The organism is Microbacterium sp. (genome assembly GCF_046295495.1).
GTDB lineage: Bacteria > Actinomycetota > Actinomycetes > Actinomycetales > Microbacteriaceae > Microbacterium.
Map to the genome: position 1 here is coordinate 1 of NZ_JBKBNC010000023.1, position 44,233 is coordinate 44,233.

Genomic DNA, 44,233 nt, shown 5'->3' on the forward strand with positions numbered 1-44,233 from the left:
AAGCGGCGCCGCCCCGAAGGGCGACGCCGCTCGACATCGCTCGCGTCAGGCCTGGCCGAGGGCCGCCGACACCACCGCGCGGGCCTCCTCCTGCACCTCGCGCAGGTGGTCCTCGCCGCGGAGCGACTCGGCGTACAGCTTGTAGACGTCTTCCGTGCCCGAGGGGCGGGCGGCGAACCAGGCCGACTCGGTCTGCACCTTCAGGCCGCCGATCGCGGCGCCGTTGCCGGGCGCGTGCGACAGCTTCGCCGTGATCGTCTCGCCGGCGAGCTCGGTGGCGGTCACGGCATCCGGAGACAGCTTCGACAGAGCCGACTTCTGCGCGGGCGTCGCGGGCGCGTCGACGCGCTGGTACGCCGAGGCACCGAATTCGGTCTCGAGCTCCGCGTAGCGCTGCGACGGCGTCTTGCCGGTGACGGCGAGGATCTCGGCCGCGAGCAGGCAGAGCAGGATGCCGTCCTTGTCGGTGGTCCACACGGTGCCGTCCTTGCGAAGGAACGACGCTCCGGCCGACTCCTCGCCGCCGAAGGCGACGGAGCCGTCGAGAAGACCCGGCACGAACCACTTGAAGCCCACCGGCACCTCGAGCAGCGTCTTGCCGAGCGAGGCCGCGACGCGGTCGATGATCATCGACGACACCAGCGTCTTGCCCACGGCGGCGTCGGAGGGCCAGCCCGGGCGGTGCGAGAACAGGTAGTCGATCGCGACGGCGAGGTAGTGGTTGGGGTTCATCAGCCCCGCGTCGGGGGTGACGATGCCGTGGCGGTCGGCGTCGGCGTCGTTGCCCGTCAGGATGTCGTACTCGTCGCGCGCGGCGACCAGGGAGGCCATCGCGGACGGCGAGGAGGGATCCATGCGGATCTTCTCGTCCCAGTCGAGGGTCATGAACTTCCACGTCGGGTCGACCTCGGGGTTCACCACGGTGAGGTCGAGACCGTACACCTCCGCGATGAGCGCCCAGTACTCCACCGACGCCCCGCCCAGCGGGTCGGCGCCGATGCGGACGCCGGCGTTCTTGATGGCCTCGACGTCGATGATGGATGCCAGATCCCGCACGTATGCATCGCGGAAGTCGTACTGGCCCAGGGCGTCGAGGTCGATGTCGGCGTGGCGCGTGCGGTGCACGCCCTCGAGACCCGACGCGATGAGCTCGTTCGCGCGGTCGGCGATCCACCCCGTGGCGTCGGTGTCGGCGGGGCCGCCGTGCGGGGGGTTGTACTTGAAGCCGCCGTCGCGCGGAGGGTTGTGCGAGGGGGTGACGACGATGCCGTCGGCGCGGCCGGGGTCGTCGGTCGCGCGGTCGCGGTTGTAGGCGAGGATGGCGTGGCTGAGCGCCGGCGTGGGGACCCACGCGTCGCGCGAATCGACGCGCACGTCGACGCCGTTGGCGACCAGCACCTCGATCGCACTGCGCTCGGCCGGCAGCGACAGGCCGTGCGTGTCGCGCCCGAGGAACAGCGGGCCGGTGATGCCCTGCGCCGCGCGGTAGTCGACGATCGCCTGAGTGGTAGCGAGGATGTGGTCTTCGTTGAAGCTCGTGCTCAGCGAGGATCCGCGGTGGCCGCTCGTGCCGAAGGCGACGCGCTGCTCGGGCACGGCGGCATCCGGCTTGCGGTCGTAATACGCGGCGATCAGTTCGTCGATGTCGATGAGATCGGATGCCTCGGCGGGCTGTCCTGCGCGACTGCTCATGAGCCCAGTCTGCCCGCTCCCTCCGACATGCGCACACGCCGTGGCGGATTCCCGGCGAATCCGTCACACCGGCGCGCACAGCCGCGCGGCTAGGCTGAGCCGGTGCTGCCCGACACAGACGACACCCCCGCCCGCCGGACCTACAGCTATCTCGGCCCCGCGGGCACCTTCACCGAGGCCGCGCTGGCGCAGGTCCCCGAGGCGAGGGACCAGATCTGGCGGCCCGTGCGCAACGTGGGCGAGGCTCTCGCCGACGTCGTCGAGGGTCGCTCGGATGCCGCGATGATCGCGATCGAGAACTCCGTCGACGGCGGCGTCTCGACCGCGCAGGACGCGCTGGCCACCGTGCCGGGGCTCCGCATCGTCGGCGAGTACCTCGTACCCGTGAACTTCGTGCTGGTGGGGCGCCCCGGGGCGACGCTGGCCGACGTGTCGCTCATCGCCGCGCACCCCGTCGCGTACGGGCAGTGCCTCGGGTGGCTGAGCGCGAACGTGCCGGCGCACGCGCACCTGCCGGCGGAGAGCAACGTCGCCAGCGCCCTCGGCGTCCTCGACGGCACGAGCGCCGCGGATGCCGCGATCGCCGCTCCCGGGATCGTCGCCCACCACGACCTGTCGGTGCTCGCCGAGAGCATCGGCGACAACCCGAACGCGGTGACCCGCTTCGTGCTGGTCAGTCGCACCGTGGCCCCGGCGCCCCCGACCGGCGCCGACAAGACCTCGCTCATCGTCGAGCTCCCCGAGGACCACCCGGGTGCACTGCTGGAGCTGCTCGAGCAGTTCGCCACACGCGGCATCAACCTGAGCCTGCTGGCATCCCGCCCCATCGGCGACGCCCTCGGCCGGTACCGCTTCGTCATCGACGCCGACGGTCACGTGCACGACGAGCGCATGGCCGACGCGCTGCTCGGCCTGCGTCGCTTCAGCCCGAAGGTGATCTTTCTCGGCTCCTACGCCCGCGCCGACCGAGCGATCGTGCGCTACCCGCAGCGCTACAGCGACGACGTGTTCGTCGAGGCGCGCGACTGGCTGCGGGGCCTGCTGAGCGGCGAGCCGGAGGCCTGACGCCCCCCGCCGCCCCGCAGTTCGTCAGGCCGCCACGGCCGCCTTCTCGGCGATGAGCTCGAGCGTCTGCACCCGCCCCTCCGCCCCTTCGCCGTCGTACGCACCCGCCACGGGCGACACCATGATCTCGTCGACACCGTGCTGCGCGGCGAACGCGGCCAGCTGCCCCTGCACCTCGGTGCCCGTCCCGACGAACCACTTCTGTCGCGTCGAGGCCATGATCGACCCCGCCATCGCGTCGAACGGGTCGGCCTTCGCCTGCTCGACGGTCTCGAGCGGCACGAGCGGCCGGTTGGTGCGCAGTCGCGCCATCATCCGCAGCTGCGGCAGCGCGCGCTCCTCGGCCTCCTCGGCGGTGGGAGCGGCGACGACGTTCGCCGTCACGAAGGTGCGGGGTCCCTCACCGGACTCGTTCGGCACGAACTGGTCGCGGTAGAGCCGCAGGGCGTGCTCGAGGCCCTCACCCGCGAAGTGGTTCGCGAAGACGTAGGGCAGCCCGAAGCTCGCGGCGAGCTGCGCGGAGTAGTCGCTGGAGCCGAGCAGCCAGACCTGCGGAGTGCCGGATGCCGAGGGCGTCGCCTTGACCTGATACTCCGTGCCGGAGGTGAAACGCACCGTGGCCCCCTCAGGGGAGGTGAGCGCCATGATGTCGGTGACGTGATCGGGGAATCGCGAGACGTCGCTCGTCGTGCCGGAGCGGTTGAGCAGCTGCGTGATGACGGGATCACTGCCGGGCGCGCGCCCGATGCCGAGATCGATGCGACCCGGGGCGAGCGCCTCGAGGGCGGCGAACTGCTCGGCGACGATCAGGGGCGAGTGGTTCGGCAGCATCACGCCGCCGGAGCCCACGCGGATGCGCGAGGTGCGCGCGGCGGCCGCGGCGATGAGCACCGGGGGAGTGGTCGAGGCCACGGCGGGCATGTTGTGGTGCTCGGCGAACCAATACCGGCGGTACCCGAGGCGATCGGCGACCTCGACCAGGTCGAGGGCCGCGCTCACCGCCTGCGCACTGTTCTGCCCGCTGCGGACGGGGACGAGGTCGAGCACGGAGAGGGCGGGGGATACGTCAGGCACACGGGATGCAACGGCGAGGCCATGATGCCTATTCCTCTCGCGCACCTCGCGGCCCGGCGCGCGCGTCACCGCCCGGCATTCGCCCTCAGGATTCTCTCAGGAAGAAATCCGTGACGAAGTGCGTCCGCCGCGCGTCTCACCTATGACATCGCGGAACACACGGTTCCGAAACGACGGAAGGAAGCGAACATGGCTGACACCACCACCACCGCCACCCCCACCACCTCGAAGAAGGACGGCGGCTCGACCGTCATCGTCGACGCCGTCGTCGCCAAGGTCGCCGGCATCGCCGCGGCCGAGGTCCCCGGCGTCCACGCCCTCGGTGGCGGCGCCGCCCGCGTGATCGGCAACATCCGCCAGGCCGTCGGTGCGAAGGACCACGCCCAGGGCGTGAGCGTCGAGGTGGGCGAGACCGAGGTCGCTGCCGACATCTCGATCCAGGTCGACTACCCCGAGCAGCTCCAGCGCGTGGCCTCCGACGTGCGCGCCGCCGTGCACCAGGCCATCACCGAGCTCGTGGGCATGAAGGTCGCCGAGATCAACGTGACCGTGGTCGACGTCTTCATCCCCGGTGACGACGACGAGGACGACGCCACCGAGCAGCGCGTCAACTGACATCCGCTTCGAAAGGGGCGCCACCGACGGGTGGCGCCCCTTTCGCGTGGGCGGGTGGGTCGCTGCTCGTGCACGGTCGCGCCGAGGTGGGAAGGCGACGTTTCTTCGAGGGGGATGGATGCGCTGGATCAGTCCGGTCGTGGCGGGTGCGACCATCGTCGTGACGGGGATGTGACGGCCGCAGCCCAGAACCTCGACCTCGTTCTGCAGGACATGCAGCGCAACGAGCAGCGCGTGGTCGACGAGATGACGCGCTTCCTCGCGCGTTTCGATGCGGGCAACCCGGTCGACCCCCGGGACTGAATCGCGTCAGCCCCCGTGGCGTACCTCCGCATAGGCGTCGAGCGCCCGCTTCCGGGTCTCGCCCAGGTCGACCATCGGCTCCGGCGGGTTCTCGCCGAGGTGCTCCGGAGCCCACTCCCGCACGTAGGCGTCGTGCGGATCGAACTTCTTGCGTTGCGTCTCGGGATTGAACACGCGGAAGTAGGGGGCGGCATCCGCTCCGGAGCCCGCGACCCACTGCCAGTTGAACGGGTTGCTGGCGGCATCCGCGTCGACGAGGCAGTCCCAGAACCACTGCTCGCCGTGACGCCAGTCGATCAGCAGGTTCTTGATGAGGAAGGATGCCGTGACCATGCGCACGCGGTTGTGCATGACGCCGGTCTTCCACAGCTGTCGCATCCCGGCGTCCACCACGGCGACGCCGGTCTCGCCCCGCTGCCAGGTCTCGAGGTGCGCACGGTTCAGCTCCGGCCACGGGAACGCGTCGAAATTCCGACGCCAATTGGCGGTGGCGATGTCGGGTGAGTGGTACGTCACGTGCCACGCGAACTCCCGCCACACCAGCTCGGACAGGAACCCGCTCGCGCTCTGCGCGTGCTGACCGGAGCCCTTGTGCTCGAGGGTGTCGTGCCAGACCTGGTACGGGCTCAGCTCGCCCCACCGCAAGCGGGGTGAGAGGTTCGAGGTGGCACCGCCGGCGAACTCGTCGCGGTATCTCGAGTAATCGCCGAGATCCTCGTCGAGGAACTCCTTCAGCCGCGCCCTCGCGGCGGGCTCGCCGGGCTCCCACGTCTCGCGCAGACCCCCGGCCCAGTCCGGTTTCGTGGGGAGCAGGGCCCACGACGACAGGTCGTCGCCGTCGACGCGTCCGTCGAAACCGGGAACCTTCATCGCCTCGGGCATCGGGGGCCGCGGTGCCGAGAGCTTCTGCACGGCTCGGGCGAACGGGCTGTAGACGCCGTAGGGCTTGTCAGCCTGCGTGCGCACCGTCCACGGCTCGTAGAGCAGGTTGGCGGCGAACGAGGCGACGGTGACGCCGTCGCCGCGCAGCTTCTCCTTGATGCCGGCGTCGATCTCGCGCTCGACCCCGCCGTACCGCCGGTTCCAGAACACCGCGCCCGCGCCGAGTTCGTCGACGACGGCCGGGACGACCTTCGCCGCGGCACCCCGGCGCAGGACGAGAGACGACCCGCGTTCGCTCAGGCGCTCGCCGAGGGATGCCAGCGACCCGTGCAGCCACCACCGCGCCGCCCCGCCGATCTCGCGCACGCCGTCGGACTCCTCGTCGAGGACGTAGAGGGCCACGATCGGCTCGTCCCGGTCGAGCGCCGCGCGCAGCGCGGGGTTGTCGGTGAGGCGGAGGTCGTCGCGGAACCACACGATCGAGGGGGATGGCATCCCTCGACGCTAGCCACCACGGCATCCGGGGCTCCGGGCTTGACACCCGGGGTGCCCCCGCGCGCGCTCGCTCGCGCGTTCGCCCCCGCCGGGCCCCCGCCGGGCCGCCGCCGGCCCCCGCCGGCCGCCGAGATCACACGCGTTCACCGAGATCACGCGCCTTTCGGGCGAAACGTGCGTGATCTCGCGCGAACCGGGTCAACTCGCCGGATGCCGGATGCCGGATGCCGGATGCCGGATGCCGGATGCCGGACGCCGGATGTGACGCGGGGCGCGTCAGAGGGACGAGGTGTCGTGGCCCTTCGGCAGCGCGATGGCGAGGCCGCCGGCCACGATGCGCGTGTAGATGCGCGTCGCCTCGCCGAACTCGTCGCCGTCGAGCTCGATCGGCTGCGCCGGAGCGGTCGCGAGCTCGATGCCCGTACCCCGCAGGTAGCGCACGGAGCTGTCCTTGCGGCGCTCGAGCACGCGGCGCCCGGCGCGGAACCTGCGCAGCACCGAGTTGTCCCACACGATGCTGCGCCAGACGCCGAGCCAGCCCAGCACGCCGGACGGCTGGAGCACGGCCACGTCGAGACGGCCGTCGGCGATGGAGGCGTCGGGGATGAGCGCCACGCCGCCCTGCAGGGCGCCGCAGTTGGCGAAGAGCACGCTGTGCACCTTGGCCGAGTGCAGGCGGTGTCCGTTGAGCTGGTACATGACGCGGAAGGGCTTGGCCGAGACGAGGGACCGCGCCGCTCCGTCGACGTAAGCGACCCACCCGACCTGCTTCTTCAGGTCGTCAGAGGTGTTCTGGATCATCGCGGCGTCCAGGCCGATACCCGCCATGACCGAGAACCCGTGCTCCTCGACCTCTCCGTCGGCGCGACGGATGCGGGCGATCCCGGTGTCGATGGGATGGATGTCGCCGTCGAAGGTCGCGCGGATCATGGCGTCGGCGTCATTGAGGGGGAGGGACAGGTTGCGCGCGAGCAGGTTGCCGGTGCCGCTGGGCACGATGGTGAGCGGGACCCCCGTGGAGGTGAGCGCTTCGGCCACCGCGCGCACCGTGCCGTCGCCGCCCGCCACGAGTACGGCATCCACCTCTTCGTCGAGGGCGGCGCGGGTCGCGTCGTCGCCGAGGTCGTCGACCGTGGTCTCGTAGAACAGGGGCTCGGCCCACCCGGCCTCCGCCGACAGCTCGGCCACGCGGGCGCGCAGGGCGTCCTGCTCGACCTTGGTGGGGTTGTACACGAGGGCGGCGCGCTTCTTCTGCGCGGGCTCGGCATCCATCGGAGCCTCATCCCCCTCGGCGTCGACGCGCTGCGCCTTACCGGGCATCTCCTCCGAGGAATCGGGATCGACGTCCTCGGGCTGATGGATGGCGTCGTCGGGCTCCGCGGCGTCCTTGGGATCGGGGACGTCTTTGCGGGGCCGGTCGTGGGTGTCGTCCGCGAGACGCGCCGACTCGAAGTGCTCGCTCGACCCGTCGGCGGCGGCGGCGTCGGCCTTCACCTCGGCGGGGGCGTCGGAGGGGACGTTCTCGGGGGAGTCCGCGTCGTCACGCGGCTCGTCAGGGGCGACCATGGGTCCACCCTAGGACCGGCGGGGCCTCGCGATCGGGCGCGCGGGGTGGGCTTGACGGCCGGGAGCCGGATGACCATGGGCACGTGGACACGCCCGTCGTTCCGCGGGCGGACGCGCCCCCGCTCGACGCGGAAGGGGCGGGCGGTGCGACCGTAGGATGGACGCGTGATCGACCTGACTCTGCTGCGTGAAGATCCCGAGCTCGTGAAGCGCTCCCAGATCGCCCGCGGGGAGTCGCCGGATCCGGTGGACGAAGCCCTCGCCGCCGACCGCGACCGCCGTGCCGCCCTCACCGCGTTCGAGGAACTGCGTGCCGCGCAGAACGCGCACGGCAAGCGCGTCGCCCAGGCGCCCAAAGACGAGAAGGCCGCGCTGGTCGCCGAGGCGAAAGAGCTCAGCGAGCGCGTGAAGGCCGCCCAGCACGCGGCGACCGAAGCCGAGGCCGCCGCGGAGGCCGCACTGGGGAAGATCGAGAACATCGTGCTCGAGGGCGTTCCCGCCGGCGGTGAAGACGACTTCGTCACCCTCCGCACGCACGGCGAGATCCCCGCCTACGATTTCGAGCCGCTGGATCACCTCGCCCTGGGTGAGAAGCTCGGCGCGATCGACATGGAGCGCGGCACGAAGGTGTCGGGCAGCCGCTTCTACTTTCTCACCGGCATCGGCGCGCGCCTCGAGCTCGCGCTGATGACCCTCGCGCTCGACCGGGCACTGCAGGCCGGTTTCACACCGATGATCCCGCCGACGCTCGTGCGCCCCGAGGTCATGCGCGGCACCGGCTTCCTCGGTCAGCACGCCGACGAGGTGTACCACCTGCCCAAGGAGGACCTGTACCTCGTGGGCACGAGCGAGGTTCCGCTCGCCGGCTACCACATGGACGAGATCCTCGACCTCGAGCGCGGCGCGAAGCGCTACGCCGGCTGGTCCACCTGCTACCGCAGCGAGGCCGGCTCCTACGGCAAGGACACCCGCGGCATCATCCGCGTGCACCAGTTCAACAAGCTCGAGATGTTCGTCTACACCGACCCCGCGGATGCCGAGGCCGAGCACGACCGCCTCGTCGCCATGCAGGAGCGCATGCTGCAAGACCTGGGGTTGTCGTACCGCGTGATCGACGTCGCCGCCGGCGACCTGGGTTCCAGCGCCGCCCGCAAGTTCGACATCGAGGCCTGGGTTCCCACCCAGGGCGCGTACCGCGAGCTGACCAGCACGTCCAACTGCACGACCTACCAGGCGCGCCGCCTGGACACCCGCTTCCGCCCCGACGGCGGCAAGACCCAGCCGGTCGCGACGCTGAACGGCACGCTCGCGACGACGCGCTGGATCGTGGCCCTGCTCGAGACGCACCAGCGGGAGGATGGCTCGGTGACGGTCCCCGAGGTTCTGCGCCCGTACCTCGGCGGGCTCGAGGTCATGGAGCCCGTCGCATGACCCCCGAGGCCGCCCTTCCCAAGACCGGTGACGTCGAGAGCGTCCCGAAGCAGGAGGCGGCCGACGTCGTCGCCGACCTCGCCGACGACGCTCCGATCGGGCGCATGCTCATCGCGCTCGACATCGACGGCACCGTCCTCCTCGAAGACGACACCCTGAGCCCCGGCGTGGTCGAGGCCGTCGCCGACGCGCACGCCGCCGGCCACGAGGTCATGCTCGCGACCGGACGCAGCTGGGACAGCACCCAGCCGATCATGCAGCGCCTCGGCATCCGTCCCGAGTATGCGGTGTGCTCGAATGGCGCGATCGTCATGCGGCGGGAGGGCGACGGGGATGCCGCGGCCTACGTGCGGGCGCACGTCGAGACGTTCGACCCGACCGAGGTGCTGGCGCTGTTGGGCGAGCACCTCGCGGACGCGCACTTCCTCGTCGAGCTGCCCGACGGCACGCGCCTGTTCACCGACTACCTCGACGACTGGAACCTGGAAGGCGCCAACAAGGTCGCGTTCGCGCAGCTCTCGGAGCACGCGGTGTGCCGCGTCGTCGTGGTGGCGCCCGAGCAGACCGACCAGGACTTCCTCGAGCTCGTCGAGCGCATCGGCCTCACCCAGGTCTCGTACGCGATCGGGTGGACCGCCTGGCTCGACATCGCTCCGCAGGGAGTCGACAAGTCCACCGCGCTCGAGCTCGTGCGCGGGTGGCTCGACATCGCGCCCGAGCGGGTGCTCGTGATGGGCGACGGTCGCAACGACATCGAGATGATGCAGTGGGCCGTGCGTAACGGCGGCCGCGCGATCGCGATGCACCAGGGGCCGCCCGAGGTGCACGCCGCCGCCGGCGAGGTGGGTCTGTCCGTCACCGAGGGCGGCGTCGCCGCGATCCTGCGCGCGCTCTAGACCGCCCGGTGCCGCGGCCCCCGACGCCGTCGGAGGGGCCGGTCGCTTCCGTCAGCGACCCCACGCCTCCCGTGCGGCCGTGCGGAGGGTGCGGGCATCCACCCGGTTGAGCTGCCGACGACTGCGCTCGAACGCCGCCCGCGCGGCATCCGAGAACACGGCGGAGTGATCGGGAGCGCAGCGCGCGAGAGACGCGAGCACCTTCTGCAGGCGCACCTGCACTTCGATCAAGCTCGCGCCGTCGCGGGCGAGGGGGCGGAAGGCGTCGTCGACGAGTTCGGTCAACCGAGGAGCGGGAACGTAGACGTGCTCGTACTCGACGTCGCTGCGTCGACCGACGTCGAGGGAACGGGCGAGCACCCGCTGGAGGGAAGCGAGCACCTCGATCGCCGTCCCGGGGTCGTTCGTGGAGGGCGAGAGCGCCCTGCTTCCGATCTCGGTCAGCGCGATCACCCCGAACCGCGGGTCCTGTTCGTAGGTGCGATGGTGCTCGATGCGGAACGCGCGCCGCACCCCGGCGCGGACGTCGTCGTCGCCCGTGCCCGTCACCGCGGCCAGTGGTACCCGGGCATCGGCGACGTGCCCGGGTGTCGCGCGCACATGGATCTCGATGCCGTGATGCTGGGCGAGCCGATCGAGACCGGCGACGTCGACGTGGGTCACGTACCCGACCTTTTCGGCGTGGACCGCCGTCGCACCCGGAGGGACGACGACGGCGGGCCGGGCGCCCAGAGTCGGCGATTCGGCGTGCCGCTCGAGCGACGTGGTCGCCGCCTTCTCAACGCGATCGATCACGTCCGACATGCGTCCGAAGGTCGACAGGTGCGAGATCCATCGGAGCAGCGTGAAGACGACGATCCCGATCACGATGAGAGTCGCGATGAACAGGATCGTCCGGCCCTGCTCCTCGTAGTAGCCCGTCGAGAGCGCGACGATGCCGACGAGCGAGAAGGTGAACGCGCCGACGAAGGTCGACACGGCGTTCTGCGACGTCGGGTCGGCGATGAGCAACTGCGTCGACCTCGGGGTGGCCGTCGTCGTGGCCGACGAGAAGGCGGTGACCATGGCCGTCACCGAGAAGGTGCTGACGGTCAGCATCGCGGTCGCGATGATCTGGAGCAGCGAGTCGACGGCGTTGTCGGCCAGGCCGATGCTGAAGGAGAACGGCAGGAGGGGGCCGATGAACCGAGCCGCGAGGACGATGACGATGGCGATCACCGTGAAGATGGCCGCGCGCACCCAGACCTGTCTGCCGAGACGGAGGAAGAAGGATGCCAGGGGGCTGTGCGTCGACGAGGCCATTGCGACGACGATAGTCGGTGCGGACGGCCGGGCCCGGGGGATGGACGCACCGCTTCGGACCCGTCGGTAGACTCGGTGCGTTCGGGAGGGTTGTCCGAGCGGCCGATGGACCTGGTCTTGAAAACCAGTGGGCAGCAATGTCCCGTGGGTTCGAATCCCACACCCTCCGCAACGACGGAAGCGGGCCCCGCAGGGGTCCGCTTCCGTCGTTATGACCGGTTGAGCGGGATGCGGACGGAGTTGGGCCCACGCCGCCGGAGGCTCCGCGCGCCGCGCAGCGGCGTGTGGAGGGGCGGTGGGGAGAATCCCACACCCTCCGCAACGACGGAAGCGGGCCCCGCAGGGGTCCGCTTCCGTCGTTATGACCGGTTGAGCGGGATGCGGACGGGGGTGGGCCCACGCCGCCGGAGGCTCCGCGCGCCGCGCAGCGGTGGGGCGACCGTCGGCCCGGACGCCGTCCCCGACGGGCGAAACGCCCGGTCTTCACGCCATTCACAGACGCGCGTCCCTAGTATTGCTCCGACCTCCGGCTGCCGCGCCGGGGTCGACGCGCTGCCGGGCCGGTGGCATCCGTCGTGAAAGGACCCGAGTGAGCAAGACGACCACACCGCGCGGTCAGAGGACCATCGCGCGCCACGGGCGACTGCGGTCGCTGGGCCCGCTGCAGCAGTTGTTCCGGGGCCTCGCCGTCGCGTTGGCGGTTCTTCTGGTCTCCGGTGGGGCGGTGCTGGCCTATGCCGCGGTCGACCTCACGCGCAGCTTCACCGCCGACGCGGTCGATCTGAAGAATCAGCCCGCGGTGCCGCCCGACATCGGGGAGCTGAAGGGCGGCGTCAACATGCTGCTCGTCGGTACCGACGAGTGCGAGCCGCAATACGCCCAGTTGTTCGGCGAAAGGTGCTCGGGCGACGACGCTGAGGGCAACCTCAACGACGTCAACATGCTCGTGCACATCTCCGACAACCCGCGACGGGTCACCGTGATCTCGTTCCCGCGCGATCTGATGGCGCCGATCCCGACGTGCACGGACGCCGACGGCCGGGAGACGGAGTCGCGCAGCAAGGCGCAGATCAACAGCGCCTTCATGGAGGGCGGGCTGTCCTGCGTGGTCGAGACGGTCTCGGAGCTCAGTGGGCTCGAGATCCCCTTCGCCGCGAAGGTGAGCTTCGGCGGCGTCATCAACATCACCGACGCGATCGGCGGCGTCGACGTGTGCATCGCCAACGGCATCAAAGACCCGTACACCGGCATCGACTGGCCCGCGGGCATCCGGCAGATCAAGGGTTTCGACGCGCTGCAGTTCCTCCGCACCCGTCACGGCGTCGGCGACGGCGGCGACCTGGGCCGCATCTCGAACCAGCAGCAGTACATGTCGCGACTGGCCAACAAGCTGAAGAGCCAAGAGGTTCTGTCGAACCCCGCCACCCTCTACAAGCTCGCCTCGACGGCGCTGCGCAACGTCGACCCCTCGACGTCGCTGACGAACCCCCTGACGCTCGTGCAGATCGCCTCGGCGGTGAAGGACGTGCCGTTCGACGAGATCGTGTTCATCCAGTACCCCACCTACACCGACCCCTCGGATCCCAACCGCGTCGTGCCCGATCGCGAAGACGCCGACACCCTCTGGGCCGCTCTCGCCGCCAATCAGCCCCTGCAGCTGTCGGGCAACCTGAGCGACGGCGACGGTGTGGTGGTCGACGAGAGCGCCACTCCCGCCCCGACCCCGACCGACACGGCATCCCCCGCCCCGACCGACAGCGCCGCGCCCACGCCGGCTCCGTCGTCCGACGCCGTCGTGCTGCCCGAGGGCATCGCCGGACAGACGGCCGCGCAGGCGACCTGCTCGAACGGCAACGTGCGCTGACCTCGCGCGCCGGTCTCGCCCGGCATCCGAACTTCGGTTTCGGATGCCGGGCGGCATCCGGTTAGTATGGGCGAGTGTGTTCGCGTCGCAAGACGCCGATCACCTGGAGACGTCGCATAGTCAGGCCTAGTGCACCACCCTGCTAAGGTGGAGTCCCCGTAAGGGGACCGAGGGTTCAAATCCCTCCGTCTCCGCACTGAAAGCCCCGGTTCGCCGGGGCTTTTCTCGTGCGTTCGCGGCCCCAGTCCCTCTGCCGGCCGTCTTCAGGCGCGCCGCATCTCCACGGCGCTGAGGCCCGGCATCCCGAGCCAGGTGCGGCCCTCGGCGCCGTCGACGACCGTCAGGAGCACGCCCCCGCACCCGTGGCAGCGCACGACGGTTCCCATCGCGGTGGCGTAGACGGCCGCGGTGGCGAGGAGATCGGCGAGGCCGCAGTGCGTGCAGCGGACCGGGGAGGCCGTGGCATCCCATCCGAGGAGGTCGTCGAGGCGGCCGGCCAGGGCGTTGCCGTCGAGAAGGGTCATCAGGAGCCTCCGAATCGCTCGGTGCGCACGCGGGCGGCGGCGTGGCCGGCTTCGAGCAGCCAGCCCGACACGGCCTCGACGAAGGGAGTGGGGCCGCACACGAACACCCGGGGTTCCTGATCGGCCGGGATGACCGCGGCACGCAGGCTGTCCGCCGTCAGCCGCCCCGTGGTGATCCGGGTCTCGGGCGGAGCGCTGCGCGTGTAGACGAGGTCGAGGCGCAGCCGGTCGTCCCGCGCGGCGAGAGCGGCCAGCTCGTCGCGGAAGAACACATCGGCGGGCGTGCGCACCGAGTAGAGCAACCGGAACGGTGTGGAGTCGTCGCTCGCGGCGTGCGCGGTCGTCATCGCATAGAGCGGCACCACCCCGGAACCACCGGCGATCAGCTGCACCGGGGAGGGGTCGGGGGAGGGCGCCCACACGAAGAACGCCCCGAGGGGGCCGTGCACCTCGATCCGATCGCCCTCGCGCAGGTCGTGCACCAGGAACGGCGAGACCTCGCCGTCGGGCACCTCGTCGACCGCGAGCACGAGGCGGGTGCCTTCTCCCGCGGAGGCGATCGAATAGGAGCGGCTCGCCTGGTAGCCGTCGTCCGCGGTCAGACGCACGTCGAGGTGCGAGCCCGCGTCGTTGCCCGGCCACGTGGGCACCTCGAGGTCGATGCGCCGGGCCGTCGCCGTTTCGGGCCGGACGGCGACCACCGTGGCGGTGTGCCAGGCGACGGGACGGCGGTTCACCCGTACCGCTCCTCGCGCCACGGGTCTCCGTGCAGGTGATAGCCGTTCTGTTCCCAGAAGCCGGGCTTGTCCTGGGGCATGGTGATGAGGCCCTGGACCCACTTCGCGCTCTTCCAGAAGTAGAGGTGCGGCACGAGGAGGCGTGCGGGCCCGCCGTGCTCCGGCGTCAGGGGTTCGCCGTCGGCCTCGAAGGCGATCCAGCTCTTGCCGCCGAGCAGGTCGTCGAGCGCGATGTTGGTCGTGTACCCGCCGAAGGAGTGCACCATCGCGTACCGGTGGCTCGTCTCGACGTCGGCGAAGACGCGATCGAGGGAGACGCCGCGCCAGGGCATGTCGAGCTTGGTCCAGTGCGTCACGCAGTGGATGTCGACGGTGACGTCCTCCATCCCGAGGGCTTGGAAGTCCTCGAGGTTCCAGCGGTGCACGCCGTTCTCGGTGCCGACCGCGAACTCCCACGCGTCGCCGGCCACCGTCGGCGTGGGCCCCGCGGAGAGCACCGGCCAGTCCGACACGAGGGTCTGCCCCGGAGGCAGGCGCGGATCGCGTTCGCGGCGGCGACCGCCGAAGCCTCGCGTGATGAATGACATGTGTTCCCCCTGCCGGTCCCGTGAGCATCACCCTAATCAGACCGGAGGCGGCCCGACAGGGAGGAGATGCGGGAAGTGGCGGACCGATCGGCGCGAATCGTCCTCCCTTCGCCGTAACGTGTCCGCTGGCCGCGCCTCCGCTCCCCGCGGGGCCCCGGGCGCCACCGTCCCCGGCCCGCGCCGGGCACCGGGTAGTGTCGTCCCGCGGCGCGCACGCGCCGCATCCCCTCGCACCCCCGGGAGAACCGCATGTCGGTTGGTCTGCTCGCCGTCGTCGATGACATCCTCAGCGCCGCGATGCGGGCCAGCGCCAAGACGGCCGGTGTGGTCATCGACGACGCGGCCGTGACGCCGCAGTACGTGCAGGGACTCACCCCCGCGCGGGAGCTGCCCGTGGTCTGGAAGATCGCGCTCGGCAGCATCATCAACAAGTACGTGATCATCATCCCGATCGCGCTGCTGCTGAGCGCTTTCGCGCCCATGGTCCTGCCGTTCCTGCTCATCATCGGCGGCGGCTTCCTGTGCTTCGAGGGAGCCGAGAAGGTGCTCGAGTGGTTCGGTATGCACCACGGCGAGCACGACTCCGACGAGCCGCGCGACGAGAGGAAGCTCGTGCTCGGGGCCGTGCGCACGGATCTCATCCTCAGCACCGAGATCATGCTGATCGCCCTGTCGAGCCTCGACCCCGACTTCGGGATCTGGATGACGCTGGGGGCGCTGCTGGTGATCGGCCTGGCCATGACGGTCGTGGTCTACGGCGCCGTCGCCCTGCTGGTGAAGATCGACGACATCGGACTGCGGTTCATGAAGAGCCCCTCACGCGGCGTCCGTCGGTTCGGCGTGCGGATCGTGGCATCGATGCCCGCCGTGTTCCGCGTCATCAGCATCGTCGGCACGGTCGCCATGCTGTGGGTCGGCGGTCACCTCGTGCTGCAGAACCTCGAGGAGACCTTCTGGGCGGCTCCCTACGAGCTGGTCCACGTCGTCACCCACGCCATCGAGGCCGCGGGACCCGTCGTGGTGTGGATCGTGGAGACGGCGCTGTCGGCGGTGTTCGGACTCGTGCTCGGGCTGATCATCGTCGCGGTGGTCACCGGCATCCAGCGTCTCGTACGCCGAGAAGCGCCGGCGGCTCACTGACCGCAGCGTGAGGGCCCCTTCCGTGCGGGGCCGTCACGGTCTCAGTCGAGCCGCGAGTGCTCGCCGAGGCGGTGCCAGGTGCGGTTGTGGTACACCAGGGCGGCTCCCGGCTCGCCGGGCTCGAGGTCGCGCTCCACGTCGACCTGCAGAGCCTGCGCGGCGATGACGGTCGAGCCGCCGGCGTCCATGCGGCTCACGATCTTGCAGCGCAGCCACGCGCGCACGCCGTGGTACACCGGCTCGCCGGTGGGCAGGCGCGACCACGCGGAGGTGTCGGCGAACCGGTCGAGTCCGCTGGTGGCCGCGGTGCGGGCGAGGCCGATGTCTTCGGCGTCGAGCAGGTGCACCACGATCGTGTCGGAGGCGATGATCGTCGGGGTCGCCGACGACAGCGCCGACACCGAGAAGATGAGCAGCGGCGGGTCGGCGCTGACGGACGACACGCTCGACGCGGTCAGCGCGACGGGGCCGTTCTCGCCGTAGGCCGTGATGACGGCGATGCCGCCCGGGTGTCCGCGGAACGCGCGCTTGAAGTCGTCCGCCGACACCGAGGTGCCGATGGCGGGCGTGCTCTCGGGGATGCCGTGGGGGAGCGAGGTCATACCTACGACGGTAGGCGCTTCTCCGGCGTCCGGCGCCGACCCGCGCAACACGGGGAAACCCGCCGCGTGCATCCATCGCCGAATGTGAGGCTTCACATTTACCGTTTCGTGACCAAGCGCGGTCCCGCACTGCTTGACACGCAGCGGAGTGTGAGCGCTAACATTCAGCGACGGCCCACCCCGAGGGGCTGCATCACATGAACCGGCATCGCGGCCGGCGAAACGAGGAGGTTTCATCATGAAGGCGAACAAGATCATCGCGGGCGTCGCGCTCGTCGGCGCGATCGCACTCACGGCCACCGGCTGCGCCGGCGGCGGGGGCGGAGCCGCGGCCGGTGGCGGCGGAGACACCATCACGGTGGGCTTCGCGCAGACCGGCTCCGAGAGCGGATGGCGCAGCGCCAACACCGAGTCGATGAAGGAGGCCTTCAGCGAGGCCAACGGGTTCAACCTCATCTTCAACGCGGCCGACAACAAGCCCGAGGCGCAGATCGCCGCGGTCCGCAGCTTCATCAACCAGGGCGTCGACGCCATCGTGCTCGCCCCGATCGTCACCGACGGCTGGGACGACGTGCTGCAGGAGGCGAAGGATGCCAACATCCCCGTCATCCTCGAAGACCGCACCGTCTCGGCATCCGAAGACCTCTACGCGAGCTGGATCGGTCTCGACTTCGAGAAGGAGGGCGAGACCGCGGGCAAGTGGGTCGCCGACACCTTCGGCTCGACGCCCACCAACATGGTCGTGCTCGAGGGCACCACGGGTTCGTCGGCCGCGACCGATCGCGCCACCGGCTTCGCCTCGGCCATCGAGGGCACCGACATCAAGACGCTCGACTCGCAGACGGGCAACTTCACCCGCGCCGACGGCAAGACGGTGATGGAGGGCTTCCTCCAGAAGTACGGTTCGCAGATCAACCTGCTCTTCGCGCACAACGACGACATGGGTCTCGGCGCCCTCGAGGCCATCAAGGCCGCCGGTCTCACCCCCGGAACCGACATCAAGATCGTGACGATCGACGCGGTCAAAGACGGCATGACGGCGCTGTCGAACGGCGAATTCAACTACATCGTCGAGTGCAACCCCCTGCTGGGTGAGAAGACCGCCGAGGTCGTCAAGAAGGTCGTCGCCGGCGAGTCGGTCGACAAGAGCTACATCGTCGAGGACCAGGCGTTCAACCAGGAGCAGGCCAAGAAGGTCCTGGACAGCCGCCCCTACTGATCCGCTCGGATCCGCCGACGGACTCCCCTCCGTCCGGCGCCCCGTCCTCCGTTCGCGTGACGCCCGGCCCGCCGGGCGGACGGCGGCGGCGGGATGCAACACCCTCCCCGGCGTGCGGGGCCGCCCCCCCGCCCCCCCACGCCTCACGATCCGAGAAAGCGATCGAGCATGACAACCGAACGTGCGGCCGTCGTCGCCATGCGCGGCATCAGCATCGGCTTCCCCGGGGTGAAGGCGCTCGACGGCGTCGACTTCACCCTCTACCCGGGCGAGGTGCACTCCCTCATGGGGGAGAACGGTGCCGGCAAGTCCACCCTCATCAAGGCCCTGACCGGTGTGTACGGCATCGATGAGGGCACGATCCACGTCGACGGACAGGAGCGGCAGTTCCGCTCCACCGCCGACGCTCAGGCCGCGGGCGTCGCGACCGTCTACCAGGAGGTCAACCTCTGCCAGAACCTCACCGTGGGTGAGAACGTCATGCTCGGCAACGAGGTCCGTCGGGCGGGGATGGTCGACTGGAAGGCCACGCACGCGGCCGCCGCGACCCATCTGGCCGGGCTGGGCGTGTCGATCGACACCCGCTCGATCCTCGCCAGCCACTCGATCGCCGTGCAGCAGCTCGTGGCGATCAGTCGCGCGATGGTCGTCGACACGCGGGTGCTGGTTCTCGACGAGCCGACCTCGAGCCTCGACCGCGGGGAGGTCGAGCAGCTCTTCGGCGTCATGCGCGACCTCCGCGACCGCGGGGTGGCGATCCTCTTCGTCTCGCACTTCCTCGACCAGATCTACGAGATCTCCGACCGCCTCACGGTCCTGCGCAACGGCACCCTCGTGGGGGAGTACCCCGTCGAAGAGCTGGGCCGGGAGCAATTGGTGGCCAAGATGATCGGCCGCGAACTCGGAGAGCTGGATGCCATCTCGGCCAGCGCCGAGCGCCCCGTCGATCGCTCGGGCACCCCGGTGCTGCGCGCGCTGTCGCTGGGCCGCAAGAACGCCCTCGAACCCGTCGACCTCGACGTCTTCGCCGGCGAGGTCGTCGGGCTCGCGGGCCTGCTGGGGTCGGGCCGCACCGAGCTCGCCCGCCTGATCGCCGGGGCCGACCGCTCCGACGGCGGCTCGATCGAGGTCGGCGGTCAGGCCTCGCGCACGGGGTCGCCGCGCCACGCCCTCGATCGCGGCATCGCGTTCTCCTCGGAGGATCGGCGCGCCGAGGGCATCGTCGGCGACCTCACCGTCGCCGAGAACATCGTGCTCGGCATCCAGGCCCGTCGTGGCGCGTTGCGCAAGATCAGCGCCGCCGAGACCCAGGCCGTCGTCGAGGAGTACATCACCGCGCTCGGGGTACGCCCCGCCGATCCGAACGCGCTCATCCGCAACCTCTCGGGCGGCAACCAGCAGAAGGTGCTGCTCGCGCGCTGGCTCGCCACCGCCCCCGAACTGCTCATCCTCGACGAGCCCACCCGCGGCATCGACGTCGGCGCCAAGGCCGACATCCAGCGCAAGGTCGCCGAGCTCGCGGAGAAGGGCCTCGCGGTCATCTTCATCTCCTCCGAGCTCGAGGAGGTCCTGCGCCTCGCCCAGCGCGTGGCCGTGCTGCGCGACCGTCGTAAGATCGGCGAGCTGACCACCCGCGACGTCGATCTCGACGGCCTGGTGGCCTATATCGCCGAGGGGCAGGCCGACTCCGCCGCCCCCACCGTCCCCGAGACACCGTCGTCCGATCGGGAGAAGATCGCATGAAGAAGTTCCTCACGCACCGCCTCGTGTGGCCGATCGCGGCTCTGCTCGCCCTGATCGCGGTCAACACGATCTCGCGGCCCTCGTTCCTGAGCATCACGATGCAGAACGGTCAGTTCTATGGATCGCTGATCGACATCCTGCGCAACAGCGCACCCCTCATGCTCGTCGCGCTCGGGATGACGCTGGTCATCGCCACCCGCGGCATCGACCTGTCGGTCGGGGCGATCATGGCCGTCTCCGGCGCCGTCGCGCTGACGGTGATCGAGGCCTCCCCCGAGCCGGGCAACCTCGGCGTCGTCTTCACCGCGATCGCCGCGGCCGTCGGCGTGGCTCTGCTGCTGGGGGTGTGGAACGGCTTCCTCGTGTCGGTGCTCGGCATCCAACCGATCATCGCCACCCTCGTGCTCATGCTCGCCGGCCGCGGTGTGGCCCTGCTCATCACGGGCGGGTTCATCACCACGATCAACAGCGACCCCTACAAGTTCATCGCCGGCGGCTACGTGCTGGGGCTGCCGTTCGCCTTCTACGTCTCGATCGTGGCGGTCATCGTCATCGGCGTCATCGAGCGCCGCACGGCTCTGGGGATGCTGACCGAAGCGGTGGGCATCAACCCCGAGGCCAGCCGCCTCGCGGGGGTCCGCTCGCGCGGCATCATCTGGGGCGCGTACATTGCCAGCGGGGCGCTCGCGGGCATCGCGGGCATCCTGTACAGCTCCAACATCATGGCGGCCGACGCCAACGCCGCCGGCCTGTACATCGAACTGGATGCCATCCTCGCGGTGGTGCTCGGCGGCACGTCTCTCGCGGGCGGCAAGTTCAGCATCGCCGGGACCGTCGTGGGCGTGTTCACCATCCAGACGCTGAAGAGCACGATCACCTTCCTGGGAGTGCCGCCGGCGGTCAGCCCGGTGTTCATGGCCGTGGCGGTGCTCATCGTGGTGCTGCTGCAGTCGCGTCGCTTCCGGGCCTCGCTCCACACCGCGGGGCGCAGTGCCCTGCGCCCCCTGACCCGACGTCCCGACGCAAAGGTGCTGTCATGATGGCCACTCTCACCGAAGAACGCCGCGGCGCGGCGTCGCCCACGGGCACGTACCGCCGCTTCCTCAGCCGGCACATCTCGTGGGTGCCCGTGTTCGCCGCCGTGGTCATCCTCCTCGTGATGATCGCCGGGGCCATGTGGTACTTCCCCAACTTCCAGCTGCCGCGGATCATGTCGTCGATCCTGCTCGACAACGCCTATCTGCTGGTGCTCGCCGTGGGGATGACCTTCGTCATCCTCACCGGGGGCATCGACCTCTCGGTCGGCGCGGTCATGGCCTTCACCGGCATCCTCTGCGCGAAGCTGCTCTCCGAGGGCGTGCCGGTCGTCGTGGCGCTGCCCGCCATGGTGCTCATCGGTGCGGCGATCGGCCTGCTCATCGGCATCCTGGTCCAGTTCTTCGACGTGCAGCCGTTCATCGCCTCGCTGATCGGGATGTTCCTGGCCCGCGGCCTGGCGTTCGTGGTGAGCCTGGAGTCGATCAAGGTCGACAACGGCGGACTGCTGTGGCTGCAGTCCACCCGGTTCTCCTTCGCCGGGTGGTACATCACGCCGACGGGGATCATCGCCCTGCTCACCGTCGCGCTCGCCGCGTTCGTGCTGCGGTACACCCGCTTCGGCCGCACGGTGTACGCCGTCGGCGGCAACGAGCAGTCGGCGCGGCTCATGGGGCTCCCGGTCGTCCGGGCCAAGCTCTCGGTCTACGTCATCAGCGGCGTGTGCGCGGGACTCGCGGGCATCGTGCTGACCGCCTACTCGGGCGCCGGGTATCCGCTCAACGGCGTCGGCACCGAGCTCGACACGATCGCCGCGGTCGTCATCGGCGGCACCCTGCTCACCGGGGGCAGCGGCTTCGTCGTCGGGTCGATGATCGGGGTGTTCGTCTACGGCCTCATCCGCACGATCATCTCGTTCTCCGGGGCCGAGCAGTCGTGGACGCGCATCACCGTCGGCGCCCTGCTGCTGCTGTTCGTGGTCGTGCAGCGGATCATCGTGTCGCGCTCGGCACTGAGCCGGTGACCTCGTCCCGTCCGTGTTAGCGCTCCCGCTTCGGCGCGGGCATGATTGACCCCATGTCCGCCGTCGCTCCGCCCCTCCTCGAGGTGCGCGGAGCGACGGTGCGTTTCGGGGTCGAGTCCGCCCTCGCCGATGTCGACTTCCGTCTGCTCCCCGGCGAGGTGCACTCGCTCATGGGCGAGAACGGCGCCGGCAAGTCCACGCTCATCAGGGCGATCACGGGGGCGCTGCGCCTCGACGCGGGCGAGATCCTGCTCGAGGGGCGCGAGATGCGCTTCTCCTCGCCGGCCGATGCCCAGGCCCAGGGCATCTCCACGGTGTACCAGGAGATCGACCTCCTGCCCAACCTCACCGTCGCCGAGAACATCTCGCTCGGACGCGAACCGCGCCGCTGGGGCGTGATCGATCACCGCGAGATGCGCGCCCGCGCGGAGGACGCGCTGCGCGGGCTCGGCGTCGACGTCGATCCGGCCTCGGTGCTGTCATCGCATCCGCTCGCGGTGCAGCAGCTCGTGGCGATCGCGCGCGCGGTCTCGACCGAGGTCAAGGTGCTCGTGCTCGATGAGCCCACCTCGAGCCTGGATGCCGACGAGGTCGCCGAGCTGTTCCGCGTCATCCGCGACCTGAAGACGCAGGGCATCGCGATCGTCTTCGTCTCGCACTTCCTCGACCAGGTCTACGAGATCTGCGACCGCGTGACCGTGTTGCGCGGCGGGCGCCTCGTCGGCGAGTACGGCACGCGGGAGCTGCTGCGCATCGACCTGGTCGAGAAGATGCTCGGTGCCGCGGCCGACGTGCTCGCCCCGCTCGGGCAGCGCGAGGTCGAACCCGCCGACGGGCCGAGCGTCATCAGCGCCCGAGGTCTGGCATCCGGTGGCCGCCTGCACGAGGCCGACCTCGACATCGCCGAGGGCGAGGTCATCGGCGTGGCGGGGCTCCTGGGCTCGGGGCGCAGCGAACTGGCCCGCGCCCTCACGGGAGTCGACCGCCCCGACGGCGGCGAACTGCGCATCGACGGCGAGGTCGCGCGCCTCGGCGATCCGCGCGAGGCGATCCGACGGCGCGTGGCGTACTCGTCCGAGAATCGCCGCACCGAGGGGGTCATCGGCGACCTCAGCGTGCTCGACAACATCACCCTCGCCCTCCAAGCGCAGCGGGGGATCTTCCACCGCATCGGCACCGCGCGCCGCCGCGAGCTCGCCCTGAGCTGGGTCGAGGCGCTGCACATCCGCCCCGCCGACATCGACCGGCCGGTGTCGACGCTGTCGGGCGGCAACCAGCAGAAAGTGCTGCTCGCGCGCCTGCTGGCGCTCTCGCCGCGGCTCATCGTGCTCGACGAGCCCACGCGGGGCATCGACGTGGGGGCGAAGGCCGAGATCCAGCGGTTGGTCGGCGAGCTGAGCGACAACGGGCTGTCGATCGTCTACATCTCCGCCGAACTCGACGAGGTGCTGCGCGTCGCCCACCTCGTGGCGGTCATGCGCGACGGCGTCCTCGCGCAGATCGTTCCGGCGGCCGACCTCACCTCCGACGCGCTGCTCGCGCTCGTCGCGGGCCACACGAGCGGGGACGAGGGCGGCGGTGGCTGACGACAAAGCCTCGCGCACCGCCAACATCTTCGACGTCGCCCGCCTGGCCGGGGTGTCGCACCAGACGGTCTCGCGCGTGCTCAACGACATGCCCAACGTGCGTCCCGCGACCCGCGCCCGCGTGGAGCAGGCGATCGCGCAGCTGCGGTACAGTCCCTCTCCCGCCGCGCGCGCCCTCGTCACGCGCCGCACGCGCACGATCGGCCTGGTCACGCCGGGGACGGTCGACTTCGGACCCTCGTCGATCGCGATGAACTTCAACTTCGCGGCCCGCGCCGCCCGGTACAACGTGGATGCCATCAGCTCGCCGCAGAACGACGTCGCGGCCGTGCGCACCGCCATCGACGGGCTGCTCAAGCAGCGCGTGGATGCGATCGTGCTCGTCGTGGTCGACACCGAGGTGCTCGCCGCCGTGCAGGCGCTGGACATCGACATCCCGATCGTCGCCGCCGCCACCACCGGCCGCCCCCACCCGCGGCTCGTCGCGATCGACCAGTACCGCGGCGCCCGCAGCGCCGTGCGGCACCTGCTCGAGGCCGGCTACGACACGGTTCGCCACATCGCTGGACCCGCCCGCAACCCCGACGCCGTCGAGCGCATCCGCGGGTGGCGCGAGGAGATCGCTGCCGCTCGCGCCCAGTCGACGCCCGCGGTCCACGGCGACTGGTCGGCATCGAGCGGCTACCGCATCGCCTCCGAAGCCGACCTCAGCCCCGGCGAGGGGATCTTCGTCGCCAACGACCACATGGCGATCGGTGTGCTGTCGGCCCTGCGCGAGCGGGGACTGCGCGTGCCCGAGGACATCGGGGTCGTCGGCTTCGACGACGTGCCCGAGGCCGCGTTCGTGCATCCCTCGCTCACGACCGTGCGCCAGGACTTCGCCGCGCTCGGCGAGATCCTCATGCAGAAGGTGCTGCTCCTGGTCGAGGAGCCTGACACCGTCACCGAGAGCACCCCGCTGCCGACGCGGCTGATCGTGCGGGGGTCGGCCCCCGCGTCCCGCTGACGCGCGGAAACGGAAGGACCCCGGATGCCACGGCATCCGGGGTCCTTCCTACGTGCGGGATCAGCCGAGCAGCGGCACCGCTCCCACCAGCACGCCCACCGCGAGCATCACGAGCGAGACGACGGTCGCGCGCCACAGCACCTTCTTGTGGTGATCGCCGAGGTTGACGCCCGCGAGCGAGACGAGCAGGAGGATCGCCGGGACGAGCGGGCTCTGCAGGTGCACCGGCTGACCGGTGATCGAGGCGCGGGCCATCTCGACCGGGGCGATGCCGTAGGTCGCGGCGCTCTCGGCGAGCACCGGGAGGATGCCGAAATAGAACGCGTCGTTCGACATGAAGAACGTGAAGGGGATCGACAGCACGCCGGTGATGACGGCGAGGAAGGGGCCCATCGACGGGGGGATGACCTCGGTGATCCACGACGCCATCGCCGTGACCATGCCCGTGCCGTTCAGCACGCCCACCAGCACGCCGGCGGCCAGCACCATCGACACGACACCGACGATGCTCGGCGCGTGGGCGACGATCTCGTCGGCCTGCGAGCGGAGCGTGGGGAAGTTGACGATGAGTGCGATCGCGGCACCGACCATGAAGACGAAGGCCAGCGGGAAGAGATCGAGCACCAGCAGCACCATGACCGCGGCCGTGAGCACGAGGTTGAACCAGATCAGCTTCGGACGCAGCGTGGCGCGGTTGGGGTCGAGCATCGTGTCGGCCATCGCGGTGTCGGCGGCTTCGACCAGCTGCGGGGCGGCGACGGCGTCGCGGCCGCCGCGCACGGTGACGATGTTGCCGGTGCGCAGCGACGCGAGGGCACCCGGCTTGTGCTCGGCGCCGCGGAAGATCTTGGGGGCGCCGAGGCGACCGAAGCCGCCGGTGCCCTCGATCTTGGCGGTGTCGACCGAGCCGGCCAGGCGCTTGCGCTCCGACAGGCCGAGGAACCACGCGAAGGCGAGGGCGACGACGAGACCGGCGAGCAGCGAGGGGAGCATCGGCACGAAGACGTCGGTGGGCTGCAGGCCCAGGGCGGTCGCGGCGCGCACGGTGGGGCCGCCCCACGGCACGATGTTCATCGTGCCGTTCATGAGGCCGGCGACGCAGGTGAGCACGACGGGGCTCATGCCCAGACGCAGATACAGCGGCAGCATCGCCGAGGTGGTGATGATGAACGTGGTCGAGCCGTCGCCGTCGAGCGACACGGCGCCGGCGAGGATCGCCGTGCCGAGCACGATCTTGGCCGGGTCGTCGCCGAGGGCACGCGTGATGACGCGGATCAGCGGGTCGAACAAGCCGACGTCGATCATGATGCCGAAGTACATGATCGCGAACAGCAGCAGCGCCGCGGTGGGGGCCATCTTGCCGATCGCGTCGATCACCATGTCGCCGAGGCCGAAACCCGCACCGGCGATCAGGCCGAACACCGTGGGCACCACGATGAGGGCGACCATCGGGGTCAGGCGCCGCGTCATGATCAGCGCCATGAACGACAGGACCATGAGGAAGCCGAGGGCCACGAGCACCCCGTCGGCGGGCGTGTACGCCACCGGGTACTCGGCCGTGTCGGCCGCAAGGATCAGGGGGGTCATCGCGACTCCTTCGTCGTGACGGGCGCGGCTCTCGCGCTGCCGATCCGGCGACACTACGGATGCCGTGCCCCCGAGCGCGCTCTTGCTCGCATTGCGCCGCGTTAAGCGCGTACCGTGTGTTCTGCGCATTTCGCGCACGACGACGTCGCTCGAGCTCGGAGGTGCGCATGCGGTTCGCCACCAGGATGCTCGTCGTGCAGGTCGCGACCCAGGTCGCCGTCGTCGCCGTGTGCACCGCGGTGTTCGCCTGGCTCGGCGTGCAGCAGCTCAGGGCCGAGGCCGACTCCTCCGCGCTGAACATCGCCCGCTCGGTCGCCGAGTCGCCGCAGGTGCGCGAGCGGGTCGCCGAGTTCTCCGCCGACCCGGGCACCCCGGATGCCGCGAGCCTCCGGGACGGCGTGCTGGAGCGGTACGCCGCCGACGTGACGAACCGCACGGAGGGCCTGTTCGTGGTGATCACCGACGACCACGGCATCCGCCTCGCCCACCCTGATCCCGATCGTCTCGGCCAGGTGGTCAGCACGAGCTACGCCGATGCGCTCGCCGGTCGCGAGGTCGTCACATGGGAGACCGGGACGCTGGGGGAGTCCGCCCGGGCCAAGGTGCCGGTCTATCCGCCCGACGGCGGCGCCCCGGTCGGCGAGGTGAGCGTCGGCTTCGAGCGCGCGAGCGTCTTCGACGACCTGCCCGCCCTGCTCGCGGGGATCGCCCTCGCGGTGTTCTCGGCCGTCGCGATCGGGGCGATCGTCGCCCTGCTCATGCGCCGACGCCTCGAACGCCTCACCCTCGGGGTTCAGCCGGAGGAGCTCGTGGCGCTGGTGCAGACCCAGACCGCCGTGCTCGAGAGCGCCGACGAGGGCGTCCTCGCTATCGACGACACGGGCGTCGTTCGCGTGTGCACCGCCGCAGCCGAGCGACTGCTCGGCATCCCGGATGCCGTGGGCCGACCGCTCGCCGACCTCGACCTCCCGCCCGCCATCGCCATCGCGCTCGCCGGCGTGGGGGCGAGCGCGGGTCTGCCGGTCGGCGACCGGGTCGTGTTCATCGACGTGCGGCCGGTGCGCCGCGGCGCCCGCGCCCTGGGGCGGGTCGCGGTGATCCGCGATCGCACCGCCGTGGCCGCGCTGTCGGGCAGGCTCGACAGCGTCCGCGCGATGGGCGACGCCTTGCGCGTGCAGCGGCACGAGAACGCCAACCGCCTGCACGCGGCCGTGGGGCTGCTCGACGCCGGCCGCACCGCCGACGCCCGTGATTTCCTCGCCGACCTCGTCGACCGCGGTTCGGTGGACTGGGCCGTGCCCGGCATCGATCTCGTCGGCGACGCGATGCTGCAGTCGTTCCTCGGGGCCAAGGCGCTCGCCGCACGGGAGCGGGGTGTGGCGCTGCGGGTCTCTGACGACACGTTCCTGCGCGGCACCGTGCACGACGTGGAAGACGTGGTGGCCGTGCTCGGCAACCTCCTCGACAACGCCGTCAGCGCCACGGCATCCGCTCCCGAGCCGCGCGAGGTGGAGGTCGCGGTGCTGGGCGACGGCGACGCGGTCGTGCTGACGGTGAGCGACACCGGCTCGGGGATCGCCGACGCCGAGGCGGTCTTCGCCCCGCGCGAGCGCGACGACGATCCCGCCGCCGTGCACGGTCTCGGCATCGGTCTGCCGCTCTCGCGCGAGTTCGCGCGGCGCCGGGGCGGCGAGGTCTGGGTGGTCGATGCCGGTGGCGGCGGACGCGGCGCCGTGGTGGCAGCCCGCCTTCCCGGGGTGCTGCGCGCGGATCCGCAGAGCCCGGCACCGCAGCCCGCGCAGGGAGAGGGAGAGTCCGTATGACCGACATCCGTGTGCTCGTCGTCGACGACGACTTCCGCGTCGCGGGCCTGCACCGCGACGCGGTCTCGGCCCGTCCCGGGTTCGTGGCGCTGGAACCGGCGCGCACGGTGGGAGAGGCCCGCGCCGCCCTCGCCGCTCACGCGCCCGACCTGCTGCTCGCCGACGTGTATCTGCCCGACGGCGACGGGATCGAGCTCGTCCGCTCGGCATCCGTCGATGCCTTCGTGCTGTCGGCGGCGACGGATGCCGCGACCGTGCGCCGGGCGTTCGCGGCCGGGGCGTCGGCGTACCTCGTGAAGCCGTTCGACACGCGCGTCCTCGCGGAGCGCCTCGAGCGTTACGCCCGCTACCGCAACCTCCTCTCCAGCGCGCGGCCGCTCGCCCAGGACGACATCGACCGGGCGGCATCCGTGATGCGCGGGGAGCGCGAGGGACCCTCGCTCGCGCGCTCGGCGACCGAGCAGACCGTGCTGGCCGCCCTCGGAGCCGACGAGGCGTCGGCCACCGAGGTCGCCGAACGCATCGGCGTCTCGCGCGCGACCGCCCAACGCCACCTCACCGCCCTCGCCGAACGGGGACTGGTGCAGGTGAGCCTGCGGTACGGGACGACGGGTCGGCCCGAGCACCGCTTCCGCGCCGGGGCCTGACTGCCGAAGCGCGTCGCGCTGCCGGACGTCGACGGCGCCCCTTCCTGGTGCCGACTTCAGGGGGACGCGTCACGCCGAGACCGAGACGCCGATCGAGTGGCCGATGCCGCGGACTCAGGCCTCCAGCACCGCCCACCCGCGCGGGCCGAGGTCGATGCGGCCGTCGGCGGGAGAGCCCTCGCCGGCGACCAGGGTGCGGCCGTCGGCGACGGGCAGCGAGACCGGGTCGTCGCCGATATTGAGCGCGACGACCACGGCGTCGTCGCCGACGGCGGTGCGCAGCGCCACCGCGGTGTTGGCGACCTCGATCACGTCGGTGTGGGCACGCCAGAGCCACGGCTTGCGACGCCGGAGGGCGAGGAGCGCCTGGTGCGCCCGCAGGATGCGCTCGTCGGCGTCGGCGTCGGCGTCGACGTCGTCGGGGTTTGCGGGGAACTCCGGCCGCACCGCGTCGTCGCCGCCGATGCGTTCCTCCTTCACGCCCGTCCACCCGAACTCGTCGCCGGCGTAGACCGACGGGGTGCCCGCGACGGCGAACAGCACCGCGAGAGCATGCGGCACGCGGTCGGCGCCGACCGCCGAGGCGATGCGGGTCACGTCGTGATTGCCGACGAAGGTCTGCGGGACGAACGTGGCGAGCAGCTCGTCGTGGCGCTCGATGGCGTGACTCAGCTCGAAGAGGTTGCGGTCGGCGATCCCGTGCCAGATGCCCTGCCACAGCTCGTACTGCGTGAGGGAGTCCATGCTCGATTCCCGCACGAGGTCGGCCGCCTCGCCGTGGATGACCTCGCCCAGGAACCACGCTTCGGGGAAGCGCTCGCGCACGCGCGGCAGCACCTCGGCCCAGAACGCGGGCGGGACCGCGTATGCCGCATCCAACCGCCATCCGTCGATCCCACGCTCGAGCCAGTGGTTCATCACGTCGACGACGAGGTCGGCGACGGCGGGGGCGGAGTGATCGAGCGCGACGAGCGCGTCGTGGCCCTCGAACACGTCGGCGTCGACGCGGCCGTCGGTCCGCCGCGCGCGGAACAGGCCCGGGTCGTCGCCACCGTCGGCGAAGGCCTGGAACGCCGGGTGCCCGCGCCCCACGTGGTTGAAGACGCCGTCGAGGAGGATCCGGATGCCGCGCTCCCGCGCCGCCGCGAGCAGTCGATCGAACGCGGCGTCGTCGCCGAGCCGCGGATCGATGCGGAAGAAGTCGACGGTGTCGTAGCCGTGGGTCTCGGAGGCGAAGACGGGACCGAGCAGCAGGCCGTTCAGCCCGAGCTCGATCACGTGGTCGAGCCACGGCTCGAGGCGGTCGAGGCGTGACTCGGGCTCGGCATCCGGGTCCACTCCGTCGCGGATGGGCGCGCCGACGAAACCCAGCGGGTAGACGTGCCACCACATGACGTGTTCGGGCCACACGGGCATGACATCTCCTCCGCCCGGCGGGTCGGTGCCGAACGCCTTCGACGCTATCCGCCCGGGTCCACCGGCCGACGGGGCTTGCGCGGCTCAGGCCCGCCCGTGGTCGTGCGGGAGCGCGAACGCCTCCAGGTCGAGCGCGTGCGCGCGAGCGGCGTCGACCGCTGCGGCGACCGCGCCGATCGAGACGATGTCGGCGCCGAGAGGCGAGGCCACGATGTCGGGCGCGGGAAGATCGAGCGCGCGGGGGAGCGCGGCGACGGCGGCGGCGATGATGGGCTCGGCGCCCGAGGCGATCGCGCCCGACACGATCACGCGGCCGACGTCGAACAGGCTGCCGAACATTCCGGCGACGCCGGCGAGCGCCCCGCCCACTTCCCGGGCGACGGCGAGGGCCCCCGTGTCGCCGGCGGCGGCCAGATCGAGGACGGTCTTGGCATCCAGGGTCTTCGGATCGGCGCGCGAGAGGGCGCTGTCGGAGGGCAGGATGCCGGCGGCGATCGCCGCGCGGGCGGCGTCGACGCAGCGCGGCGCGAGGCCGAGCGCGCTGCCCACCCCGTCGACGCGATCGAAAGCGACGGTCTCGCCCGCGCCGCCGTGCGCTCCGCGCAGCAGCCGGCCGTCGACCCAGACCCCCGCGCCGAACCGCTCTCCCGCGAGCAGGGCGACGAAGTCGTCGCAACCCACCGCCGCCCCCCTCGCCCGCTCGGCGACCGCGGCCAGCGAGGCGTCGTTCTCCACGCGCACCACCGGCGACCAGCTCGCGAAGGTGTCGACGAAGCCGGGGTTCATCCGTTCCCAGAAGCCGTCGTGATGGGCGGGGGAGCGTCCCGCCCGGTCGACGGGGGCGGGCACGCCGACGCTCAGCGCGACGATGTCGCCGCGCGCGCGACGTGCGCGCTTCAGGGTCGCCTCGACGGTGGCCTCGGCGGCCCGCCGGCGGCGCCCGGGATCGTCGCGCTCGGGATCGACGGTGAGCCGCGAGGTGGCCAAGGGGGTGCCGCGCAGGTCGGCGACCGTCGCGGTGACATGGCCGCGACCGGCGTCGACGCCCACCACCAGCCCGGCGTCGGGGCGGAAGGCGAACCGGCGCGCGGGGCGGCCCTTCGAATACTCGCCGACCGCGCGGGCGTTCGGCATCTCCGTCAGCAGGCCGCGACCGGCGAGCTCGTCGAGGACGTCGATGGTGGTGGAACGCGTGAGACCGACGTGCGCCATGACGTCGCTGGCCGTGAACGCTTCGGCATCCCAGGCATGGCCCAGCACCGCGTCGAGGCTGTGGCGTCGCAGCGACGGCGTCGCGGTCGTGGCATCCATCGGCACTCTTGACCCCTTTTCGATCTGCTGCAATACTGCCTGCACGACATTGATTTGGCGAGTAGATTTACTCGTCGACACAACATATTCGCAGTGCGGCGAAGGAGGAACGGGTGTCGAAGACGATCAGGGCGGGGCGACGATGGGTCGCCGCGACCGCGGTGGGGGTGCTCGGCGCGGCGTTGCTCGCCGGGTGCTCGGCCGACGGGCGCGAGACCATCCGCTTCACCTTCAGCAAGCGCGAAGCGCTGTCGTTCATGAACGACGTGGTCGCCCAGTACAACGCCTCGCAAGACCGTGTGCGCGTCGAGATGGACAGCTCGGGTGTCGACGTCGTGTCGGCGAGCTTCGTGCGCGGCAACCCGCCCGACATCATGCTGGCGAACTACAACTACGAGGTCGCGCGGTTCGTGCAGCGGTGCGCGCTGACCGACCTCGGCGCCACCGAGGCCGCGGGCAGCGTCCGCGACGACCTGCAGCCCCTCATGGATCAGTACGGCTCCTGCGAGGGACGCACGAGCGCGCTGCCGTACTCGGTGATGGCCGCGTCCGTCATCTACAACACGCAGATCTTCGACGAGCTGGGCCTGTCGGTCCCGACCACGTGGGACGAGTTGCTCCAGGTGTCCGAAACCCTGCAGGCCAACGGCGTCACCCCGTTCTACGGCACCTTCAAAGACGACTGGACCGTCGCCCAGGGGTGGTACGACTACGCGGTCGGCGGCTCTCTGGACGTCATCGACTTCTTCGACGGCCTCGCCGCCGAGGGCGACCGGGTCGGGCCCGATTCGACGGTCTCGTTCGCCGCGGACTTCACCGGGCCCATGGACCGCATGCTCCAGCTCGCGCGGGACTACACGAATCCGGATGCCGAGAGTCGGGCCTACGGCGACGGCAACCTCGCGTTCGCCCGGGGCGAGGCGGCGATGTACCTGCAGGGGCCGTGGGCCCTCGGCGAGATCGCGAAGACGGCGCCCGACCTCCCCGTCGGCACGTTCCCGCTGCCCATGACCGACGACCCGGCCGACCTGAAGGTGCGCGTCAACATGGACCTCGCCGCGATGATCCCCGAGGCGTCCCGTCACCAGGAGGCCGCGCGCGACTTCCTCGAGTACCTCTATCGGCCCGAGATCATCCAGGCCTACAACGAGTCGCAACTCGGCTTCGCCCCGACCACCGACGCCCCGGCGCCGAGCGACCCCCGCGTCGCCGGAATGATCCCGTTCTACGAGGACGGGCGCATCTATCAGGGCGCCTCCGTGCTCGTGCCCAAGACCATCCCCACCTTCAATTACGCCCAGGCGATGATCTTCGGCGCTTCGCCCGCCACCACGCTCCGCACCATGGACGAGGACTGGTCCCGCCTGGCGTTCCGCCAGCCGCCGGCCTCGACCACCGACGCCGCCGTCGAGGAGGCCGCGCGATGACCACCACGACCACGATCGTGACCGGCGGGAAGGCGACGGCGCGTCGTAGCTCCCGTCGCGTCGAGCCGATCTACCTCTTCTTCCTCCTGCCGACGCTGGTGCTGTTCACCCTGGCCATCACGGTGCCCGGGATCATCGGCATCTTCTTCAGCTTCACCGACTCGATCGGCCTCGGCGCGTGGAACTTCACGGGGCTGACGAACTACATCGCGATCTTCAGCGACCCCGCGATCCTGCAGAGCTACCTGTTCACGTTCGGCTTCTCGGTCGCGACGGTGATCGTGGTCAACGTGGCAGCGTTCCTGCTGGCGGTGGGCCTCACCTCCCAGATCCGCTTCAAGAAGGCGCTGCGCACGGTCTTCGTCATCCCGATGGTGATCTCCGGCATCATCATCGCCTACGTCTTCAACTTCCTCTTCAGCAACTCGGTGCCGCATGCCGGAGCCTCGCTGGGCATCCCGTGGCTCGAGACGAGCCTGCTGGCCAACCCCGACCTCGCGTGGGTCGCGATCGTCCTCGTGACCGCGTGGCAGGCGATCCCCGGCACCCTGCTCATCTACATCGCGGGCCTGCTGTCGGTCCCGGGCGACGTCTACGAGGCCGCCGGCCTCGACGGCGCCAGCAAGACGCAGCAGCTGCTGCGCATCACCCTGCCCCTGGTCGCCGGGTACGTGGTGATCAACATCATCCTGGGCTTCAAGGGCTTCCTGAACGCCTACGACATCATCGTCGGCTTGACCGGGGGAGGCCCCGGCACCGCGACCCGCAGCGTCGCGATGTCGATCATCCTCGGCTTCAACGGCGGCGACTACGCCTACCAGATGGCGAACGCGGCGCTGTTCTTCGTCGTGGCCGTCGTCATCTCGCTCCTGCAGCTCTCGCTGACCCGGGGAAGGAACACCCTGTCATGACCGCCCTCACCCAGCCCGCGGTCGTCGTCGAGCAGGCCGAGCCCGCCCTCCTCGGGTCCCCGCGTCCGCGGCCCCGGTTCCGCCGCGTCGGAGCCGAACGCATCACCTGGTCGACGACGACGATCCTGGTGCTCTGCTCCCTCACCGTTCTGCTGCCGCTGTACGTCACCGTCTCCATGGCGCTCAAGAGCGGCACGCAGGTGGTCGACGGCAACGCCTTCTCGCTACCGGCGCCGATCAGCTTCGACGGGTTCGTGCAGGCGTGGACCCTCACGAGATTCCCCGTGGGGCTTGCCATCTCGCTCCTGGTCACGGCCGGCACGGTCGCCGCCACGATCATCCTCGCCGCGTTCGCGTCCTACGCCATCGCCCGCAACTGGGATCGCAAGCTCTTCCGGTACTCGTTCTTCTACCTGCTCGCGGCGATGTTCATCCCGTTCCCCGTCGTGGCCCTGCCGCAGATCCAGCTCACCGGGCGGGTCGGTCTCGACAACCCGTTCGGCGTGATCATCCTCGCCACGATGTTCCAGCTCAGCTTCAGCGTGCTGCTGTTCACGGCCTTCCTGCGCTCGATCCCGCTGGAGTTGGAGGAGAGCGCGCGCATCGACGGCGCCACGACGTGGCAGACGTTCTGGCGGCTCATCTTCCCGTTGCTGGCTCCGATGAGCGCGACGGTCGGCATCTTCGCGTTCCTGTACGCGTGGAACGACTTCATGATGCCCTCGCTCATCATCAGCGATCCCGCGCTGCAGACCCTGCCGGTGCGCCAGAACCTGTTCCAGACGCAGTTCAGCAACAACTACAACGTCGCCTTCGCCTCGTACCTCATGGCCATGGCCCCCGCGATCGTCGCCTACCTCTTCACCCAGCGATGGGTGATGGCCGGCGTCACGCAGGGTGCCGTCAAGGGCTGAGCCCCGTCCCTCTCGAAAGGAAAACCGTGACCACCGCCGCACCCTCCGTGCACGCCCGCGACCTCTCCGACGCCCCCGATTGGTGGCGTCAGGCCGTGGTGTACCAGGTCTATCCCCGCAGTTTCGCCGACACGAACGGCGACGGCCTGGGCGACATCCCGGGCATCACCGCGCGGGTGCCGTACCTGGCCGAGCTGGGGGTGGATGCCGTCTGGCTCAGCCCCTTCTACCCCTCCGACCTCGCCGACGGCGGCTACGACGTCGCCGACTACCGCGATGTCGACCCGCGGTTGGGGACCCTGGCCGACATGGACGAGCTCATCGCGCAGCTGCACGCCCACGGCATCCGCGTCGTCGTCGACATCGTGCCGAACCACACCTCCGACGCGCACGCGTGGTTCCAGGAGGCGCTGGTCGCCGGTCGCGGCTCGGCGGCACGCGCGAGGTACATCTTCCGCGAGGGCACCGGGCCCGGGGGTGCGGAGCCGCCCACCGACTGGGTGTCGCTGTTCGGGGGGTCGGCGTGGGAGCGCGTCGCCGACGGCCAGTGGTACCTGCACAACTTCGACGTCTCGCAGCCCGACCTCGACTGGAGCAACCCCGAGGTGCGCGCCGACTTCGTGGAGACGCTGCGCTTCTGGAGCGATCGCGGAGTCGACGGCTTCCGCATCGACGTCGCGCACATGCTCACGAAAGACCTCCGGGAGCCGCTCCCCTCGCGCGCGGAGCTCGAAGCGATGCCGCACGACGGCACGCACCCGATGATCGACCGCGACGACGTGCACGAGGTCTACGCCGAATGGCGTGCCGTGTTCGACTCCTACGACCCGCCGCGCACCGCCGTCGCCGAGGCGTGGGTGCACCCCTCGCGCGTCCCCCTGTACGCCAGCGCCGACAGCCTCGGCCAGGCGTTCAACTTCGACCTGCTCGAGGCCGATTTCGACCCCGCGCAGTTCCGCCGGATCGTCGCCGACAACCTCGCGCTCGCCGCCCGATCGGGATCCTCGACGACGTGGGTGCTGTCCAACCACGACGTGGTGCGCCACGCCACGCGGTACGGCCTGCCCGACGCCGAGCGCGGCGCCGACGGGCGCCCGACTCTCAAGCACGGCAACGAGTGGCTGCTCTCGGGCGGACGGACGCCGACGCTCGACGCCGAGCGCGGCGAGCGTCGCGCACGGGCCGCTGCCCTGTTCGTGCTCGGCCTGCCGGGATCGGCGTACCTGTACCAGGGCGAGGAGCTGGGCCTGCACGAGGTCGCCGACATCCCCGACGGCCAGCGGCAGGATCCCACCTTCTTCCGCAGCCCGGGCGTCGATCTCGGACGCGACGGATGCCGGGTCCCGCTACCGTGGACGGCGTCGGGTGCGGCGTTCGGTTTCGGCGAGGGCGGGGCTCACCTGCCGCAGCCCGAGTGGTTCGCGACCTACGCCGTCGACCGACAGGACGGCGACCCGGCGTCGACGCTGAGCCTGTACCGCCGCGCCCTCGACCTGCGCCACGAGCTGCAGACCGACGAGCAGCTGGAGTGGATCGACGGCCCGGTGCCGGCGGTCGTGGCGTTCGAGCGACCCAACGGCTGGACCGTCGTGACGAACTTCGGTACCGAGCCCGCCACGCTGCCCGCGGGCGAGGTGCTGCTGTCGAGCGGCCCGGTCGCGGGCGACGCCGTGCCGGGTGAGACGACGGTCTGGATGCGACGCGCCTGAGTCCCGCCGCGAGAGCCCCGACGCCTCGCGCGTCGGGGCTCTCGCGCGTCCGTGATGGACGCGCGACGGGGGAGTGCGGCATCCGCCCGCCCCACCGATCGAGTGTCCGAAACACCCGGACGAACTCGGAAACGCCCCGGGTGTTCTGGACACTCGACACCGCCCCGCCCCGGGGGCCGCGCGCGCCTCAGGCGCGACGGATCGACTCCCGCACCACCACGGGCATCTCGACGAGGTGCTGCCCCTCGGGCGGGCCGCCCGGAGTCGGCGTGCGGTCCCCTCCCGCGGCGCCGGTCACCCGACGGGCCCACCCGCCTCGCGCTCAGCGCACCCGCACCCACGCGTCGCTGCGTCGTTCGATCGCCCCCGCCTCGGCGAAGGCCTCCAGCCACCCGCCCATGGGCCATGAGCCCCACCGCGCGTGGAAGGCGGCGCCGTTGCGCAGGATGTCCTCGAGATGCTGCCACGGGGGAGACGAGACCGGATGCCACTGGTGGTAGGCATCCGCTCCGCCGATCCAGCGCATCTCGACGCCGGCGGCGCGGGCGGCCCACGCCAGGTCGGTGTCCTCGGCGCCGTAGCCCTCGTACCCGGGGTGGAAACCGCCGATGCGGGTCCAGGTCGCCGGGGTCACGGCGAACGACAGCGACCAGAACAGGTCGTATTCCGCGGCGGTCGCGGCCCGCGTGTCGCCGGGCGGCAGCGCCGGTCGGGCGCGATGGGGTCGCGTGAGGAAGGGCAGGTCGGCGGCGTTCTCCGGGCGCTGCACGCTCGACAGGTACGTCACGGCCCCGGCCAGGAGCGCGTCGGGGTGGGCGGCCGCGGCGTCGCGATAGGCCGGCAGCAGACCGGGGCCCGGCAGGCAGTCCACGTCGAGGAACACCAGCAGCTCCGCGCCCGCATCGATCGCCGCCGCCGCCGCGCGATTACGCCCCTCGCCCACGCGCAGACCGCCCGGTCCCGGGGCGACGTGCAGGGCGAGGGTCCCGTCCTGGGGGATGCCGACCGGCGGCGTCTCGTCGAGCCACGCCTCCACCCGCACGATGTCGGTCGCCACCTCGGCGAGGACGCGGCGCTGGCGCGCGAGATGCTCGGCGCGGGCCCGCGAGGCCACCGTGATCACGGCCGTCTTCACGGCAGGACCGCCTCGACCGCCGCCGCCAGGCGGGAGGCACCGCCGACGACCTGCCAACGGGCCCAATCGGGACGGTCGCCGGCCGCCTGCTCCACGAGCTCCACCAGCCCGCTCGCCGAGATGTGGGCGGGGGCGCGTCGCGCCAGCCCCCAGCGCTCGAGGGCGTCGGCCGTATGGGCCTGTTCGTCGAAGGGGCGCTCCTGCGCGATGACGACGGCGCGGGCTCCGGCGGCCGCGAGGTCGGCCACGCTGTTCTGCCCGGCGGCGCTGACGACCACCGTGCTGCGCGAGAGATGCGGCCACGGGTCGTCGACGCGGGAGGCGGCGTCGTGGCCCACCGCGGTGACGTCCCATCCGCGCTCCGCCAAGCGGCGGGTGGCCTCCACCCGCACGTCGGGCTCGAGCACCTTGCCGAGCAGCAGCACGGAACGCTCGTCGCGCTCGAGACCGATCTCGCGCCCGTCGAAGCGCGAGATCCCCCCGGTCCAGAGCACCCGGTCCCCGTGCGCCGAGAGTCCGGCCGTGGGCACGGCGCCGTGGGCCCAGGGGGCGACGATGCGGTCGGCGAGATCGTAGGCGAGGGCGTGGGGGGCGTCGGTGCGCGCCCCGGGCTGCGTCACGGCGACCGTTCGCAGGCCGAGCAGCCGCGAGAAGGCGACGACCTCGGCGCTCACATCGACCACCAACGCCTGCAGGTCGCGCTCGACCGCGGTGGCGGCGATCGTGGCGAGGCGCGAGCGGTGGCCGGGGTGCCCGTGCGGCGCCCAATGCAGGTGTCCCCGCGCGGTGGGGTCGGCCTCGCGGGGGTCCATCGGGGAGCCGTCCGCGGCCTCGAACGCATCGGCATCCGGGGGCAGCTCGATCCAGTCGACCTCGGCGGTCAGACCCGCGGGCCGGGGCATCGACGAGAAGGCCACGACGGGCGTGCGAAGGTGCGGCCGAACGGCGAGGAACCGCGCGACATGACCGAACCCGTGGTGGTGGACGTACCAGCCGATCACCACGACACCGCCGGCACGCGCCGGGCGACGGCGGGTTGCGCGGTGTGCGAGAGGACCCGTTCCACTTCGCGATAGCGCTGAGCGAGGGAGTGCTGACGCACGGCCGCTCGCCGTGTCCACAGGCGGGTGAGCGGTTCCCGGGTACCGTCCTCCGCGAGACGGGCGGCGGCCTTCGCGAGCGCGACGACGTCGCCGGGCGTGACCGTCGCCGATCCCGGCATCCCGGCCAGCACCTCCGACACCCCGCCGATGTCGAATGCGGCGACGGGCGTCCCGGTGGCGAGCGCCTCGGCGATCACGAGGCCGAACGGCTCCTCCCACATCGGGGTCACCAGTGCCACCGCCGAGGAGCCGACGAGTCGGCAGAGGTCGGGCTGACGCAGCGGTCCGACGTAGCGGGCGTGCGCACCGAGGCGCGGCACGATCTCCTGCTCGAAGTAGTCGACGTCGCCGATCCGCCCGGCCAGCACGATGTGCGCCCCGGCCTCGCGCGCGGCCTCGATGGCCAGGTGCGGTGCCTTCTCGGGGACCACGCGGCCCGACCACACCCACGACGGCCCGCCCGCACCGCGCGTCCACTGATCGGTGTCGATGCCGTTGGGGAAGACGAAGGCGTCGACACCCTCGGCCGACCACGCGCGTGCCGTCGCCTGGCTCACCGCGACGAAACGATGGGGGCTGTCGCGCACGTCGGCGGCGGCCTGGAGCATCGGTTCGAGGGGAGGGGTGTGGAGCGTCGTGACGACCGGGATGCCGGCCTCCCGGCTCCAGCGGATCGGACCGGGATGGAGGCTGTGATTGTCGACGACGTCGTACAGGTGACGATCCGCGATCAGGCGGTCCAGCGCCGCGTCGTAGGCGGCGTCGACGGCCTCGACGTACCCGGCCGGGTACGCCGTGTCGGAGCTGTCCTCGGGGCGGGTCCATTCCGGAACGGGCAAGGCGAACTCGGCGACGTCGCCGAGGAAGTCCGATCCCTCGGCGGCGCAGAGGGTGACCTCGTGGCCACGGGCGCGGAGCCACCGCACCCGGTCCCACACGCACGCCTCCAGCCCGCCCGCGTGGGGCTGACGGAGCGCGTAGCGCGACGGCGCCACGACGAGCACCCGCAGCGGCCGCTGGCCCCGGATCATGCCGCGGCCTCCGCCGCGATCACCCGGCGGTACAGCGCGACGTGCGCCGCTCGAACCGCGTCGAGTTCCGCGCGCCGTTCGACCGCCCGATGCTCCACCTCCGCCTCGCGAGCCGTCGAACCCGGTGCCGACCACGCCGGGCCGGTGGCGTCCACGATGGCACGGGCCAGAGACACCGGCTCCCCCACGTCGAAGCTGTGGAAATCGGTCGGGTGCTGGGCCGCGATGTGACCGACCCGGGTGCTGACGACGGGCACGGCGAGGTCGTGGCAGAGCTCCGCCCATCCCGACTGGGTGCCGTGTCGATACGGCAGCAGACAGGCGTCCAGATCGGCGATCCAGCGAGCGAGAGCGTCGTCGTCGAGTCGTTCCCCGCGCTCGACCGTGACGCCCTCGGCATCCCGGGCCAGCAGATCGATGGATGCCGCGGCCTCCGCGTCGCGGACCCGCTCGTTCATGCGCACGACGGCCTCGACCCGCGCGCCCTGGGCCCGCAGGTCGGCGACCGCCCGCACGAGGGTGGCGGTGGTACCGACGCCGTCGATGTTGGGACGCAGGTCGCGCAGGTGCACGCCCACCCGCGTGACGTCCGAGGCGGTTCCCCGGGGGCGGGCGGCGTCGGCGAGCAGGGTCGGATGGGGGATCACGGTGGGGGCCCGGTGCGCGATCTCACGCACCTCGTCCGCGGCCGTCCCGGTGAGGGTGATGAGCGCATCGGCTCCCGCGGCGAGCACCGCGAGCGAGGCACGGTGATCGTCCTGCGACACCAGCTGCGGGTTCTCGAGATCGTGCACCGTGTACACCAGCGGCAGACCCAGCGCGCTCAGTGTCTCGACGGTCTCGGCCAGCTCGCGCGGGCTGTACGACTCGATGCCGAAATGCACGTGCACCAGGTCGAAATCGGCGGCGTGCGCCTTCAGCCACGCGGGAAGAAGCACCTGCGGCGGCCACCACTGACCGGCCGGGACGCCCGGCGGCTGCGGGTCCGCGAGGAGACGGACGTGCGCGGGGTCGGCGACGGCGATGACGTAAGGGTGTGCAGCGGGAACGGCTGCGACCCGGACCGGGGGGACGGTGCTGGTGACGATCTTCTCTTCCTCCTCGTGCAGGCGTGCGTGACGGTGCGTGTACCGCATCGCCAGGCACATCGCAATGCAACGGGGCGGTTGGGACGACGATGACACCGACGGATACCTTCACATCATGGGCGGTGACACGGCGCAGCTGGGCAGCCTTGCGGATCACGGCGACGCGGTGATAGCGCGTCGAGCGCACTACGCCGAGTTCTACGGGGACGCGCCCGCGCCCGCGGGATACGGAGTCGTCGTCGGCAATTGCCAGGCCGAGTCGCTGCGGCTCGTGATCGCGTCCGACGCGCTGCCCGCCGTCCGGATCCCCGCGATCCACGAACTGATCGCCGACGATGCGGCTCGCCTGCACCGGCTGCTCGACGGCGCGTCCTTCCTCGTGACGCAGCCCGTCCGCGACGACTATCGCGGCCTGCCGCTGGGCACGGCGCAGCTGCGGGGTTCTCTGCCCGCCGCGGCGCACGTGGTCACGGTCCCCGCCGTCCGCTTCGCCGGGCTCCACCCGTTCCAGGCGGTGCTGCGGCTGCCGGCGTTCCCGGAGGACCCGCCGCTCGTCGCCTACCACGACGTCCGCACGGTCGCCGCGGCGACCGGGCTCGCGATCCCCGATGCGCTCGCCCCCGCTGCCGTGCACGCGATCGCCGAGGCCTCGCGCGCCGAACTGCGCCGGCGTGAAGCCCTCGGCCTCGACGTCGTGGCATCGGATCTGTTCGACCCCGTGATCGACGACCTCGCCCGCACCGTCAACCACCCCGGCAACGCCGTGTTCCTGCCCCTGGGCGAGCGGATCGTCTCCGCCCTGGGCGCACCGGGCACGGCGGTCGATCCGGGTCGCCCGATCCTCGCGGCCGTGCGCGCACCCCTCGAGGACTGGGTGGTCGACGCCTGGAACCTGGATGCCGAGCCCCGCCTCGACTGGATCGTCGCCGGCGAGACGATCCCCGCCGCCGTCGTCCGCGAGGCCCACCTGTCGTACTACGCCGAGCGCCCCGCCCTGCTGGCCGCCGTCGTCGAGCGGATGACGCCGCTCCTGCGCACCTGGGCGGACGCCGCATGACCTCGACGCCCGCGGATCCCCCCACCCCGGTGCTGCTCGTGCACCCCGGGCCGCACGGGGTCGCGGTGTACGCCCGCGACATCGCCGCCGAAGTGGCCCGTCACGACGCGGCGACCCGCGTCACGACCCCCGCCGCGCTCGAGACGCTCCCCGCCGGAACGCCGCTGCACGCCCACGTGACCGACCGGCTGTGGGGATCGTCGCCGGAGGAGGCCACGCGGCACGTGGTCGCGCTCGCCGCACGGCATCCGCTCACTCTCACGCTCCACGACGTCCCCCAGGCGTCCGACGGCGAACGGAACCGCCCCCGCCGTCAGGCTTTCTACCGTGCCGCGATCGAGGCCTCGCGCGGCGTGGTCGTCAACAGCGGCCACGAGCGCGAGCTGCTCCGCGAGGAGGGGGTGTGGTCGGGAGAGGTGGGCGTCATCCCGCTCCCCGTCGATGCGCGGCCGGTGACGCCGGGGTCGTCCGACGATGCGATCGGCGTCCTGGGCTACTTCTACCCGGGCAAGGGGCACGACGAGGCGCTGGCCGCCGCGGTCGCCTCCGGCATGAGCCGACTGACGGTTCTGGGCCGCGCGTCCGAGGGGCACGCGACCGACCTGGAGGCGTTCGTCCGCCGTGCGGCCGCGGTCGACGTCGTGGTGGAGGTCACCGGGTGGCTCGATGACGCCGACATGTCCGCCCGCGTCGCCCGCGTCGCGGTGCCCGTCATCGCGCACCGGCATGTCTCGGCGTCGGGTTCCCTCGCCTCCTGGATCGGCTGGGGCCGCCGCCCGCTCGCCGTGCGCAACCGCTACGTCGACGAGATGGCGACGCTGCGTCCGGGAACCCTTTCGGTCGTCGAAGCCGACGACCTCGCCGTCGCCGTGGCGGAGGCCCGCGTCGACGTCGGACGCACGTGGCACGGCGTCCATCCCGTCCCGTTCGGCGGCGCCGAAGCCGCCCGCGCCTACCTCCGGTGGTGGAGCGAGGTCTCCGCGTGAGCGCCGCCCTCCCCGAGGACTGGAACGACCGGATGCCGTGGGTCCCGGGAAACCGGTGGGACCTCCTGGCCCACCGCGATCCCGAGCCGCCCCGCGTGACGGTGGTCGTGACTCACTACGCCCAGCCCGAGGAGCTCGCGCGCACCCTCGCCGCTCTCGCGCGACAAGACCACCCGAGCGACCGTCTCGAGATCGTCGTGGCCGACGACGGATCGCCCGAGCCCCCCGTGGTGCCCGAGGGAGTCATGCTGGTGCGCCAGGACGACCGCGGGTTCCGCGCTGCCGCGGCGCGAAACCTCGGAGCGGCCGCGGGTTCCGGCGACGTGCTCTGCTTCCTCGACGCCGACACCACCCCCGAGCCCGACTACGTCCGACGCCTGACGCGGTTGCCGGCGCTGCTGTCCGAGGCCGTCACGGTGGGGCGCCGTCGGCACGCGGACCTGGCGGGCACGGGGATCGACGAACCGATCGCCGCGATCGCCCCGTCCCGTGAGCTGCCGGAGCCCGCGTGGCTGCGCGACGCGTACTCCCGTAGCGGCAACCTCCTGCGTGCCGACGACCGGTCCTATCGCTACGTCATCAGCGCCGTCCTCGCCTGCTCGCGAGCGTTCTTCGAGGAGGTCGGGGGCTTCGACGAGTCGTTCTCCTCCTACGGCGGCGAGGACTGGGAGTGGGCCCACCGCGCCTGGCAGGCCGGGGCCGTCCTCGCCCACGTCCCGGATGCCGTGGCCTGGCACGACGGTCCGGATTGGGCGGGGAGAGCCGACCGCGACCGCGCCGAAGAGGGCAACCGGCAGACGCTCCAGCTCGCCGCGATGATCCCGGTGGACGGCTCCGCCGGACGGGGACTGCTCCCCCGCACCCCCGATCTCGAGATCGAGGTGCCCGCGGGCCTGACCGCGGCCGCGGCCTTCGTGTGCATCGACTCCCTTCTCGAAGCGTTCCCCCGTGCGCGCGTGTGCATGGATGCCATCCCTCCCGGGGCGGGCCTCGATGCCGATCCCCGGGTGGTGGTCCGAGAGGGCGCGTGCGACGCGCGGGTGGTGCTGCGCCTCCACGTCGCCGCCGTCGTGAGCGACGGCGAGGCGCTCCGCATCGCGCTGACCGCGCTCGGCGGGGGAGAGGTGGGGACCGTGCGTCTGCTCTCCCCGGACGGAGCAGAGATCGGGCGCGCGGACAGCCGCCGCGCACGCCGACGGGCGCGTCGCTGGGGGACGTCCGCCGGCCACCTCGAGGAGACCGTCACCGTCACGGGACTCCACGCGCTAAGACCGGCTCCCCACCTCGAAGCCTGGGTGGGCCGATGGGGCGGTCCCGACCGCTTCGTCTGACGAAGGGGAGGGGACGACACGCCCTCCTCGACGCCGCGACACGCCCGGGATGCGGCGTGATTCGACCGACGCGCGTCACGCACGTAAGTTATTACCTGTTCGCCCCACAGGGAAGAGCGGAGCGGCCGAAAGGCCCCGCGTCCCCTCAAGCGGCGGACCACCCCCAACTTGCTACTTGAGAGTTTCGGTTCTCTGGTCTATAGTTGGGTTCCTGCCGCTCGGCGAACAAACCGACAACACACTTCCTCGAAGTGTTCTCGTGTCGTGTTGCTTTCGCGTGGCAGGCAACAAATGTGAACTGCCTCACGGGTAGGTCGAGATGACTGTTTCTGTGGGTGCGTCCGTTCCTTGAGAACTCAACAGCGTGCA

The 44,233-nt window shown here is 71.3% G+C and carries 38 protein-coding genes and 2 tRNA genes; 24 read left to right on the forward strand and 16 right to left on the reverse strand.

Going from position 1 to position 44,233, the window contains the following annotated elements; genetic code table 11:
• Nucleotides 1-45 precede the first annotated feature (45 nt).
• A complete protein-coding gene (pgm, locus tag ACK4LS_RS09850) occupies nt 46-1,692 on the reverse strand; it encodes a phosphoglucomutase (alpha-D-glucose-1,6-bisphosphate-dependent) (protein WP_409716606.1) in 1,647 nt (548 codons plus the stop codon).
• A gap of 102 nt (nt 1,693-1,794) precedes the next feature.
• Here pgm and pheA point away from each other — a divergent pair, with 102 nt between their 5' ends.
• Nucleotides 1,795-2,757: a prephenate dehydratase gene (gene pheA, locus ACK4LS_RS09855; protein WP_409716608.1), complete on the forward strand. Its 963-nt coding sequence runs from the start codon at nt 1,795-1,797 to the stop codon at nt 2,755-2,757.
• Nucleotides 2,758-2,781: 24 nt separating this feature from the next.
• Here the strand turns inward: pheA and ACK4LS_RS09860 are convergent, their stop codons facing one another.
• Nucleotides 2,782-3,831, reverse strand: coding sequence for an LLM class flavin-dependent oxidoreductase (locus ACK4LS_RS09860; RefSeq protein ID WP_409716611.1), 1,050 nt, complete (start codon nt 3,829-3,831; stop codon nt 2,782-2,784).
• A gap of 189 nt (nt 3,832-4,020) precedes the next feature.
• Here ACK4LS_RS09860 and ACK4LS_RS09865 point away from each other — a divergent pair, with 189 nt between their 5' ends.
• Both ACK4LS_RS09865 and ACK4LS_RS09870 read left to right on the forward strand, forming a co-directional pair.
• A complete protein-coding gene (locus ACK4LS_RS09865) occupies nt 4,021-4,446 on the forward strand; it encodes an Asp23/Gls24 family envelope stress response protein (RefSeq protein ID WP_409716613.1) in 426 nt (141 codons plus the stop codon).
• A 171-nt stretch (nt 4,447-4,617) separates the two neighbouring features.
• Nucleotides 4,618-4,749, forward strand: coding sequence for a hypothetical protein (locus tag ACK4LS_RS09870; RefSeq protein ID WP_409716615.1), 132 nt, complete (start codon nt 4,618-4,620; stop codon nt 4,747-4,749).
• Between the two features lie 6 nt (nt 4,750-4,755).
• Here ACK4LS_RS09870 and ACK4LS_RS09875 read toward each other — a convergent pair whose 3' ends face one another.
• Together ACK4LS_RS09875 and ACK4LS_RS09880 are read right to left on the reverse strand one after the other, a co-directional pair.
• The gene (locus ACK4LS_RS09875; RefSeq protein WP_409716617.1) at nt 4,756-6,126 is read right to left on the reverse strand and encodes a cryptochrome/photolyase family protein; all 1,371 of its coding nucleotides are present in this window, start codon (nt 6,124-6,126) and stop codon (nt 4,756-4,758) included.
• A gap of 276 nt (nt 6,127-6,402) precedes the next feature.
• On the reverse strand, nt 6,403-7,692 hold the full coding sequence (locus tag ACK4LS_RS09880; protein WP_409716619.1) for a diacylglycerol/lipid kinase family protein: 1,290 nt from the start codon (nt 7,690-7,692) through the stop codon (nt 6,403-6,405).
• A 165-nt stretch (nt 7,693-7,857) separates the two neighbouring features.
• Between ACK4LS_RS09880 and serS the strand changes: the two genes are divergently transcribed.
• Nucleotides 7,858-9,123: a serine--tRNA ligase gene (serS, locus tag ACK4LS_RS09885; protein WP_409716621.1), complete on the forward strand. Its 1,266-nt coding sequence runs from the start codon at nt 7,858-7,860 to the stop codon at nt 9,121-9,123.
• Entirely contained in the window at nt 9,120-10,019 is a 900-nt protein-coding gene (locus ACK4LS_RS09890; protein WP_409716623.1) for an HAD family hydrolase, read from the forward strand. The genes serS and ACK4LS_RS09890 overlap by 4 nt, the downstream gene beginning before the upstream one ends.
• A 51-nt stretch (nt 10,020-10,070) precedes the next feature.
• Here ACK4LS_RS09890 and ACK4LS_RS09895 read toward each other — a convergent pair whose 3' ends face one another.
• Nucleotides 10,071-11,321, reverse strand: coding sequence for a DUF2254 domain-containing protein (locus ACK4LS_RS09895; protein ID WP_409716625.1), 1,251 nt, complete (start codon nt 11,319-11,321; stop codon nt 10,071-10,073).
• Nucleotides 11,322-11,405: 84 nt separating this feature from the next.
• Between ACK4LS_RS09895 and ACK4LS_RS09900 the strand changes: the two genes are divergently transcribed.
• From ACK4LS_RS09900 to ACK4LS_RS09910, 3 genes are all read left to right on the forward strand, one after another.
• A tRNA-Ser gene (locus ACK4LS_RS09900) sits at nt 11,406-11,490 on the forward strand.
• Nucleotides 11,491-11,910: 420 nt separating this feature from the next.
• Nucleotides 11,911-13,185 (forward strand): LCP family protein, encoded by a 1,275-nt coding sequence (locus ACK4LS_RS09905; RefSeq protein ID WP_409716627.1) that lies wholly within the window; start codon nt 11,911-11,913, stop codon nt 13,183-13,185.
• A gap of 105 nt (nt 13,186-13,290) precedes the next feature.
• Nucleotides 13,291-13,379, forward strand: a tRNA-Ser gene (locus tag ACK4LS_RS09910).
• Between the two features lie 69 nt (nt 13,380-13,448).
• Here the strand turns inward: ACK4LS_RS09910 and ACK4LS_RS09915 are convergent.
• The 3 genes from ACK4LS_RS09915 to ACK4LS_RS09925 are packed head-to-tail and all read right to left on the reverse strand — an operon-like array spanning nt 13,449 to nt 15,033.
• A complete protein-coding gene (locus ACK4LS_RS09915; protein WP_409716629.1) occupies nt 13,449-13,709 on the reverse strand; it encodes a DUF6510 family protein in 261 nt (86 codons plus the stop codon).
• Nucleotides 13,709-14,446 carry a ferredoxin reductase gene (locus ACK4LS_RS09920; RefSeq protein WP_409716631.1) on the reverse strand — a complete coding sequence of 246 codons (738 nt, stop codon included), beginning with the start codon at nt 14,444-14,446 and terminating at the stop codon, nt 13,709-13,711. Before ACK4LS_RS09920 ends, ACK4LS_RS09915 begins: the two co-directional genes overlap by 1 nt.
• On the reverse strand, nt 14,443-15,033 hold the full coding sequence (locus ACK4LS_RS09925) for a molybdopterin-dependent oxidoreductase (RefSeq protein WP_409716634.1): 591 nt from the start codon (nt 15,031-15,033) through the stop codon (nt 14,443-14,445). The genes ACK4LS_RS09920 and ACK4LS_RS09925 overlap by 4 nt, the downstream gene beginning before the upstream one ends.
• A gap of 249 nt (nt 15,034-15,282) precedes the next feature.
• Here ACK4LS_RS09925 and ACK4LS_RS09930 point away from each other — a divergent pair, with 249 nt between their 5' ends.
• Nucleotides 15,283-16,173 carry a DUF808 domain-containing protein gene (locus tag ACK4LS_RS09930; RefSeq protein WP_409716636.1) on the forward strand — a complete coding sequence of 297 codons (891 nt, stop codon included), beginning with the start codon at nt 15,283-15,285 and terminating at the stop codon, nt 16,171-16,173.
• A 41-nt stretch (nt 16,174-16,214) separates the two neighbouring features.
• On the opposite strand, the gene ACK4LS_RS09935 is transcribed toward ACK4LS_RS09930, so the two are convergent.
• Nucleotides 16,215-16,775 (reverse strand): flavin reductase family protein, encoded by a 561-nt coding sequence (locus tag ACK4LS_RS09935; RefSeq protein ID WP_409716638.1) that lies wholly within the window; start codon nt 16,773-16,775, stop codon nt 16,215-16,217.
• Between the two features lie 238 nt (nt 16,776-17,013).
• Between ACK4LS_RS09935 and ACK4LS_RS09940 the strand changes: the two genes are divergently transcribed.
• The 6 genes from ACK4LS_RS09940 (at nt 17,014) to ACK4LS_RS09965 (ending at nt 24,388) form a co-directional block, all read left to right on the forward strand.
• Nucleotides 17,014-17,994 carry an ABC transporter substrate-binding protein gene (locus tag ACK4LS_RS09940; RefSeq protein ID WP_409716640.1) on the forward strand — a complete coding sequence of 327 codons (981 nt, stop codon included), beginning with the start codon at nt 17,014-17,016 and terminating at the stop codon, nt 17,992-17,994.
• A 168-nt stretch (nt 17,995-18,162) separates the two neighbouring features.
• Nucleotides 18,163-19,737 (forward strand): sugar ABC transporter ATP-binding protein, encoded by a 1,575-nt coding sequence (locus ACK4LS_RS09945; protein ID WP_409716642.1) that lies wholly within the window; start codon nt 18,163-18,165, stop codon nt 19,735-19,737.
• A complete protein-coding gene (locus tag ACK4LS_RS09950; protein WP_409716644.1) occupies nt 19,734-20,777 on the forward strand; it encodes an ABC transporter permease in 1,044 nt (347 codons plus the stop codon). Before ACK4LS_RS09945 ends, ACK4LS_RS09950 begins: the two co-directional genes overlap by 4 nt.
• On the forward strand, nt 20,777-21,796 hold the full coding sequence (locus tag ACK4LS_RS09955) for an ABC transporter permease subunit (protein ID WP_409716679.1): 1,020 nt from the start codon (nt 20,777-20,779) through the stop codon (nt 21,794-21,796). Before ACK4LS_RS09950 ends, ACK4LS_RS09955 begins: the two co-directional genes overlap by 1 nt.
• Nucleotides 21,797-21,849: 53 nt before the next feature.
• Complete coding sequence (locus tag ACK4LS_RS09960; RefSeq protein WP_409716646.1) at nt 21,850-23,382, forward strand: sugar ABC transporter ATP-binding protein; 1,533 nt, start codon at nt 21,850-21,852, stop codon at nt 23,380-23,382.
• On the forward strand, nt 23,375-24,388 hold the full coding sequence (locus ACK4LS_RS09965; RefSeq protein WP_409716648.1) for a LacI family DNA-binding transcriptional regulator: 1,014 nt from the start codon (nt 23,375-23,377) through the stop codon (nt 24,386-24,388). Before ACK4LS_RS09960 ends, ACK4LS_RS09965 begins: the two co-directional genes overlap by 8 nt.
• A 60-nt stretch (nt 24,389-24,448) precedes the next feature.
• On the opposite strand, the gene ACK4LS_RS09970 is transcribed toward ACK4LS_RS09965, so the two are convergent.
• Complete coding sequence (locus ACK4LS_RS09970; protein ID WP_409716650.1) at nt 24,449-25,975, reverse strand: CitMHS family transporter; 1,527 nt, start codon at nt 25,973-25,975, stop codon at nt 24,449-24,451.
• Nucleotides 25,976-26,142: 167 nt separating this feature from the next.
• On the opposite strand from ACK4LS_RS09970, the gene ACK4LS_RS09975 reads away from it, so the two are divergent.
• A complete protein-coding gene (locus ACK4LS_RS09975) occupies nt 26,143-27,798 on the forward strand; it encodes an ATP-binding protein (RefSeq protein WP_409716652.1) in 1,656 nt (551 codons plus the stop codon).
• A complete protein-coding gene (locus ACK4LS_RS09980; RefSeq protein ID WP_409716654.1) occupies nt 27,795-28,445 on the forward strand; it encodes a response regulator in 651 nt (216 codons plus the stop codon). The genes ACK4LS_RS09975 and ACK4LS_RS09980 overlap by 4 nt, the downstream gene beginning before the upstream one ends.
• A 114-nt stretch (nt 28,446-28,559) precedes the next feature.
• Here ACK4LS_RS09980 and ACK4LS_RS09985 read toward each other — a convergent pair whose 3' ends face one another.
• Together ACK4LS_RS09985 and ACK4LS_RS09990 are read right to left on the reverse strand one after the other, a co-directional pair.
• Entirely contained in the window at nt 28,560-29,861 is a 1,302-nt protein-coding gene (locus ACK4LS_RS09985; protein WP_409716656.1) for an alpha-amylase family glycosyl hydrolase, read from the reverse strand.
• Between the two features lie 84 nt (nt 29,862-29,945).
• Complete coding sequence (locus ACK4LS_RS09990; protein WP_409716657.1) at nt 29,946-31,172, reverse strand: ROK family protein; 1,227 nt, start codon at nt 31,170-31,172, stop codon at nt 29,946-29,948.
• Between the two features lie 113 nt (nt 31,173-31,285).
• On the opposite strand from ACK4LS_RS09990, the gene ACK4LS_RS09995 reads away from it, so the two are divergent.
• The 4 genes from ACK4LS_RS09995 to ACK4LS_RS10010 are packed head-to-tail and all read left to right on the forward strand — an operon-like array spanning nt 31,286 to nt 36,133.
• The gene (locus tag ACK4LS_RS09995) at nt 31,286-32,599 is read left to right on the forward strand and encodes an ABC transporter substrate-binding protein (protein ID WP_409716659.1); all 1,314 of its coding nucleotides are present in this window, start codon (nt 31,286-31,288) and stop codon (nt 32,597-32,599) included.
• Entirely contained in the window at nt 32,596-33,510 is a 915-nt protein-coding gene (locus ACK4LS_RS10000) for a carbohydrate ABC transporter permease (RefSeq protein ID WP_409716661.1), read from the forward strand. Before ACK4LS_RS09995 ends, ACK4LS_RS10000 begins: the two co-directional genes overlap by 4 nt.
• The gene (locus tag ACK4LS_RS10005; protein WP_409716662.1) at nt 33,507-34,424 is read left to right on the forward strand and encodes a carbohydrate ABC transporter permease; all 918 of its coding nucleotides are present in this window, start codon (nt 33,507-33,509) and stop codon (nt 34,422-34,424) included. The genes ACK4LS_RS10000 and ACK4LS_RS10005 overlap by 4 nt, the downstream gene beginning before the upstream one ends.
• Before the next feature lie 26 nt (nt 34,425-34,450).
• Nucleotides 34,451-36,133: a glycoside hydrolase family 13 protein gene (locus tag ACK4LS_RS10010; protein ID WP_409716664.1), complete on the forward strand. Its 1,683-nt coding sequence runs from the start codon at nt 34,451-34,453 to the stop codon at nt 36,131-36,133.
• Nucleotides 36,134-36,455: 322 nt separating this feature from the next.
• Here ACK4LS_RS10010 and ACK4LS_RS10015 read toward each other — a convergent pair whose 3' ends face one another.
• The 4 genes from ACK4LS_RS10015 to ACK4LS_RS10030 are packed head-to-tail and all read right to left on the reverse strand — an operon-like array spanning nt 36,456 to nt 40,538.
• Nucleotides 36,456-37,268 (reverse strand): glycosyltransferase family 2 protein, encoded by an 813-nt coding sequence (locus tag ACK4LS_RS10015; RefSeq protein WP_409716666.1) that lies wholly within the window; start codon nt 37,266-37,268, stop codon nt 36,456-36,458.
• Nucleotides 37,265-38,269, reverse strand: coding sequence for a hypothetical protein (locus ACK4LS_RS10020; protein ID WP_409716668.1), 1,005 nt, complete (start codon nt 38,267-38,269; stop codon nt 37,265-37,267). Before ACK4LS_RS10020 ends, ACK4LS_RS10015 begins: the two co-directional genes overlap by 4 nt.
• On the reverse strand, nt 38,266-39,402 hold the full coding sequence (locus ACK4LS_RS10025) for a glycosyltransferase (protein WP_409716670.1): 1,137 nt from the start codon (nt 39,400-39,402) through the stop codon (nt 38,266-38,268). The genes ACK4LS_RS10020 and ACK4LS_RS10025 overlap by 4 nt, the downstream gene beginning before the upstream one ends.
• Nucleotides 39,399-40,538 carry a glycosyltransferase gene (locus ACK4LS_RS10030; protein WP_409716672.1) on the reverse strand — a complete coding sequence of 380 codons (1,140 nt, stop codon included), beginning with the start codon at nt 40,536-40,538 and terminating at the stop codon, nt 39,399-39,401. Before ACK4LS_RS10030 ends, ACK4LS_RS10025 begins: the two co-directional genes overlap by 4 nt.
• Before the next feature lie 67 nt (nt 40,539-40,605).
• On the opposite strand from ACK4LS_RS10030, the gene ACK4LS_RS10035 reads away from it, so the two are divergent.
• Genes ACK4LS_RS10035 through ACK4LS_RS10045 form a run of 3 tightly spaced genes read left to right on the forward strand, consistent with a single transcriptional unit; the run spans nt 40,606 to nt 43,864 of the window.
• A complete protein-coding gene (locus tag ACK4LS_RS10035) occupies nt 40,606-41,547 on the forward strand; it encodes a WcbI family polysaccharide biosynthesis putative acetyltransferase (RefSeq protein WP_409716674.1) in 942 nt (313 codons plus the stop codon).
• The gene (locus tag ACK4LS_RS10040; RefSeq protein ID WP_409716676.1) at nt 41,544-42,533 is read left to right on the forward strand and encodes a hypothetical protein; all 990 of its coding nucleotides are present in this window, start codon (nt 41,544-41,546) and stop codon (nt 42,531-42,533) included. Before ACK4LS_RS10035 ends, ACK4LS_RS10040 begins: the two co-directional genes overlap by 4 nt.
• Entirely contained in the window at nt 42,530-43,864 is a 1,335-nt protein-coding gene (locus ACK4LS_RS10045) for a glycosyltransferase family 2 protein (RefSeq protein ID WP_409716678.1), read from the forward strand. The genes ACK4LS_RS10040 and ACK4LS_RS10045 overlap by 4 nt, the downstream gene beginning before the upstream one ends.
• The last annotated feature ends 369 nt before the right edge of the window (nt 43,865-44,233 follow it).

Coding starts and splice junctions, on each gene's coding strand:
- pgm (WP_409716606.1), bottom strand. CDS start 1,692: ATGAGCAGTCGCGCAGGACAGCCCGCCGAGGCATCCGATCTCATCGAC.
- ACK4LS_RS09865 (WP_409716613.1), top strand. CDS start 4,021: ATGGCTGACACCACCACCACCGCCACCCCCACCACCTCGAAGAAGGAC.
- ACK4LS_RS09875 (WP_409716617.1), bottom strand. CDS start 6,126: ATGCCATCCCCCTCGATCGTGTGGTTCCGCGACGACCTCCGCCTCACC.
- ACK4LS_RS09880 (WP_409716619.1), bottom strand. CDS start 7,692: ATGGTCGCCCCTGACGAGCCGCGTGACGACGCGGACTCCCCCGAGAAC.
- ACK4LS_RS09890 (WP_409716623.1), top strand. CDS start 9,120: ATGACCCCCGAGGCCGCCCTTCCCAAGACCGGTGACGTCGAGAGCGTC.
- ACK4LS_RS09895 (WP_409716625.1), bottom strand. CDS start 11,321: ATGGCCTCGTCGACGCACAGCCCCCTGGCATCCTTCTTCCTCCGTCTC.
- ACK4LS_RS09915 (WP_409716629.1), bottom strand. CDS start 13,709: ATGACCCTTCTCGACGGCAACGCCCTGGCCGGCCGCCTCGACGACCTC.
- ACK4LS_RS09925 (WP_409716634.1), bottom strand. CDS start 15,033: ATGTCATTCATCACGCGAGGCTTCGGCGGTCGCCGCCGCGAACGCGAT.
- ACK4LS_RS09930 (WP_409716636.1), top strand. CDS start 15,283: ATGTCGGTTGGTCTGCTCGCCGTCGTCGATGACATCCTCAGCGCCGCG.
- ACK4LS_RS09935 (WP_409716638.1), bottom strand. CDS start 16,775: ATGACCTCGCTCCCCCACGGCATCCCCGAGAGCACGCCCGCCATCGGC.
- ACK4LS_RS09940 (WP_409716640.1), top strand. CDS start 17,014: ATGAAGGCGAACAAGATCATCGCGGGCGTCGCGCTCGTCGGCGCGATC.
- ACK4LS_RS09945 (WP_409716642.1), top strand. CDS start 18,163: ATGACAACCGAACGTGCGGCCGTCGTCGCCATGCGCGGCATCAGCATC.
- ACK4LS_RS09950 (WP_409716644.1), top strand. CDS start 19,734: ATGAAGAAGTTCCTCACGCACCGCCTCGTGTGGCCGATCGCGGCTCTG.
- ACK4LS_RS09955 (WP_409716679.1), top strand. CDS start 20,777: ATGGCCACTCTCACCGAAGAACGCCGCGGCGCGGCGTCGCCCACGGGC.
- ACK4LS_RS09960 (WP_409716646.1), top strand. CDS start 21,850: ATGTCCGCCGTCGCTCCGCCCCTCCTCGAGGTGCGCGGAGCGACGGTG.
- ACK4LS_RS09970 (WP_409716650.1), bottom strand. CDS start 25,975: ATGACCCCCCTGATCCTTGCGGCCGACACGGCCGAGTACCCGGTGGCG.
- ACK4LS_RS09975 (WP_409716652.1), top strand. CDS start 26,143: ATGCGGTTCGCCACCAGGATGCTCGTCGTGCAGGTCGCGACCCAGGTC.
- ACK4LS_RS09980 (WP_409716654.1), top strand. CDS start 27,795: ATGACCGACATCCGTGTGCTCGTCGTCGACGACGACTTCCGCGTCGCG.
- ACK4LS_RS09985 (WP_409716656.1), bottom strand. CDS start 29,861: ATGCCCGTGTGGCCCGAACACGTCATGTGGTGGCACGTCTACCCGCTG.
- ACK4LS_RS09990 (WP_409716657.1), bottom strand. CDS start 31,172: ATGGATGCCACGACCGCGACGCCGTCGCTGCGACGCCACAGCCTCGAC.
- ACK4LS_RS10000 (WP_409716661.1), top strand. CDS start 32,596: ATGACCACCACGACCACGATCGTGACCGGCGGGAAGGCGACGGCGCGT.
- ACK4LS_RS10005 (WP_409716662.1), top strand. CDS start 33,507: ATGACCGCCCTCACCCAGCCCGCGGTCGTCGTCGAGCAGGCCGAGCCC.
- ACK4LS_RS10025 (WP_409716670.1), bottom strand. CDS start 39,402: ATGATCCGGGGCCAGCGGCCGCTGCGGGTGCTCGTCGTGGCGCCGTCG.
- ACK4LS_RS10030 (WP_409716672.1), bottom strand. CDS start 40,538: ATGCGGTACACGCACCGTCACGCACGCCTGCACGAGGAGGAAGAGAAG.
- ACK4LS_RS10035 (WP_409716674.1), top strand. CDS start 40,606: ATGGGCGGTGACACGGCGCAGCTGGGCAGCCTTGCGGATCACGGCGAC.
- ACK4LS_RS10040 (WP_409716676.1), top strand. CDS start 41,544: ATGACCTCGACGCCCGCGGATCCCCCCACCCCGGTGCTGCTCGTGCAC.